The organism is Moraxella canis (assembly GCF_034424565.1).
In the GTDB taxonomy this organism is placed as follows: Bacteria; Pseudomonadota; Gammaproteobacteria; order Pseudomonadales; family Moraxellaceae; genus Moraxella; species Moraxella canis.
The window spans coordinates 1946825-2004495 of sequence record NZ_CP139961.1 but is presented as its reverse complement, the minus strand read 5'-3'; the positions used below and the strand labels follow the sequence as shown (position 1 = coordinate 2004495).

48 protein-coding genes and 3 pseudogenes (1 of these 51 cut by a window edge) are annotated in these 57671 nt (G+C 39.7%); 23 read left to right on the top strand and 28 right to left on the bottom strand.

What is annotated here, in order from left to right; all coding sequences use genetic code 11:
• From U0021_RS09075 to U0021_RS09055, 6 genes and pseudogenes are all read right to left on the bottom strand, one after another.
• Nucleotides 1-429, bottom strand: partial view of a hypothetical protein gene (locus U0021_RS09075; protein ID WP_327037483.1) — the 5' portion only. Its footprint begins 126 nt before the window's first position; 429 of the gene's 555 nt are visible here — the first part of the coding sequence; the start codon lies at nt 427-429; its stop codon lies off the left edge, out of view.
• 190 nt (nt 430-619) lie between these two features.
• The gene (locus U0021_RS09070; RefSeq protein ID WP_114801049.1) at nt 620-2203 is read right to left on the bottom strand and encodes a Fic family protein; all 1584 of its coding nucleotides are present in this window, start codon (nt 2201-2203) and stop codon (nt 620-622) included.
• Between the two features lie 802 nt (nt 2204-3005).
• Nucleotides 3006-3800, bottom strand: a complete 795-nt coding sequence (locus tag U0021_RS09065; protein WP_114801048.1) for a hypothetical protein — start codon at nt 3798-3800, stop codon at nt 3006-3008.
• Nucleotides 3797-4237, bottom strand: a complete 441-nt coding sequence (locus U0021_RS09060; RefSeq protein ID WP_162816829.1) for a hypothetical protein — start codon at nt 4235-4237, stop codon at nt 3797-3799. Before U0021_RS09060 ends, U0021_RS09065 begins: the two co-directional genes overlap by 4 nt.
• A gap of 260 nt (nt 4238-4497) precedes the next feature.
• A pseudogene (locus U0021_RS09985) lies at nt 4498-5103 on the bottom strand (IS481 family transposase); the annotation flags it as partial.
• A 420-nt stretch (nt 5104-5523) separates the two neighbouring features.
• Nucleotides 5524-5715, bottom strand: a complete 192-nt coding sequence (locus tag U0021_RS09055) for a hypothetical protein (RefSeq protein WP_162816828.1) — start codon at nt 5713-5715, stop codon at nt 5524-5526.
• A gap of 185 nt (nt 5716-5900) precedes the next feature.
• Here U0021_RS09055 and U0021_RS09050 point away from each other — a divergent pair, with 185 nt between their 5' ends.
• The 7 genes from U0021_RS09050 (at nt 5901) to U0021_RS09020 (ending at nt 16523) form a co-directional block, all read left to right on the top strand.
• Nucleotides 5901-7688 (top strand): ShlB/FhaC/HecB family hemolysin secretion/activation protein, encoded by a 1788-nt coding sequence (locus U0021_RS09050; protein WP_114801046.1) that lies wholly within the window; start codon nt 5901-5903, stop codon nt 7686-7688.
• Nucleotides 7689-7701: 13 nt separating this feature from the next.
• The gene (locus tag U0021_RS09045; RefSeq protein ID WP_162816827.1) at nt 7702-13458 is read left to right on the top strand and encodes a two-partner secretion domain-containing protein; all 5757 of its coding nucleotides are present in this window, start codon (nt 7702-7704) and stop codon (nt 13456-13458) included.
• Entirely contained in the window at nt 13458-13970 is a 513-nt protein-coding gene (locus tag U0021_RS09040) for a hypothetical protein (protein ID WP_114801050.1), read from the top strand. The genes U0021_RS09045 and U0021_RS09040 overlap by 1 nt, the downstream gene beginning before the upstream one ends.
• Nucleotides 13971-14139: 169 nt before the next feature.
• A complete protein-coding gene (locus tag U0021_RS09035) occupies nt 14140-14412 on the top strand; it encodes a hypothetical protein (RefSeq protein WP_162816826.1) in 273 nt (90 codons plus the stop codon).
• A complete protein-coding gene (locus U0021_RS09030; protein WP_049237194.1) occupies nt 14409-15131 on the top strand; it encodes a hypothetical protein in 723 nt (240 codons plus the stop codon). Before U0021_RS09035 ends, U0021_RS09030 begins: the two co-directional genes overlap by 4 nt.
• 159 nt (nt 15132-15290) lie before the next feature.
• Nucleotides 15291-15986 (top strand): hypothetical protein, encoded by a 696-nt coding sequence (locus U0021_RS09025; protein WP_327037482.1) that lies wholly within the window; start codon nt 15291-15293, stop codon nt 15984-15986.
• Nucleotides 15987-15989: 3 nt separating this feature from the next.
• Entirely contained in the window at nt 15990-16523 is a 534-nt protein-coding gene (locus tag U0021_RS09020) for a hypothetical protein (RefSeq protein ID WP_114801208.1), read from the top strand.
• Between the two features lie 184 nt (nt 16524-16707).
• Here the strand turns inward: U0021_RS09020 and U0021_RS09015 are convergent, their stop codons facing one another.
• The 3 genes from U0021_RS09015 to U0021_RS09005 form a co-directional block, all read right to left on the bottom strand.
• Nucleotides 16708-17631 (bottom strand): relaxase/mobilization nuclease domain-containing protein, encoded by a 924-nt coding sequence (locus U0021_RS09015; protein WP_114801207.1) that lies wholly within the window; start codon nt 17629-17631, stop codon nt 16708-16710.
• 246 nt (nt 17632-17877) lie between these two features.
• Entirely contained in the window at nt 17878-18321 is a 444-nt protein-coding gene (locus U0021_RS09010) for a hypothetical protein (protein ID WP_114801206.1), read from the bottom strand.
• Nucleotides 18322-18440: 119 nt separating this feature from the next.
• Nucleotides 18441-19016 carry a recombinase family protein gene (locus U0021_RS09005; protein ID WP_114801205.1) on the bottom strand — a complete coding sequence of 192 codons (576 nt, stop codon included), beginning with the start codon at nt 19014-19016 and terminating at the stop codon, nt 18441-18443.
• 302 nt (nt 19017-19318) lie between these two features.
• On the opposite strand from U0021_RS09005, the gene U0021_RS09000 reads away from it, so the two are divergent.
• The gene (locus U0021_RS09000) at nt 19319-19627 is read left to right on the top strand and encodes a hypothetical protein (protein WP_114801204.1); all 309 of its coding nucleotides are present in this window, start codon (nt 19319-19321) and stop codon (nt 19625-19627) included.
• Entirely contained in the window at nt 19627-19995 is a 369-nt protein-coding gene (locus U0021_RS08995) for a type II toxin-antitoxin system RelE/ParE family toxin (RefSeq protein ID WP_114801203.1), read from the top strand. Before U0021_RS09000 ends, U0021_RS08995 begins: the two co-directional genes overlap by 1 nt.
• A gap of 210 nt (nt 19996-20205) precedes the next feature.
• Here U0021_RS08995 and U0021_RS08990 read toward each other — a convergent pair whose 3' ends face one another.
• From U0021_RS08990 to U0021_RS08940, 11 genes are all read right to left on the bottom strand, one after another.
• Entirely contained in the window at nt 20206-20490 is a 285-nt protein-coding gene (locus U0021_RS08990; protein ID WP_114801202.1) for a hypothetical protein, read from the bottom strand.
• A 16-nt stretch (nt 20491-20506) separates the two neighbouring features.
• On the bottom strand, nt 20507-20995 hold the full coding sequence (locus tag U0021_RS08985; protein ID WP_162816847.1) for a hypothetical protein: 489 nt from the start codon (nt 20993-20995) through the stop codon (nt 20507-20509).
• A 20-nt stretch (nt 20996-21015) separates the two neighbouring features.
• Nucleotides 21016-22965: a hemagglutinin repeat-containing protein gene (locus U0021_RS08980; RefSeq protein ID WP_327037480.1), complete on the bottom strand. Its 1950-nt coding sequence runs from the start codon at nt 22963-22965 to the stop codon at nt 21016-21018.
• 348 nt (nt 22966-23313) lie between these two features.
• Nucleotides 23314-23727 (bottom strand): hypothetical protein, encoded by a 414-nt coding sequence (locus tag U0021_RS08975; RefSeq protein ID WP_114801235.1) that lies wholly within the window; start codon nt 23725-23727, stop codon nt 23314-23316.
• The gene (locus U0021_RS08970; RefSeq protein WP_327037479.1) at nt 23724-26582 is read right to left on the bottom strand and encodes a hemagglutinin repeat-containing protein; all 2859 of its coding nucleotides are present in this window, start codon (nt 26580-26582) and stop codon (nt 23724-23726) included. The genes U0021_RS08975 and U0021_RS08970 overlap by 4 nt, the downstream gene beginning before the upstream one ends.
• 59 nt (nt 26583-26641) lie before the next feature.
• Nucleotides 26642-26962, bottom strand: coding sequence for a hypothetical protein (locus U0021_RS08965; RefSeq protein WP_162816850.1), 321 nt, complete (start codon nt 26960-26962; stop codon nt 26642-26644).
• A complete protein-coding gene (locus tag U0021_RS08960) occupies nt 26959-27534 on the bottom strand; it encodes a hypothetical protein (protein ID WP_227538756.1) in 576 nt (191 codons plus the stop codon). Before U0021_RS08960 ends, U0021_RS08965 begins: the two co-directional genes overlap by 4 nt.
• A gap of 90 nt (nt 27535-27624) precedes the next feature.
• Nucleotides 27625-27843 (bottom strand): CPCC family cysteine-rich protein, encoded by a 219-nt coding sequence (locus U0021_RS08955; RefSeq protein ID WP_114801220.1) that lies wholly within the window; start codon nt 27841-27843, stop codon nt 27625-27627.
• A complete protein-coding gene (locus tag U0021_RS08950; RefSeq protein WP_205276603.1) occupies nt 27833-28309 on the bottom strand; it encodes a hypothetical protein in 477 nt (158 codons plus the stop codon). The genes U0021_RS08955 and U0021_RS08950 overlap by 11 nt, the downstream gene beginning before the upstream one ends.
• A 149-nt stretch (nt 28310-28458) precedes the next feature.
• Nucleotides 28459-28848, bottom strand: a complete 390-nt coding sequence (locus U0021_RS08945; protein WP_114801219.1) for a DUF6984 family protein — start codon at nt 28846-28848, stop codon at nt 28459-28461.
• Complete coding sequence (locus U0021_RS08940; RefSeq protein ID WP_327037478.1) at nt 28829-35839, bottom strand: two-partner secretion domain-containing protein; 7011 nt, start codon at nt 35837-35839, stop codon at nt 28829-28831. Before U0021_RS08940 ends, U0021_RS08945 begins: the two co-directional genes overlap by 20 nt.
• A 142-nt stretch (nt 35840-35981) precedes the next feature.
• On the opposite strand from U0021_RS08940, the gene U0021_RS08935 reads away from it, so the two are divergent.
• The 9 genes from U0021_RS08935 to U0021_RS08895 all read left to right on the top strand — a co-directional run bounded on the left by U0021_RS08935 (nt 35982) and on the right by U0021_RS08895 (nt 45650).
• Nucleotides 35982-37898, top strand: a complete 1917-nt coding sequence (locus U0021_RS08935; protein WP_114801053.1) for a ShlB/FhaC/HecB family hemolysin secretion/activation protein — start codon at nt 35982-35984, stop codon at nt 37896-37898.
• Nucleotides 37899-38151: 253 nt separating this feature from the next.
• Complete coding sequence (locus U0021_RS08930) at nt 38152-39363, top strand: CBASS cGAMP synthase (RefSeq protein WP_114801054.1); 1212 nt, start codon at nt 38152-38154, stop codon at nt 39361-39363.
• On the top strand, nt 39363-39872 hold the full coding sequence (locus U0021_RS08925) for a Mov34/MPN/PAD-1 family protein (protein WP_114801055.1): 510 nt from the start codon (nt 39363-39365) through the stop codon (nt 39870-39872). Before U0021_RS08930 ends, U0021_RS08925 begins: the two co-directional genes overlap by 1 nt.
• The gene (locus tag U0021_RS08920) at nt 39853-41559 is read left to right on the top strand and encodes a ThiF family adenylyltransferase (RefSeq protein WP_205276579.1); all 1707 of its coding nucleotides are present in this window, start codon (nt 39853-39855) and stop codon (nt 41557-41559) included. The genes U0021_RS08925 and U0021_RS08920 overlap by 20 nt, the downstream gene beginning before the upstream one ends.
• Nucleotides 41543-42562 (top strand): CBASS cGAMP-activated phospholipase, encoded by a 1020-nt coding sequence (locus tag U0021_RS08915; RefSeq protein ID WP_114801065.1) that lies wholly within the window; start codon nt 41543-41545, stop codon nt 42560-42562. Before U0021_RS08920 ends, U0021_RS08915 begins: the two co-directional genes overlap by 17 nt.
• A 460-nt stretch (nt 42563-43022) precedes the next feature.
• Nucleotides 43023-43163: a helix-turn-helix transcriptional regulator gene (locus U0021_RS08910; RefSeq protein ID WP_264756313.1), complete on the top strand. Its 141-nt coding sequence runs from the start codon at nt 43023-43025 to the stop codon at nt 43161-43163.
• 163 nt (nt 43164-43326) lie between these two features.
• The gene (locus U0021_RS08905) at nt 43327-43539 is read left to right on the top strand and encodes a hypothetical protein (RefSeq protein ID WP_078255512.1); all 213 of its coding nucleotides are present in this window, start codon (nt 43327-43329) and stop codon (nt 43537-43539) included.
• Nucleotides 43540-43555: 16 nt separating this feature from the next.
• Nucleotides 43556-44095: a hypothetical protein gene (locus tag U0021_RS08900; RefSeq protein ID WP_162816832.1), complete on the top strand. Its 540-nt coding sequence runs from the start codon at nt 43556-43558 to the stop codon at nt 44093-44095.
• A gap of 343 nt (nt 44096-44438) precedes the next feature.
• The gene (locus U0021_RS08895) at nt 44439-45650 is read left to right on the top strand and encodes an ATP-binding protein (protein ID WP_114801057.1); all 1212 of its coding nucleotides are present in this window, start codon (nt 44439-44441) and stop codon (nt 45648-45650) included.
• Between the two features lie 73 nt (nt 45651-45723).
• Here the strand turns inward: U0021_RS08895 and U0021_RS08890 are convergent, their stop codons facing one another.
• The 3 genes and pseudogenes from U0021_RS08890 to U0021_RS08880 form a co-directional block, all read right to left on the bottom strand.
• Nucleotides 45724-46479, bottom strand: coding sequence for a Fic family protein (locus U0021_RS08890; RefSeq protein WP_264756314.1), 756 nt, complete (start codon nt 46477-46479; stop codon nt 45724-45726).
• A gap of 18 nt (nt 46480-46497) precedes the next feature.
• Complete coding sequence (locus U0021_RS08885; protein ID WP_143821256.1) at nt 46498-46902, bottom strand: hypothetical protein; 405 nt, start codon at nt 46900-46902, stop codon at nt 46498-46500.
• Nucleotides 46903-47513: 611 nt separating this feature from the next.
• A pseudogene (locus U0021_RS08880) lies at nt 47514-48098 on the bottom strand (IS1595 family transposase); the annotation flags it as partial.
• A 492-nt stretch (nt 48099-48590) separates the two neighbouring features.
• Here U0021_RS08880 and U0021_RS08875 point away from each other — a divergent pair.
• Genes U0021_RS08875 through U0021_RS08865 form a run of 3 tightly spaced genes read left to right on the top strand, consistent with a single transcriptional unit; the run spans nt 48591 to nt 49994 of the window.
• Nucleotides 48591-49115, top strand: a complete 525-nt coding sequence (locus tag U0021_RS08875) for a helix-turn-helix domain-containing protein (RefSeq protein ID WP_114801061.1) — start codon at nt 48591-48593, stop codon at nt 49113-49115.
• Nucleotides 49112-49372 carry an IS3 family transposase gene (locus U0021_RS08870; RefSeq protein WP_162816833.1) on the top strand — a complete coding sequence of 87 codons (261 nt, stop codon included), beginning with the start codon at nt 49112-49114 and terminating at the stop codon, nt 49370-49372. Before U0021_RS08875 ends, U0021_RS08870 begins: the two co-directional genes overlap by 4 nt.
• On the top strand, nt 49353-49994 hold the full coding sequence (locus U0021_RS08865) for an IS3 family transposase (protein WP_327037473.1): 642 nt from the start codon (nt 49353-49355) through the stop codon (nt 49992-49994). Before U0021_RS08870 ends, U0021_RS08865 begins: the two co-directional genes overlap by 20 nt.
• A 117-nt stretch (nt 49995-50111) precedes the next feature.
• On the opposite strand, the gene U0021_RS08860 is transcribed toward U0021_RS08865, so the two are convergent.
• Nucleotides 50112-51167 carry an ATP-binding protein gene (locus tag U0021_RS08860; RefSeq protein WP_114801248.1) on the bottom strand — a complete coding sequence of 352 codons (1056 nt, stop codon included), beginning with the start codon at nt 51165-51167 and terminating at the stop codon, nt 50112-50114.
• Between the two features lie 260 nt (nt 51168-51427).
• On the opposite strand from U0021_RS08860, the gene U0021_RS08855 reads away from it, so the two are divergent.
• Nucleotides 51428-54103: a DUF637 domain-containing protein gene (locus tag U0021_RS08855; RefSeq protein ID WP_327037472.1), complete on the top strand. Its 2676-nt coding sequence runs from the start codon at nt 51428-51430 to the stop codon at nt 54101-54103.
• A gap of 21 nt (nt 54104-54124) precedes the next feature.
• Here the strand turns inward: U0021_RS08855 and U0021_RS08850 are convergent.
• The 4 genes and pseudogenes from U0021_RS08850 to U0021_RS08835 all read right to left on the bottom strand — a co-directional run bounded on the left by U0021_RS08850 (nt 54125) and on the right by U0021_RS08835 (nt 57350).
• Nucleotides 54125-54774, bottom strand: a pseudogene (locus U0021_RS08850) (IS1595 family transposase).
• Nucleotides 54775-55051: 277 nt separating this feature from the next.
• Nucleotides 55052-56248: a Y-family DNA polymerase gene (locus U0021_RS08845; protein ID WP_327037471.1), complete on the bottom strand. Its 1197-nt coding sequence runs from the start codon at nt 56246-56248 to the stop codon at nt 55052-55054.
• A gap of 59 nt (nt 56249-56307) precedes the next feature.
• A complete protein-coding gene (locus U0021_RS08840) occupies nt 56308-56922 on the bottom strand; it encodes a LexA family protein (RefSeq protein ID WP_205276531.1) in 615 nt (204 codons plus the stop codon).
• 134 nt (nt 56923-57056) lie between these two features.
• Nucleotides 57057-57350 (bottom strand): hypothetical protein, encoded by a 294-nt coding sequence (locus tag U0021_RS08835; protein ID WP_227538698.1) that lies wholly within the window; start codon nt 57348-57350, stop codon nt 57057-57059.
• On the opposite strand from U0021_RS08835, the gene U0021_RS08830 reads away from it, so the two are divergent.
• Entirely contained in the window at nt 57274-57432 is a 159-nt protein-coding gene (locus U0021_RS08830; RefSeq protein WP_227538697.1) for a helix-turn-helix domain-containing protein, read from the top strand. The genes U0021_RS08835 and U0021_RS08830 overlap by 77 nt on opposite strands.
• Nucleotides 57433-57671: the final 239 nt, after the last annotated feature.

Genomic DNA, 57671 nt, shown 5'->3' with positions numbered 1-57671 from the left:
ACCAACTTGACTTATGAGGCTCTTGTCACTGTACTGTCCAAAGCTAGACTGCTCAGTTTTACTGCCTGTTAGGCGACGATTGGTGAATTGGCTGGTACTTTGCACGCTTTGGGTAGCACGGCCTTCAGTGATGCTAACATCCCCCGTCGCCATAACAGCAGTTATACCCCTTGACTGCAGATTTAAGCCTTTCATGGTGATGTTGGCAGTATCACCTGTGGTTTTGATGATGGTATTGCCAGCACTTGTGATGGTTGACCCTACATCTTGTGTTTGACTGTACTTAAAGTAATTATTGTCATCTGCCACAGCACTGATGTGATTGCTTGTGGTGAGGGTTGTGATGTTGATGTCGTTTTGGGCAGTAAGCTCGGTATTGCCACCATCGTTTTGTATGTTGGCAGCTTTGTTTAGGACAATGCTATACAAAGATGACTTTCGAAGGAGGGTTGTTATGTAAGTGTACTTTAGCAAGTGGATTGAATTGTAATTTTGGATACTTTACTTAGTTTAACCAAGCCCAGTCCTTTCAATAGCCCAACAGCAACATCCCATTACACTCTTACTGTTTGCAGACATCGCATTTTGACCTAAACCACCAGATGCGGTGTTTTTATTTTTAAACACTAAGCATTCCATTAACCACCCCCACCAACCGCTCCCATAGCTCATCATCACCCAAAAGTTCGTATTCTTTGACAAGCTTATTACTTCTAACGCCTTTATTGTCAAGAATACTTCTGATGATACGATCAGCATCTTGATTGCTCATCTCAATAATTTCTTTAATCGCTTGGCGTGTTTTATCGTAGGTTCTAAGATAAGCTGACTCTTCTACCATATCTATACCAATAACTTGCCTTATAAGCTCTGATAAATACTGCGTATGAGCAGTCAAGTCCATATATCGCCATAGACTTTGCGTGTTTTTGTCTGCCTGTATCACAAGATTGCTTTTGATACCATCTGCATAAGTGGTTGGTTTGCCAATAAAGTGGTACTTATCCTCTAAACTTTGCATTAAGGGTTTGGATATGGCATCCAAGATGGCATCATAGGCGCGCTTGGTGGCAGGACTATCAATGATAGCCTTAGAAATCGGCAAAATCACAGGATCATCTGTCTGCCCATCTCGCCTTAATACATCATTCATCAAAAAACGATGAATGCGGCCATTACCGTCTGCTAATGGGTGTATGTACACAAAACCAAAGGCAATGACCGCACTTCTCATCAGAGAGGATTGTCCCTTTGTACCCTTAAAAAATGCGTTAAGCCCTTCTAGCTTCGATGGCACCTCTTTGCAAGGTGGAGCGATATAATGTACAATCTCTTTAGCGTGGCGATAATTACTCTCACCCACAAATACAGGCGACTGTCTAAGCCCAAAATGTTTAATACTAATACTTTTACCAATAATTGCCTCTTGCAGTACACCCAGTCGCTCATTAGATAAAGGAATTTCACCCTGCCCAACTTGCTCTGCTATCACCCTGGCAAATCGCTCAATGCGACTTTCTTGACCACTCTCCCCCTCAATGGTAAAGCTGGCACGACTTTCGCGCAAGGTAATCCACACCGAAGCACGCACCAATAAATCCTCGCCAAACTCCTGCCTAAGCTGGGTCAAATGCTCCTTAACATCAAAGTCAATGGCGGATAATAACACTGGTGTCTTTGCCACCATTGGAGCAAAGTCCTTAGTACCTGCAATATTATTATTCACTCGCCAACGATTATCTTTAATGGGGGTATTTGCCACCACCACTTTATCACCATCTAAGACGTCGACATAGCCACCGCCAATGTCAGACGGCGGTTCTAAACGCTCATCTGTCAGCCACTCATACAAAAAAGCCGCCCTTCTGGCGTAGCGACCTGTTGGCTCAGCATTGACCCAATCTTGGATAAGTCTGCCATCTATCTTATAAAACACTCTAGCTAAAAATTCTAGGGTAGGTATTTCATTTTTTAGATAAAAGGTGAGATGAGCTGCCACATTATCGCCCAAACGGGTACGGGCAGGATAGATTTCTTGGGCATAATGCCCTTCTGTGAGAGTACGACGGCTTGCGCCAATTTGACTAATCACATAAGGCTTTACCCATAAGCGTATGTCAAAATGATACGACAACCAGAGTACACCCAGCATATCTTGTGGGTCTGTGGTTGGGGTAATGATGTTGGAGGGTATTATGGTCATTATTGTCGCTTATCTGCCATTTTAATCAGTTTTGGTAAATTTTAGCACAAAATGATTTTAAGTGATACAAAATAATAATATTTTGGGGTATTTTGTGCATTTTGATTATGAAATGTACTTAATAGCTTGAGTTTTGTTGATACAAGCGATATAGCAATATACTGTGCCATTTAAATCAAAATATGGCATTTAAAATTTAAAAAAGGCATTTTAATTAAAGAAATGGCAATTTTAAGCAACAAAAGGTAAAAATAAAGAAAATATGGCAATTTTATATAGATTTTGGTCATTTTATAAAAAATATGGCAATTTAAAAGATAGATTGGCATTTAAAATTTAAAAAAGGCATTTTAATTAAAGAAATGGTAATTTTAAGCAACAAAAGGTAAAAATAAAGAAAATATGGCAATTTTATATAGATTTTGGTCATTTTATAAAAAATATGGCAATTTAAAAGATAGATTGGCATTTAAAATTTAAAAAAGGCATTTTAATTAAAGAAATGGTAATTTTAAGCAACAAAAGGTAAAAATAAAGAAAATATGGCAATTTTATATAGATTTTGGTCATTTTATAAAAAATATGGCAATTTAAAAGATAGATTGGCAATTTCCCTGCAAAAATGGTAAAAATAAACAAAAAATGGTAAAATTAGAGCTTATGCACAATATATGCTAAATAATATATTTCAAAAATAAGGTATTTAAAACTAGCTGTAACAGGGGATTTATACAAACCAAGACTGCAAAAAACTGTGAATTAAAAAAACACCCTTTTTTAAGGGTGTTTCGCTACTCTATGACTAACAAAAACAACTCATAGGATTGTTGTCTTTCGCACCAATTTCCGCATAAACCTGATTTTCAGCCTTGTAATCATCCTCGTTTACCTCAAAAGTTTGCTCTGGTGATACCACTTGTGAGCCAGCATGAATGTCTTCATCAGGGTCGTATCCACCTTGTCGCATCGCATCCATTTCATCTTCTGTGAAAAAATCATCCTCATCGCTTTCCTGAAAATTTTGTGAATGACTGCTTGCCGTTGTCTGATTTTCAGCATCAGAAAAATGACCACTATTGGCATTTGAACCGACAAGCTGTTGATGATTTTTAACATCATGAGATTTAAAATTTTCATTTTCATGATGGGTGGGTTGTGAATTTTCACTCATGACATATTGATCGTTACTCTGAGTTTGTGGAATATTTTTATCAGATGATTCGGTGATTTGCTGATCAAAATTAGAAGCAGGCTGTGAATTTTGCTGCTCACTTTTAACAACGCCTACTGATTCTTTTTTCTCAAGCGCAGCCACTTGAGAAGAATTTTTTGATGAAGCCTGTTGAATGATTTCTAATTTTTCTACCGCAACAGCAAGAATTTTTACCTCTACCGTTGAGCGACTACCGACCAATTTTTCAATGATGTTTTGCAATCGACCAGTGGCAATAACATAATCACCCTCATGAATAACAACATTATGTGATTGAACATTTAACTCAAGACCACCCTTCACAGCATCCAAAACAATCATCACACATTGATCATTGTGATAATCTGCTTTGATGACCTTGCCTGAAATTTGCAACGTATTCATCTTTGACTCCACCCAGCATTATCACTAATCAATTTGATATTTTTAGAAATCAAGCTGGTTCGTTTTTGACCATTCTCATCAATATATAAGGCGGTAAAATAATTATCGTATGGGTATTTTTGAATATCCACATACGCACGATACTTGACAACAAAGTTACCGCGCTTATCTATAATCGCATATTGATCAGAGCGGTGGGCTGCACCTTCCTCACGATAAATTTGTGCATCAGCAGCATGATTAATCACCGCCGCATAGCCATGAAAAAATGCGCGACTGGATAAATGATCTTTGTTGGTATGACCAAAATTAAAAGGGATGGCTACCGCGCCGTTTGGATATAAGTAGCTAGCTTTATATGAATTGGTCGAGCGATCTTTGATAACAGCATAAATCAAACCGTCCGTTTCTTCACCCAAGTATTCGTACTTTCGCACATCAAATTGATAACGCGATTGATCCGCAAGCGTGATCTTTTTATTATCAACAGCGACATACGGTTTTCTTGGATCGTCAATATAACGGCGTGCTGCATCTGTGCCAATTAACCACTCAAGCCTTTTAAAATTTTACCAATTTTTCAAAGTATGTACACAAAAATGGCATGAATAACACTCATTTTCGACTGTCCAGAGTATTTAATCTTGCTGATTTTGTACCAATCGAGACTTCATCTGGTTACCTATAAAAAGGATAGGTGAGTCCGCTCATTATTGTGGAAGATTAACCAAATATCTAGGTCAAACTGCAACTGTTCAAGCAAACTATACAGATTTTTCCTATATCTCACGTGATAAAGCTCCTGCAATATTATTTTATAAAACCGCTCATAGATACCATGAGTTTGAGGTGAGCAAGCTTTGTCTTTGTATGCTCAATATCATTAATTGCAAGAGATAACTTGTAATCGGCGTTTTGGTGGTGTATCACTTGCAAGAGCTGCTTTGCTATAAGCATCCACAAAAATCTATTGGTAAATACGTTTTACGCCTTTTACATTACCTACATAAAAGGCATCTTGGGAGTCAAGATGGCTAAGATGAGCCGTTTCAATGTCACCGCAGGCAATATCATCTTCTTTTTGCTTTTAGGGGCAATGATTTGTGATTCTGTGAGAATAATGCCACCCGTTACGACTTTGGTTTCTCAAGAATACACCGAATTTGCATAGTTCATTGGGCGCTCTGACTTGTCTTTACACTGGATGATTCATGGCATATTTGATGACAGCACCTTTGGTTGCTTCATCTACTCGATTTTTAAGATTGTGTACTCATTTTGATTGGTTGATCAACGCATCAACAAGCCACCTTGGCTTGCCATTTCTGATAGCGACAGAGTGCATCTAAGTTGAGTTTAGACACCTTTATCCTATATGGATGAATTTTTTAAAATAAGAGTTGTTAGATTGGGTTTGGACTGAACTAACACACATAATGTTTGCAATTTATTTTGATTTGATTGTATCAGATACCGCAAAATATCGTCTAAAGAGACACTCAAGCCTATATCGACATCGCCAATATACTAAGACAGTGCGGATTTGATTGTATTCAAGGCAGTATTTACACCAGCGTCAGTGAAGATATGGCTAACTTATTCATGACTATAAACGCTCTAAAAGATCTGCCATGATTTGGTAAATCGGTCAGAGACATCAGAGCCTTTAGGGTTGAGCAGTGGTCTGATTTTACAAACCCTGTAAAAATTAAAATCCGCTAAATTAGCGGATTTTAACATAGAACAAGTCTCTATTTATCTTTGGCTGATTGGCTGGATCAGTAGCGAGAAGAAAAATTTCTTTATCATCATCCCCAAACAAATACCCCGCCCCAATGCTGCTTGCTGGCGCCCCCAAACCCTCTAACACATCTACCAACCTATTAGCATACTTAACCATGTAGATGTAACTCATTCCGCCTGAATTGTCTAAAAAACCATCGATAGCATCTAAAAAAATAGCAAATATTGGTAGTTACACATGGATTGCCCTTTTGGTTGTAATATTCGATAGCAAATTGTCTTAATTTTATTGCGCAAGAATATGCATTTTATTAAAATAAGTAAATTTATATAACAAATTATCAGATTGGTAACAATATGAGTATCAAAATAAAAGCGGTAGGTGTTTGCTTTCCGATAGGTCTAATTGCATGCGGTCTAGTGTCGGTAACATCATCTTTTGCAAATCAACCGCAAACTGACAATCAACAACTCATCCAAAGCCAGTCTGTGCTAGAGCAAAGATTGTTTGAACAAGCGCAAAATCTAACCACTTCTCAAACTCTTCTTCCTGCTAATTATCAAGCCAAAGACAATAATGCCCTCTTTTTGGCACAAGATCCCACCTGTTTTACTATTCATAGAATATCCCTTGATGTACCTAATGAATATTCTAATCACTTTCGATTTCTGGAAAAAACTTTAAATAAAAAATCCACAGAGATTCTCGATCAATGTATTGGGACACAAGGTCTACAGGATATTAGCCGATTTGCCCAGAATCAGCTTGTTAATCAAGGTTATATCACAAGCACCATCATGATCAAACCCCAAGATTTATCAACAGGGCAGTTGACTTTAAGTATCATACCGGGCTTGGTTGCTGATATTTATCGCGGGCCTGATGATATCAATCTTAATACGCATAATAGCTTAACTGTAAGTGGTGGCGATGTGCTTAATCTACGAGCACTTGAACAAAGTGTGGAGAATTTGCGATTACCGCACAATACACGAGCTACCATTCGTGTTGAGCCGACTGCTCGTTTTGGAATGGATGCAGTGGATGATTTGCCTGATGATATTGGCTACAGTGATTTGCTGATTAAACGACAAACAGGCAACAAGATGGGCTTACAAGTTTTTGCCAATAATTTTGGCAATCACAGTACGGGCGTTTATCAAGGTGGGATCGGCATTAACATTGCCGAACCTTTGTGGAGCAATGACAACTTATATATACAATATATGCATACACTTGATGGTTTAAATGACACATCTTTGGCTGCTGATAATCAAAATATCTATGTCAGCTATCGCTATCCGTTTCGCCTCTGGCAACTGCAACTGTCTTATAATCACAACCGCTATACACAGGCTTTAAATGGGTGGAATCATAATCCAATTTATAAAGGAGTGACTCAGCGTAAACAAGCCAAGCTTAGCCGTACACTTTTTCGAGATAGTCATACTAAGTTGATTGGTTATGGCGTGATTGCTCATAAAGATAGCCAATATCATATTGATGACCTGGAAATTCTAGTTCAGCGTCGCAAAACCAGTGATTACAGCTTGGGTTTCAATTTGGAGAAAACTTTTTATCATCAAGGTAGACTTAATCTTGATGTTCATTTCAATAAGGGTGTGGCAGCGTTCCATGCTCTGCCAACACCTGAACGCTATTACAGAGATGTCGATAGTCGTCCGCTCATTTGGCAAGCATCTGGTAACTACCGTTTGCCCTTTAATACCACACATCACCAATTTGGCTTGAATACCCATTTTCACGCCCAGTACAGCAACGATAAACTACCCTTTGCCGACCAGTTTACCATCGGCGATCGTTATAGTGTGAGAGGATTTGATGGCAAGAAACATCTATCAGGCAATAAAGGATTGGTTGTAGGACAAGAAATTTATTATAAATTACCAACACAAAACCCACACCAAATTTATTTTGCTTTAGATAAAGGCTGGGTAAGTACAGATAATAGCCCTAGTGTTCATCAAACCAATAGCTACCATCAGGCTGTTGGTAGTGTGATAGGTTATCGATTTGGCACAAAACATATCAATTTCGATGCTTATGTAGGCAAGCCTATTAAGGCCGACAACCATTTATCAAAAGATGCCAATGCTGGTGTACAACTGGCTTGGACTTATTAACAAACAGATTTATATGAACAAACATACCTTCAAACTGATCTTTAGCAAAGCTTATGGCATGCTCATTGCTGTGGGTGAAAATGCTCGTGGTTATAATCACGCAAATGCTCGTGGCGCCAATCAATCGTCATCAGCTACAAATGACTTTCACAGCAGCCGCACCGTCAAACTGACTACATTGGCACTGAGCCTTTGGACCGCTTATTTCCCAGTATTTGTCAATCAAGCAATGGCCCAAAGCCAAATACATCCATTAGCCCAAGGTAATCCTGATTATCGCCCCACCTTACTCCACTCTTCTAATGGCGTACCTGTGGTAAATATTCGCACCATCAATGAAGCAGGGGTTTCTCGCAACCAATTTGGGCAGTTTGATATTGATGATCAAGGCGTGATATTAAACAATGCTCGCTTTGGTACTAATACCCAGCTGGCAGGTCAAATTGATGGCAACTTCTGGCTATTAAGCGGTGAGGCTGCCACGATTGTCAATGAAGTGCACCATCCCAATCCAAGCCAACTCAATGGCAAGATAGAAGTGGCTGGTCGCACTGCCAATGTGATTATAGCCAACCCTAATGGTTTAACCGTCAATGGTGGCGGTTTTATCAATGCTGGCAATACCTTATTGGGTGCTGGTCGTTTGCAATACAATCATCAAGGCAGCCCTTCTGCTATCAACATCGATACAGGTAAGATAGAAGTTGGCAAAGCGGGTATTCATTATGACTACAACCACTTAAATAGTCCTTATTTTGCCCAACTATTTGCCAAAGCTATAGAAGCTCAAGGTGCTATTACAGGTGCTGACGGTCACTATGTGCAAGTGATTGCAGGGAGTAATGATATCGGCTTAAATAATGCAGGTACTATCAATATCATTAAACCAACTGGCATGCAAACACATGCCAAAAGCAATAAGACCGCCATTGATATTGGCAGCTTGGGGCAGATTTATGCCAGTGGTATTCATCTTATCAGCACTGATAAAGGTGCAGGTGTATCAGCAGCTGGTAGTTTAAAGGCTAATCAATACATCACCTTATCTGCCGATGGTAAGATTAGTCAAACAGGTCAATTAATCACAACCGATAAAGCCTCGCAAATCTATGTGCATAGCCAAAGTAATGACATTGTCAATACAGGAAAAATACACTCCGCTCATCAAACAGTTGTGGTAGCAGGCAGTAGCATTGACAATCAAGGTACCATCTTAGGGGATAACAGCACTCAGCTTGCTGCCAAAGGTGATGTCGGTTTTGATAAACTGCATTATGACAATACAGCGACCAACCTATCCATCAGTGCTGACGGTCGTATCACAAGCCAAGAGCCTGTGCATATTAGCACCGCTGGTACGGTGGACATTAAGGCAGGCAAAAGCCTATCGCTCAATCAAGCATACATCCAAAGTGGTAGTGATAAAGAAACTGGGATTCGTCTAGCCTCCAGTCAGCTTGAGATTACACAATCAAAGCTTGTCAGCACGGATAGTAAAGCAATCATTGCTGGCACAACTACTGACATTGACAATAGCACCATCAACGCCAAAACCAATGAGATTATCGGCAGTAGTTTGGTACTTGATAATAGCCATATCCAAGGCGTACAGCAAAACATCTTTACCGCCGACATAGCAGCACTGAGCAATAACAGGATTGATGGTGATAATACACTGATCACCGTAAGCAAAACCCTTGATTCTAAAAACAATCAAGTGATTGCTATGGGCAATCTTACCATCGCCGCAGGTGAAAAAATTGCCCTATCAGATAATGCTATCATGGCAAATCACCTCACTGCCATCAGCCAAGATGGTGAACTGCAAATCATTAATAGCACAATCAATGCCAGCGGCAATATTGATGCACAAAGTAAAAAACTCGCCACAACAAGCAGTGAGCTACAAGGTGATAATATTAGCCTGCATGGCGTAGATGCCAATCATATTGACAATACCGCCATCAATGCAAATGCGCATCTTGCCATCAGCAGTCGTGAAAGTCAGGTCATGCTTAAAGATACCAAAGTTAAAGCACAAGGCTTGGCTTTCATCTCTGCCAATCAAAATGTTCATCTTGGCACAAGCACGGTGGCAGCTGGCAGTATTGCTCTACACAGTCAGACAGGCGGTGTGGATTGGCAAAATGCCAATTTAACCACTCATAAAAGCGATGTTCTTGCTAATAATCCGCAATTAGCCGCAGCCAACGGCGTACTTGCTATCAAAAGCCATGATGATATCACCGTAGAGGCAGGTAAAACCATGACTGCTATTGGTGGTGTAGAGCTTGCCAGTCAGGGTAAGTTGGCTTTGGCATCACAATCGGGTAACAAAGGGCGAGGCAGTGAGAGCAAAGTGACCATCACCACTGACGGCGCAGTTAATCTTAAAGGTGCTAGCGTTGATATCAGTGGTAGCCACATTCAAGCTGGTAGTGGCATTACAGCCACTGCAACCCAAAGCAATCTATCTATTGGGGCTGTTAGTAATGTGGTATCGGGCATCAAAGATGATGACCGTATTAAATTACTTGAAGGTGAGATTGGCACACTTAAGAACCAAATTGATACCCTAAAGCGCGATACGGCCTATCAACAGGTACTGGCAAGTCACAAAGAGGCAACTGATAAACTTGCTGATTTGGAAGCTAAAAATGCACAAAGTCCTGTTGCCGATTACAAAGAACAAAAAGAAGCACTGAATAAACAGCTTGCCAAGAGTGTGCAAGACGAACTGGTTCGTCGTCAAGAGCTGAAAATCACATTCAAGCCTGATGAACTGGCACAAGAAATCACCAAGCTTAATAAATCTCTTAAGATTGCCAACACCGAATTTACAGGCGTAGAAAATGCAGGAGCAAACCTTGCCACAACCGATGGCGACATTCGCCTGATCAGTGCTGGTGGCATTGCTGTTCAAATGGCAAATCTACAAGCAGATAATGGTAAAGTGCAGATGGCAGCCCTTGGCTCCCAAGGGCAAACACGGCAAGTGATTGATGAGATTAGTCGCACCGCTCTACTTCTTCCGCTGCTTGGCAAGAAAACTGGTAATGCAGATACCCAAACAGCCAGCGCCATCATTGACAAACTTGTGTTTGATCAAGCTGCCTTTGATGATGATAACAAACTTAGCGAGCATAAAACCAAACTCAAAAGTACCTATGCAGCCGCTTTGGGTGGTGATACCAACAAATTTACTGAGTTTAAGCAGCTATTATCACAAATCCCACCTGTCCAAAACATCGATATTGCTATTAGTATTGAGGGTTTGCACGATGTCTATGAGCGTGGTGAATTTGAAGATGATGCTTATGCGCTGCATAAAAATTATCAGCCAAGCACCATCACGGCCAAAGATGGTATTGTCATCCAAGCCATTAGCAATCCCCAAGCAGGCACTGTTTCGGCACAGCCAGCATCAGACAGCAACATCTTACTGATAGGCGGCACTTATCAAGCAGGCGATGCTGGCATTACCATCCAAAGTGCTGGCAGTACCATGCTACAAGCTGGTCAAGACAGCATCTATGATAGAGAAACCAACACCTTCAAGAAAAAAAGCTGGGGTGGTGTCAAAAAGAAAGTTACTGTCACAACCACCACAGAGCAAATCGCCGATAGCGAGGCAGTCAAGCTAAATGCCAATGCCATCTCAGTGCAGGCGAATGATAATCTATATGCCTACGCCACCGAATTTAATGCACCAGCAGGTCAAATTCAGCTTAAATCTGGTGAAGCTTTGGGTCTTTATGCTGTCCAGGAAGTGGATGTCAAAGAAGTAGAGTCTAAAACGACTTCTAGCTTTGCTGGCATCAAATATAGAAAAGTCAATACCAAAGAAAGCAAACAAATCATCAGCGAGCTGCCAACCAGCCTGATTGCTGACTATAGTCAAAGTGAGTCAGGAGGCAGCACTCACCTACAGGGCACTCGCTTTGCCAATCTACAAGAGGCAAGTATCACCGCGGGTGTTGGCGATAAAGCAGTGGCTGATGCTAGAATCATCCTAGACACCATCAGCACAACCGTCAGCGTCAGTCAATCTCGCCAATTTGAAAACCTAGTCTGGCAGTCCATTTCAGAGTCGGGTTATATCAATGAAGATGCCAAGCTGCCCTCATTCATTGGCGTTACTCCCACTTTCAATGCCACAGGCGGTCTGGCTGTACAAGTGCCCATCAAAAAACACGAGGCAGATCATCCTGAGCATCTGGTCAATGTACTAAACCGACTAAGCACAGAGCCAGGATTTGATTATTTACAAGATATCATCCATCGTGATGATGTGGACTTCACCGCCATCAGACTTGCCCAAGAAAACTGGGACTATAAACAAGAAGGACTCTCCCCAGCAGGAGCGGCACTACTGGCGATTGCTTTATCAATGGCAACGGCTGGTGGCGGTGTGTCTGTGCTAAGCTCGATGGGCGTATCTGTCACAGCAGGTTCTGCGACAGCAGCAATGGCAAATGCCGCCTTTACCTCCTTGGTTATCCAAGCAGGCATCACTTTGGTCAATAACAAAGCCGATGTCAATCAAACCCTCAAAGACTTAGGCAAATCACAAACTGCCAAGAACATGGCAAAAGCAGTGCTAACAGCTGGAGCAACTGCCAATCTGGATAAATTCTTAGGTCAAACCCTAAAAATAGATACCTCTGCTACCGCCACCATCGGTGACAAATTCACTCGCGCCTTTGTACAAGGTACAGGGCTTGCTCTGACGGATAGCTTAATCTATGGCGAAAGTCTAGAAGAGTCACTAAAAAGACATCTGACCAATCAACTGGTTGATACCGCCGCCGCGGGTATTTATACTTATGGTATTAAACCACTGGACTTCAATGATACAGAGCTTATCAGTAATATTGCTCATAAACTTGCTGCAGGTCTGACAGGCTGCGTTTCAGCTGCCGCTAAAAAACAAGACTGTGAAGCAGGTGCTGTGGGTAGTATCATCGGTGAGATGGTGGGGGATTGGTTAGTAACAGGAGAGTTAAGACAGCGATTTGAATCTGGTGAGATAAAACCAGGCTCAGATGACTACAATAAAGTATTAAACACCGCTCGCCTTACCGCAGGCTCTATTGCCCTACTGTATGACTTTGATGTGGATACCGCAGCTAATGAAGCTGGGGAGGCGGTGGAGAATAATAGCACAGCTCAGGTTATGCTTATTGCTGAATGGGAAGATATTAACCACCCAGATTACTCAAAAGAAATGTTGGAGGCGATAAAACGCATACCTGACAATATAGCTGCTCTTCATAATTATTACAATGATATGACAATTGCAAGTTTTAATATCGGCATGGTAAGCTATACAGCCATTGTTAATAACAAAAATGGCAATGTGTGGATAACAGGTGTTGAGAAAAAGCAAGTTGATGGTAAACCCGAATACAAACCGGTACCTGAAGTTAGTATTAATGCGAATATTCGAGAAATGGCAAATACTATTCGGCAATCGCCTGGATCACCCAACAGGATAACTCGACCTGTAGGTGGAGGTGTATCTATTAATTTTGGTAGTATTAAGGGTGGAAAGATGGAGGCTAGAGATATTGATAGAGCTATAGAAGGTAGTTCCGTCGGCTTTCAGGTGTGTCATGGGGTTTGCGGTGGTGCAATCAGAGCTAGTGGAGGGCAAATCATCTTAACCTACGGTACTGGTACATCGCAAATTGGCATCACAGGTGGAAATATGGTTCAATTGTCAGAAGAAAAGAAACAAGAGTTATTTAAGATATTGAAGGTTAGATGATGAAAAAGTCGATGGATAAAATAAAAGATCTTCTAATCTCTGTAGCATTAATTATTTTCTTAATCTTTATGCTGTTAATGTACCTTTCTGGAAACATGTCTTTTGAAAAAGGCGTGCATGATAATAGAGAGGATAGGCCAACGATGGAGGAGGTGGATGCTTTGTTAAATGAGTTGACAGATGGTATTTCATCAGAAAAAGATGAATTTGTGGTAAGGAAAGTCAATGTTGTATATAAGCGTTACAGATATGAAAATCTAAGCGAAAAAGAACAGCTATATCTAAAGAATATAATAGATAGCTCATCCAAATGGGTTGAATACGATCATGAGATAAATAGAGGTGAAGAGAGTTTTTATTACTGTTATAATCAGTTTGAGCTTATTCTTACCAGAGATTTAGATATTAATACAAATGATAGAAGTCATGCGGATAATTCTTTCGCTGTGAGCGTTGGATGGGGTGCTGCTAATAATAATGTGTGTCGCAGGAAGTTTTTAGCCGCAGGTTAGCATGGTAGGTTGTGTTGAACGGCAGTGAAACCCAGCATTTGTTATATAACCCATTGATTTTGTTGGCTTTTCTCAAGATCAACCCAACCTTGTATCTTATCACCTAAAACTGCCTATCTAAAAACAAGACTGTGAAGCAGGTGCTGTCGGTGCTATCATCGGTGAGATGGTGGGGGATTGGCTAGTTACAAAAGAACTCAAACAAATGCTATGGGATGGTAAAGTAACAGATTATAGACAGTGGGATATTAACCGCTTGGTTCGAGAACAAACAAGATTACAGCCTATACACGAGAAACATATTGAAGGTTCAGTAATATTTACACTACCTCCCAAGGTTGGTACTGGCTCAGGCACTGTTGATATGATGAATCTTCAAGATAGGATACGTTACGGTTGCTTGATGATGGGTTATAATTATGCCAATGGAGTTTGCAAATGAATGATTGTAATGGAGATAAGCTGGATGCTAAGTTAAGCAAAATAGCAAGTTATTTTTCTACATTATTAAGTGAAATTGGTAATTATTTTTCTAATGTAACTATTATTTTTTTATTCTATTGGTTTTTTTTTACATTATTTTTTTTAAATTATGAATATCTCTCAGCCTTTGAGAATTCTGTTTTATTTCTTATTTTCCTTATGATATTTTTATTATCTCTGATTGTGATAGACTTTTTAAATTATTATGTAAAATTAAACTTAATATCAATTTTATTGTTAATAATAGTATTTTCGATTAGAAAATTCTCCTTGTACTCATTAACTCATAATGGGATGAATGATGACTTTCCCAGAGGTTTTGTTATCGGCACCTTTTTTTATTCAATAATATCCATAACGTTGTTACCTTTTTTTGCATCCTTTATATCAAAAAATAAAAAAATACTATTGCCAATGCTTGTGTTGATTATTTTATTTATTTATGATTATTCTATGGATTTATTAAATATAAATAATATAAATTTTTTTAAAAATGAATTTAGATATATTGTAAATTTTTTATCATATGCGCTTGCACTGTTGATTTTTATGTCTTATAAAAATAATATAAAATATAAAGATAATAATCTTTTGTATTTTGCACGAAATAAGTCTATAAAATTATTAATTTCTCTTTTTGGGCTTCCCATCTTTCTATTATTTTTAATATTTGCATAGCAAATATTTTATATGATTTAACAAATATCAAGGTGCAAATATTATTTTCAAGCCCATGGGCTTGGTTAAGACAATCAAACCCCACATTTTTAGCCGCCTATCCGCCAAAGCCTCAATAAATCTTGTGAAGCAGGTGCTGTCGGTGCTATCATCGGTGAGATGGTGGGGGATTGGTTAGTAACAGGAGAGTTAAGACAGCGATTTGAATCTGGTGAGATAAAACCAGGCTCAGATGACTACAATAAAGTATTAAACACCGCTCGCCTTACCGCAGGTGCCATCGCCCTACTGTATGACTTTGATGTGGATACCGCAGTAGGTAGTGCTGAGGAGGCGGTGGAGAATAATGGCTTAAAAGCTGTTATAAGCTCTTTAAAAATCGCTAACAAGCTAAGAAGCATATATAGGAGAAATAATCGCTTAACATGGGCGGATGTTCAACAAGCTGTAAAAGAGGAGGGTATTAATATTGCAGGTAATATCCTAACATTGGCAGATGGTCAATTAACATTTGATGATGCCAAAATATTCTTGGATTTGCTAGCTGGAACCGAATTTAATACTACAAACAAAGGAGAGGCTGCAAGAAAAATCGAACAGATAGCACGCAGGTATCAGCCCTTTAAGAATTACAAAAGCCAATTAGTTGTAGGTGATAGAATTAATTTAGCAAGCTTCACTAAAAGAAGCAGTAATAGTGGAGCTAGAGCAGACTATATAGATCCTAATACGCAATGGAAAATATCACCAGATAGAGGAAATTCTCCCCATGGAGGCAGTGCGTGGAAATTAATAGATTCCAAAGGTAGAAGAGTGGGGACAATTTCTAAAGATGGTATATTTTTGCGAGATTAAACAATGATTGATTTTGATTTTGATAATGAAAAGATTTTGGATAGTTTGGAAGCAACTTTGATTAGAGATAATTTAAGTGATTTGTATATAGATTTACAAAAACCATCGCCTGAAAATATAAAAAAACAATTTTCAATTTCATTCTTTGACCATATTTTAAGTGAGCAAGAGTATATAAATGCAAAGTTTGTATGCTATTCAGATATTACGGAGTCATCTAGTGATCATTTAATAGAAGAAATAAACAAGGTGATGAACGATTTTTTGTATGTATATGGTTTCTTATTTGATATAAATGATGGTTTTGTATATATAGACAATAATTCATCGATTATTAAAACACATAATAAAGATTTATATACAAGGAATGTCATCAATGGTTTAAAGGAACGACCTTTATGTGTTTTGGTTTTTTCCAATCTAAAATTAACGGTTGAGTTTGGATACGACTTAACGCATCATTTTTATCTTGCTGATGATGCCTATTTTGAAAAAATAAAGGAAGTGGTGTTGTTAAATAAATTATTTATAATATGAGTTAGATTGCAAATCTACTATCATCGGTGAGATGGTGGGTGATTAGATGAGCTCATAGGCTGGGTTAGCGATAGCGTAACCCAGCATTTTGAGATAACTATTGAATTTTTTAGGTATTTCAAGAAAGTCTAACGATCTCTATTGCAAGCTTGCCACCACCCTCACAGGCTAACCATCCGCCCCATCACCGCCCCCTGTCTTGACTGTGATTAACCAGTTCTTTAACGGCATTTTTGACTGTGCCATCAGGCAGTTTTTTGGCGTATTGTTCATAAGCCTTCATCGTTTCTTTGTTCATTTTCTCAAGTGCTTTTTCGCTTGGCAGTTTTGGTTTGTAAGGATTACCATCACGAGTGGCCTTGTGCATTTTCCATTGTCTTTTATTGTCTTTCGATTTAAAGCGGCTAACATTTCGGCTGGCTGTGGCTTCAATACCTTGCTCCGCCAATTTATTAACAAAGGCAACACGGTAATTGTGTAGGTCTTGTTTGCGTGGATTTAGTCTGGCACCACGGTCATCTGTTGCACAGACTAAGACATGACAGTGCGGCTTGACAGTATCTAAATGCTGTGCCATAAAATATTTATGACCAGCAAATTCTTCTTGCACCAAGTTTCTGACAGCGTCTTTGAGTCCTTTTGGGTCAGTGCCAGCTGGCATCGAGAAGACAAAGTGAAAGGCTTCTCTTTTTGTGCCTGTTTCTTCTTTATCGTGAAAACCAGCCGCTTGCCACGACTTGATCAATCCTTTTTGTTCTTCGCCCAAGTATGTATTGCCTTTTTCATCTTCAAGTTCGACCTGCCCTTTTCGACCTGTATAAGCCAAATGTGCAGCGGCTTTATCAGCACCTTTACTTGATCCGCTGATTTTCACCACAACTTGTGGCAATTTCTTTTTGGGTGAATTGCTACTAGCTGATTTACTACCCTTAGCAGAATTGACCCCATTGATGATGTTTTTGGCGGCTTGGGCTTTTGGCACTGGTTTGCGGTTCGTTGGTATGGTGATACCACCAGCACTAGATGCTGATTTTGATGTGGTTTTGCGGTTGCCATTAAACCATTCATCAATATCGTCAAAAATCTTACCTTTACCTGCTTTACGCATAAGGATGAAACCCCTATATATATGATAAAATATAGAAAATTATAATATATATGGTAAAAATTACTATAAAAAACCGCCAACGATGGCGGAAATTTTGTAGTTGGTTTTTTAAGGTTAGATCAAACCTTGATTTTTATGCAAAAATGCATTATATTAAACACGAACGCAAGGGCGTTGGAGTTTTATGTTACCCAAGATTGCGTTTACAGTACCGAATCCGCTTGTATGGCAACATACAGGCGGATTTTATTTTGGCGGTTTATTATTATCCCCTTTAGGGATGACTGAAAAGAGTTCCGCCCTTGGCTTCTTGGTGGTTAATTCAAAAATAGCTCGGTCAGTTACTAGATTGCCATAACCGTCATTGCGTGGCGTTTGGTTCTGAATGGCGGTCATTCTTTGGGTAATGATGACTTTGCTGTTCTCAGATATGGCATTGGTAATTTGCTGGATCAAATCAGAAATTTTATAACCGTCTTTTTTAACCCTGCTTTCAAAATGATGTCGTCCCATGTACAAAATTTCATTTTGTTCCAGTGGGGGTAGATCATTGGCTATACGAAATTCATTGATTTTAGCAAATTGCTCATCGGTAAAATATCCAATAGCAACAAATTTTGGGCGTTCGCCATTTTGTAGCTGCTGCAAGTTGTTTTTGATGGTTTGTATTGCGTTTTCATATAAAGGCATTTTTTTTATATTCCTGTAAAATTATTACAGATATGATAATTCACAAATCTCAAAAGTTACAAATTTGATTTTCGATGTAAATTTTACAAGAATAAAAAAGGTTATTGGTATATCCATTCTTAATCGTTGGCCGCCATACTATCAATCGTGGCAGCTGGCAAATATCTATAAAGTGTCGATGTCGGCACACCAACAACTTCTGCCACACTCGGATAATCCATGCCGCCTTTTAAAAGCTCAATAGCGGCGGTTTTCTTGGCCGGTGTCAAGGCTTTTGGGCGACCAGCTTTTCTGCCACGCTTGGTGGCGGCTGCCATACCAGCTTTAACACGCTCTTGGATTTGCTCTCTTTCCATCTGTGCTACAGCACCTAGGATTGTAAAATACATTCGTCCTGTTGGGGTGGATGTGTCTATAGATTCTGTCAAGCTTTGCAATTCGATGCCATTATTTTTTAATTTTTCACTGACTTTAAGCAATTCAGCGATATTACGGCATAGGCGATCCAGCTTCCACACCACTAGCGTATCCCCTGCTCTAACATAATCAAGGGCATTAGCAAGTCCTTGCCTGTGAGCTTTACTGCTGCTGATTTTGTCCGTAAAAATTTTTTCGCATCCAGCCTTAGTGAGTGCATCAATTTGCAAGTCTAAGTTTTGATCTAATGTGCTGACACGAGCATAGCCGATTTTCATATCAAGACCCTGAGTGTCCGAATTCGGACAGTTGTAAATTTACAACAAATTATAGCAATTTATCAAAATAAAACAATAGCATTTTGATAATTATTTTGATATACCTTTATGATAATAGACAAATATAATAAAACCGATCTTTTTTGATCGGTTTATTTTCATTATCAAAAACAAATGTTTTTAAGAATTTAAATTGCAAAAAAAAATTAGAAAATTTAAGGCGGCCACCTTTTATTGACTTTTTTACCTAAGTAGTATATATTATTAACTGTTATGATAAGTTAATAATAATGGGGTAGCTGATGGTTGCAGTTAATACAATTACACAAAAATCCAGAGTATCACTTGTGATGGATTCTGAGAAAAAGCAAGCATTAGAGCAACTTGCCAAGCGTCAAAACCGCACACTGAATTATCTGATGGGTGAACTGGTGGATAAAGTCCTGCAGGAAGTCAAAGAGCAGGAAGAATACGAAGCTTATGTCGAAAAGCGCGTCATGCAGGCATATCAAAATGTGTTGGATGGTAAAAAAGGCACTTCGGTTGATGATTGCTTTGCTGCTGTTCGTGAACATGGCAAACAATATGCACAAGCCAAGGGTAAGTTATAATGCGTCAAGCTTATACCATTGCCATCTCTGATGATGCCAAGCAAGCACTGATGTCGCTTTATGAATACTATGTGGATGTTGCCAGCTATATTATGGCTGAAGCTAACATTACAGCCATTCAAGAAGCGATCAGTTCACTTGAATATTTTCCTGAACGCTGTCCTATGGCTGATTTTTCGCCCAATATAAGAAAAATGGTTGTGCCAAAACTGCCATTTTTGGTGTACTACACCATCATTGAAGATACGGTACATATCTTAGAAGTTTTGGATGGACGAAGAGCTGCTGCCACACCGCCTGTGGTAACCGCACCCTCAAAAGTGCCTGTCGCTAGGGCAGCGGCTGCAGTATGCAAAGCAACACGATAGATGCCGCCTTCATCCCACTTTTTAGCTTCTTCTATGATTTGGATGGCTTCTTTGGTGGTTAAACTTGAGTGATTAAGCTCTTGTGACATCCCCTATGATACCGTTTGAGTTAGGTGCGTACAAGGCGGAGGTGAAGCCATCGAAGAGTCTGAGGTTTTGTTCGATGTTTTGAGCTTTGTCTTCAAATGATTTGGTAATAGCCCTAATGAGCTAAACTCTAAATAAAAAGTGGAAAATGCCTAATGCATAAACTATGACCATCAAAGAAAGCCAATAAAATCTCAATGGCTTGCTATCATTTGACTTCAGGTTGTTTCCAAATATTGACATATCTTTACCATTAACATAGTCATAAATATTCACAAAAACCATCAAACAAATAAATAAAAATATAAAAAATTCATAAAAATCAAAATAGTATTTCTTATCCAACTCAACTGATACAATAATACTTATAACAAAAGGAGCAACAATAAGGATTTTATTTACACTCATGTTTCTGCTCTCCTCATCAAAGGTGTTGGTTAGGATTAAAAGCAGAAATGTCAGATATATATATCATTACTGCCTCAAGGAATTCATCAATATTATTAATATCGTAAACCATCTCCCCAGACCTTATTTTATGAAAGCTAAATTTTGAAAAAGTTCCTACATCGTCATCCTGAAAGGAGACAATTGCTAAGAATTCAGAGTTTTCCAATAAAGTCCATTTATCAATAAATCTTTTTAAAAAAGCTATAGATTGTAAAAATACCTCTGAATCTACATAGTCATCAATATGTATCATATTTAAAGAGATCTCCATTCCTGATATATCAGTATGCACTCTTTTTATATAGTCTTGAGAAATTATTTTTTCTTCATATTGGTTTGTGTATGCTCCATGAAAAAATATACCACCAGCTTTTTTTTCAAATTCTAAATTTAATAATTCCTCCAGCTTTTGATCAATATCAAAAATGTTGATATTATTGATATCATTGAATAACTTAGCCATTTTATTATTCATTATTAACATTATTTCTCCCCTAAATATTTCAAGCCTTTATCAATGCCATCTTTAAACTTTTTATCTTTTAACAAATCTTGTATTGATTTAGGAGCTAAAATACCATTTTTAATTTCTCCTTCATAAAATTTACCATCATTAGGATTATAATAATATTTTTTATTATTGCTATCCTGATAATGAATTTGCCCTGCTCTTACCCCTGGATTTGGGTTTTCTACATCAATTCTTGCTTTTGAACCTTTCTCTTTCCAGACGGTAGTACTAGAAGTTTGGGTCCCATTGGCACCTAATATTTCTGAATTGCCTTTGAACTGCCCACTGTCTTTTTTATTAGGTATAGCAGTATTACTAACAACCCCATACCTATCATTCCCAACAACTGTACCAGCACGCCCACCACCATACAATCTTTCATTGGCCAGTTCACCTACTAAAGCCTGGGCTTCATTGCCATTATAGCGGTTGATATGATTAATACCGGTATCTCTAATAAGATAACCGCCTGTAGCATTATTTATTTTAACACTATTGATGGTGGTGCTTGCATGAGTGCCACCCAATCTTGATATGTCAGTATAAAGACCTGGCAAGTGTTTTAGATTATAATCTCCCTGTGTGCCCGCTTGAAAATGCCTAATGAGATTAGAGCATCTGTGGCTATTAAAATCAGTGGCGCAATAGTTTTTGAAATGATTAAAGTTTGTTTTGTTAAGATTATCATACTTGGCATTCACTTGAGCAATGCACTCTTGGTTACCAGAACAATTGATAAGGCTAGTTTTCCATGCAGATAATTCTGTATGCGTCAAATAATTCCACTGGGTCTGCCCCACATTATTCACAGTACTTGCAGTATCGCCGCCAATAGAAGCACCAAGTCCTGCTGATAAGGCAAGTAGAGTGATGTCTCTGGTTTGTTTGTCAAAGCCTTGTTCTACCAGATACTCATCAATCTTTGGAATGGCGTAGGCTGTCCCACCTGCTGATGCTGCACCCTCAACAGTGCCTGTCGCTAGGGCAGCGGCTGCAGTATGCAAAGCAACACGGTAGATGCCACCTTCACTCCATTTATCAATTTCTTTGATGGTATTTTGATACTCATCAGAAGTGATGTCAATGTTTTTGTCATTAAGTTCATTTAGGTTTTGAATGAGTTTAAAAGCTTGCTTGTCAGCAAACTCCGCCACTGCCTTTGGTGCTTCTTTGCCAAACTCTGTGGTAATCACCACCTGAGCATTTAACTCTTTATGTGCTTGTGCTTGGTTAAAGTCATTGCTGATGATTTCATTAAGCTGGTTTTGAATTTCTTCTTGTTTGAAGTTGCCCGTGTTGATATGGCTAAGCCCTGCTTGGTCAGTGATGGCAGAATGGGTGGTGCTGGTTTTATGAGCTGGGGTGATTGTACCATAGCCTAAGCCTTGTAGGGTAGGTTTTGCTTTGTTGTCTGGATTGCTGGTGTCTGCACCAATACCAATGCCAAGACTGATGGCATCACCTTGATAGTTTAGGTGATTTTCAATGTCTTGGGTTTGGATACCTTGAGCAAATTGGGTTTGGTTTTTACCTTGATCGGTGATAAGATAGCCGCCAGTAAACTTGCTTTTGCCTTGTACTTGTAAAGTGGATTCTTTGGTTTTGATACCGGTTTGGTCGGTGACTTGGGCATAGCTTGCATTGGCGTTTGTGTTACCACCAGTGATACTGGCAGATTGTGGTGTGCCTTGGAAGCTGACATCAAGATTGCCACCTACTTGGGTTTGATTGCTGTTGTATTGATAAGTATCTTGACGGCTTTTGACGATGAGATCTTTGCCGACTGTACCTGTTAGGTATGTGGTGTCAAGATTAGCACCATCTAGGATAAGACTGCGTTTTTTATTTTGTATAGCGGATAGGTGTGGCGTATCAGTACCAATAAAACCGCCTGCAATTCGGTCAAAGTCCTCCCAGGTCAAAACACCTTGTTTTACTAAATCAAGCTCTATTTGCCGAGTTCTGTCTGATTCTCGCTGCCATTCTTTTTTAACCTGCTCTCTACAAGCATCATCTTTGCAAGCATCATATTTTCTTTCTATTGCTTCATAAGAAACTGCACCAGCGATTGATAGTAATCTAAATTTTTCATATTATTTACCTATATCAACAGGAATATGAGTAATATTTTGTTGGGGATTTCTATAAAAATTTCCATCGGAATCTAGATATTTATTTCCAACCTTAATCTGTGCCACTCACATTTTACCAAAGTTGCTGTTTAGATATCTAACCCTAGCCATTGCAGCTTTTGTTACAGGAGGTTAAAATCAATTAAGAACCCATCTTTCTTCACCATCTTCATCTACATATCGATGAACGATGTTATAGGGGCATAGTATTACAAACCACCAACCAACATACTGATTTTCTTCATCAAGCTTATTCATCGCCTCCTCACCAATCCAAACATCTTTAAGTAGCTGACAAGCTTGTTTGGCATCCATCTTGGCTATTTCATCATCAATCTCTTTATTGCCATCATTGGTTATTAAGCGACAGTAGTTTTGGGCAAACAAGAGTTCCAAAGCGAGAAAAAATGCCGTTTCGTTATCATAAATAATTTCTTCACATGGTTGTATGCGATTTTCACTAACCCCACAAACAACATCCCAAAGAAAGTAAAGCTCTGAAGCAAAATGACGATTTAAAAAGGTATGGATAATTAGTTCAATCTGTTTCATTCGAATTTTAACTCCAATTTTTTAGGCCCTAATGAGGTGGAAGAACGTTGAATTTCAATGGTAAAACGCACAGGATGCTCCCTGTTAGATGTTGCAAAATTTCTTAATAATACCGTTGAGCCATCACTTTGCGGAACTTTGATTATATATCCTGGCTTGCCTGATGGCGATGTTTTGCCTGGAATAGCTTGATACATAGGGCTGCCAGTTTGTGGCAATGTCTTAATCCCAGCTATATCTTTAAATGCCTGATAAATATCTTGGGTGCTTACACCTCTATAAATAGGTGCACCAGCGGTTGTTGGTTGTGCAATGGGTTGGTATGTTTTATTATTGATGGTAATGGGCATTTGCGTAAGTTGACGGTTATTTGCAACTGTTATAATATTTTGTCTGTAAGCAGCACCACTATTGGCAATAGGTGTCACAGGTGATAACGTCTGATTATTAGCCTTTGTAGGTGTTCGGCTTCCACGCCCAGCCACCGCCGCACCAACCGTCCCAGCACCAGCTTGCATTAGTAAATCTTCAGTGCTTCCAGGTGTTACTCCGCCATCTCTTCTAAGAGCTTCATTTCTTGCGGTTGCATCAGGCTGTGTCCAGCTTGATATCTCCATTGCAGCCAATGTGTGTCGTTTGTTTTGTATGGCTGCCAGATGCGGAGTATCAACACCTATGAAACCACCTGTAAATTGGTCAAAGTCCTCCCAGGTCAAAACACCTTGTTTTACTAAATCAAGCTCTATTTGCCGAGTTCTGTCTGATTCTCGCTGCCATTCTTTTTTAACCGCTACTTCACATTCTTTATTACCTTTGCAATTATCATATTTTTTCTCAATTTCCTCATAGGAAACAGCTCCTGCATCTTTTAAAGCTTGAATATGCCTTCTTTGTCTGGCGTTTAATTTACTGCTTTTTAATGCAGACTCATGATACAAATAATTCCACTCGGTCTGCCCCACATTATTCACAGTACTTGCAGTATCACCGCCAATAGAAGCACCAAGTCCTGCTGATAAGGCAAGTAGAGTGATGTCTCTGGTTTGTTTGTCAAAATCCTGTTCTTTTAGATACTCATCAATCTTTGGAATGGCGTAGGCTGTCCCACCTGCTGATGCTGCACCCTCAACAGTGCCTGTCGCTAGGGCAGCAGCTGCAGTATGCAAAGCAACACGGTAGATGCCGCCTTCACTCCATTTGGCTGCTTCATCCAAGATTTGATTAATCTGTTCATCGCTAAGATTTTCAGCATCATCAAGTTTAGAGAGTATGACAGCTTCTTGATAGCCGCTAAACTCCGCCACTGCCTTTGGTGCTTCTCTGCCAAACTCTGTAGTAATAGTCACCTGAGCATTTAACTCTTTATGTGCTTGTGCTTGGTTAAAATCATTAGCAATGATTTCATTAAGCTGGTTTTGAATTTCTTCTTGTTTGAAGTTGCCCGTGTTGATATGGCTAAGCCCTGCTTGGTCAGTGATGGCAGAATGGGTGGTGCTGGTTTTATGAGCTGGGGTGATTGTACCATAGCCTAAGCCTTGTAGGGTAGGTTTTGCTTTGTTGTCTGGATTGCTGGTGTCTGCACCAATACCAATGCCAAGACTGATGGCATTACCTTCATAATTTAGGTGATTTTCAATGTCTTGGGTTTGGATACCTTGGGCAAATTGAGTGTGGTTTTTACCTTGATCGGTGATAAGATAGCCGCCAGTCAACTTGCTTTTGCCTTGTACTTGTAAAGTGGATTCTTTGGTTTTGATACCGGTTTGGTCGGTGACTTGGGCATAGCTTGCATTGGCGTTTGTGTTACCACCAGTGATACTGGCAGATTGTGGTGTGCCTTGGAAGCTGACATCAAGATTGCCACCTACTTGGGTTTGATTGCTGTTGTATTGATAAGTATCTTGACGGCTTTTGACGATGAGATCTTTGCCGACTGTACCTGTTAGGTATGTGGTGTCAAGATTAGCACCATCTAGGATAAGACTGCCACCGATGTCATTGATGGTTGTACCGCCGACAGTGATTTGGGTGTTGGTGTGGGTTGTAGCAATCTCTTGACTACTGCCTTTTGCTTTGTTGGCATTGATGGTAAAGCCAGCAGAATTTGAACTTAGCCCATCGGTGCTAAGATTGGCAGAAGCATAAACACCAAAGCCTGCGCCTTTGCTGCTATTTTGGCTGTCTTGGGTGCTAGTTTGGGTTGAGGCTTGATAGATGACACTGCCTTCGACTTGATTGTATAGGTTTTGTTTGGCTGTGATGTTTGAGCCTGTGATGGTGACCGTACTGTCAGCACCTTTGCCTGAGACATCAAAGATCAGATTGCCCTCAGCATAAACATTGGCAGCGTCATTCACCTCTTGATGGCTGTGGCTATCACTTTTGGTGGTTTGACTCCCGATGGTCGCCTGAGCTCTCATGCTACCAAAGTTTTTGTTGTGTAGATTGTTGGTAAGGGTGTAAGCTTTAGAAGTGCCTGCAGCTGCTGCCATGATTGTCATGCGCCGAGAGTTGGTGTCTTTGGCAGCATCTGTTAGCTTGTCTAAGCTTTGGACATCACTGACAAGACTGCTGGAGACGCCGGCAGTTAGCCCTGAGGTTTTTTGGCTAAAGCTGTGTGTATTGGCAGCGGTGGCATTTTGACTGGTGATATTGACAGCTTGTGACTTAAACAAGATATTGCCTGTATTGGCATCAGTCTCATCTTTTTGGGCGATGATGTCACTGTTGATGACATCAGTGTCATCGCCTGCTTCAAGGCGGATATTGCCCCCTGTGGTGCCAATCACCGAGCCTGTATAGGCGGTGTGCTCATCACTGTTTTGTTGACGAGTTTGTTGCTTGCCTAGGGTCACTGAGGCGGGTGTGGTGGTAAATACCCCTTTTTTGGTGGTTTGTTGACTACTATGGCGGCTTAGGCTATCTTCAGCAGAGCCGATAAGCAGAGCTGATTATCAGCCTTAATCAGAATGTCCTTATCTGCCAAGACTTCGGTTGAGATTAGGCTGGTGTTTACACCTTGAATGACGACTTCATTACCACCAACTTGACTTATGAGGCTCTTGTCACTGTACTGTCCAAAGCTAGACTGCTCAGTTTTACTGCCTGTTAGGCGACGATTGGTGAATTGGCTGGTACTTTGCACGCTTTGGGTAGCACGGCCTTCAGTGATGCTAACATCCCCCGTCGCCATAACAGCAGTTATACCCCTTGACTGCAGATTTAAGCCTTTCATGGTGATGTTGGCAGTATCACCTGTGGTTTTGATGATGGTATTGCCAGCACTTGTGATGGTTGAGCCTGCATAGGTATGGTTTTTATTGTATTTTCATCATATAAACATCCATCTTTGCCAGCATTCACATGAGAACGCCTGATTTTCTCGACAAATACTTCAGGTATAGAAAACAATTTTAGTTCTAGATTGTGTGTATTGCTAAAAATTTCAAATGCCTGATCGCCTTTTAAAATATCCAAACCGTCCGAATGCCTATTAATAACATAATAATATTTGTCTGCATGCCACAAATAATACAACCCTTGTTTATCACATAACTTAATGGACAGTCCGTGTAGTATGTAGTAATCTTTTGTTTTATAATAATCAATTATACCAACTGATGGCATGGATTGATGCTCTTTAGATTGTCGTGAGTGTAAAAAATACCATTTCTCATCAGGGCTAAACTGACTTAAATAATAACCATCTCCCAAATTAATTTCTCGATTTTCATAGCACAAGACCATTGTAATACATAGCAGTATAAAAGAGAGTAACAAAAGCGATAGTTTAGGTAATAATTTCAACAGTTTAAACAATGCTCAAAAAGCTAAAGAGTATCGAAAACTTACCATTTAAACACTGCCGGAAATTTTTCTTAGCGTAGGCATGTTCAATCACCTTTTAACTTTTTGTAATAAATAATTTTTTCTATATTCTTCTATAGATAATCCATTAGCACCACCACAGTAATCTGGGTCTATTATTTGAATTTTATCATATTGCCATAAACATATTGGGCATATATCAAATTCTTCATCTTGATGAAATTTTGTTTGATTACAACACGGACATAAAAATTCATCATCATTAATAAATGTTATCTTATTGAGCATTCCAATATTTCTCCTTATCTTTTGGCTTAAACATTGTCTTAATATTGCCATTTTTATCTTTGATAGCAAAAGTATTCGTAGATGGTTGATAAAAAAGAACATCCCCATTAGATCTAGTTTTTGTTAAGGTTCCAGCAGGTGGATTATCCACAAAATCTCTTGCAAATCTATAATAGTCATTCTGAGATCTTAATTCAGGAAATTCACTTTTGTGTTTATTCCAATGAATAGTTAAATTTTGATTAAAATCTCGTGGTTTTCCTTGCGACCAAGTATAACCATAACTATCGTCCCTATAAACATTATTCTCAACCCTCCTAGCCTCCGCTAACACTTTTTCAGCAGCCTCTTTGCTTTCAAAAGTCTTGCTAAGAATTTTCTCTCCAGCTTTAATCACATATCTGCCAGCACCACCAGCTACAACTGCAATAGCAATTTCCTCTGGAGTGGTTGGTATAATGAACAAGCCTATTTGCCTGAGGGTTTCAAGATTTTTCTCACCATGATATTTACCACAGTCGTTGGATTGTCAGTGTACCAATCACCCCACATCTCACCGATGGTAGCAGCATCACAATCTTGTTTTTTGATATTTATTTTTAGAATTTAAATCGTTTAATCCAAAGCAACTGGCGGGCTGGCAATATTATCAACTTGCAGAATTGTGCCTAGAGGGCTGGCTAGTGCTTCAAAATCCTGAGTAAAGCTATCAAGTTCATAGAGATAACCATCACGATCAACATATAAAGCAATGTTGATCAGCCTCCCATCGGTATCATAGGCTATAGCCTCCAAGATATTACAGCCAAACTTTCTTATATTGGCACTATCACGGCAAAATTGAAGAGATCCCATTCCATCATCACTTAAATCAATCACATACATATCTTCAAGCGGTTTATGTAATTTGCATGGCATATTGTTATGTTTTAATAAATATTTAATAAGTCGAATCTCGCCTTGTTTTAAACGGCGTGGTATTGTATCAGGGTTGTTGTGCATCATGAATCCGTCCTATATTAAAAGTATCTACGCTTCTTCTGTTGATGGAATATGTTAAATTAGTACCGTTAATCTTGACTGTATGCCGTTCTGTCTGATTGATTGGCATACTATTGAGATTTAATCGATGCAAATCTCTTCTTATGATAGGAACTACATAAAACATATCCATATTATAACTATTAACATGTCGCCAAGTATGATAACCCTGATTGGCATTACCCCCAAAAGTAATTTTTGTTCTTTGCCCATTTGGTAATATCGGGTTTAAATCAGAATAGCCGTGATAATATATACGCCGAAATTCTTGGTAGGGATCTGGATAAGTTTGTTTTGAATTTCTTACAAATCTACCAAGAGCTTGATATTCCCATACCTCTGCTTGGCTAGGAGTATCTGATCTGCGATAAGATCGTATGCCAGCAAACTCTGGATAGACCTCCCTAATAGATATTGTTTCACGAGCAATAATATCCCGTCTTAATTGATGAGAATAAGGTCGAGTAGGCACTCTCCTATTAGCAGTATTCCACCTCACCGCCTCTGCCGCCATATCAGCAGCCACATTGACATCTTCACCAGCATAGGCAGCGGTGACGCCTGCGATCAGTTTGGCTTGATTGATGAGTTTATCTTTTTCATCTTGGGTTAGGGTGTTTGGGTTATCGGTATGCCAATCACCCCACATCTCACCAACGACAGCACCGATGGCGGCGGCATCACAATCATTGCCAGCAGCTTTGGCAGATAGACAGCCTGTAAGTCCTGCGGCAATCTTATGAGCAATGTTATCACTTAGTGTGTCGCTGTCAAAATCTTTGACGATATTTGAGAGAGTGTCTTGAGTGGCAACAGCGGTGAACTGCACTCTAAGGTTCTTTTTGAGATTCTCCTCAAAATCACTGCCATAGACAGCGGTCTGTAACAAGCTTGTACTGGTACTATCGGCAATGGCTTTCACCAATCTTTGGTCAAAGCCTGTTTGGGTGATATCTATGCCTTTTAACCCCAAGCCCTTATCAATCTTATGGCTAATGCCAGCACTTGCGATGGCAAGGGTGAGTTGTTTGACATTGTCTTTGGAGCCAAGTTCTTTGAGAGTCGCTTCAACATCTCCCTTGTTGTTAATCAAGCTAACGCTAGCTTGGGACGCAAGCGAACTAAACGCAGCACCTGCCATTGCTCCGACAGTCTGACTGCCCACATTAGCAGCGACGGTGCCGGCGATACCGCTGGCAGCACCGCCTGTTGCCATACCAACTGCAATCGCCACAATGGCAGCACCAGCAGGCGTCAACCCTTCTTGCTTATAATCCCAGCTTTCTTCTGCTAGGATAATCTCTTGCCAGAGGGTGTCTTCTCTATCAATAAACTGATATAAATAGCTATACTCAGGCTGTTGTATGAGTGTATCGATTTGCTCTTGTAGCGTGATACCTGCCTTTTGCTCTTTTTGAGAGATGGGGATTTGTATCTCTACGCCATCTAAAGCGATGATGGTCGGTGTATTATTGCCTACAAAGCTTGGTAGTGTGGCAGTTTGCTTAATACTACCACTATCCTCAGTCTTTTGCCAGACGACATAGTTATCATTACTGGTAGTGTGTTCAGAGGTGCCTGAGATGGCGGCTTGTAGGTATAGCTTACCACCACTAACCACAGTCGCATTGTCAGAATAATGAAACTGCGTACCCTCTAGCAGCGTTGAGCCATTTGATTTGGTGCTGATATTCTTGGCTTGCAAGGTGGTGGTGATGGCATCTACCTGCTCATAGGTGTGAGTATAGTCGCCTTTATCAACGGTTGCACCAATCCATTTGTTGTTTTCGCTGCTACTGGTTTTAGTAGATAGGATATCTTTGGCAGCATCCATGATTAGATGACCATCAGTTTCAATGCTGATGGTTTCAGTAGCCTTGACCTCTACACCTGTTAGCTGTGTGTTGCCACCTGATTTCATCAGCACAGTCTCACCGCCCACCGTGCTTTGAATACTGGCATCGCTATCCATCTGATAGGCAGTTTGGGTGGTCTTTTTGCTTAGTATGCCTTTGTCGGTGATTTTGTTGGCAGTATCTAGGCTTTGGGTGGTACGACCTTCGGTGACAAGAATTGAACTACCCACGCCTTGTGCCAATAAAGCAGTCACACCTTCCGACTGTACGCTTGATCCTTGGATGTTAATGTCTGCATATTCACCTGTGGTTTTGATGATGGTATTGCCAGCACTTGTGATGGTTGACCCCACATCTTGTGTTTGACTGTAGCTAAAGTAATCATTGTCATCTGCCACAGCACTGATGTGATTGCTTGTGGTAACAGTGCCAATGTCAATGCCGTTTTGGGCAGTCATTTGGGTGCTGCCGCCTGCGTTGTCTGATGTGGCACCTTGATAGATGATCTGATTGCCACGCAGACTTAGGGTGGTTAATGGTTTGCCGTTTTCATCTGTACTGTCTTTTAGTCCTGTGCCTACGCTGATGGTGGCAATTTGGCTGATATCGGTGCGACTACTGCTACTTCTGCCTTGCGTGTTTGTTTGGGTGGTGGTTAGACTTTGGTTGATGATGCGGTTTTTGGCATCAAGACCCATGGCACTGTTGGCATACATGGTGCCATGGTTGGTGATGTCATTGTTTGCTTTGATGGCGACAAAGTTGCCATAAATGGTGCCTGTATTATTGACATTATTTGCGCTAATGGCAGCGGTATCTTTGGCGATGAGGTTGCCATTGTTATCTAAATTGCCTGTCAGCTGCATGTCAATATTTCTTGCTGAGACAGCACTGTATCTACCATCAGGGGTAAGTGTGCCTGTCGCAATGTTGGCAGATCTAAGATACAGCTTAGGCACCAATACTTCTTGGGTTTTGCTGAGGCGATTGCCATCTTTGTCTTTGGTGGCGACCGTGATGGACTGTTTGACCAGCCAGACGATGTCTGTGGTTAAGTTTGCCATCTGCTCGGCGGTGAGTGCGGTGCCAAGCGTGTAGCCAAACTGCTTGGCTGCCGTGATGCCATTATCCATTAAGGCTTTATAGGCTTCTTCGTTACTGTGATAATCGGTGTTGATGTGTCGGCCTGTCAGTAGATAGTACTGATCTTTGATTCGGGTTTGCTCACCATAGCCATTAGAGAGGCGTTTGTGGATGTGATTTGGGTCTGATTGTAGTGCTTTTAGCATATAATCAGAGGATAACCACTGTTTGTCATCAGTGAACGCAGGGTCAGTTTGGATCAGTGGCAAGTTAGGGTCGTCAGCAGTGATGATGTATAAGGCTGAAGTTGGTAAGGTGATGGTGTCATCATTGACATCCTTGATGATGGTAGAGACATCATTGCCTGTGGCTGGTTTATCAATACCTGTGCTGCTTGGTGTGGTATTGATGGTGGCGTTTAAAATGGGCAGCTGATACGTTGCTAGTGGCGCAAAGGATTGCACAAAAGCGCCACTGCCGATATCAATGCGCTTGTGCCTGCGACCTGCACCAGATGAGACCACTGTACGACTGACATATCGACCATTTTCAGTGACTTTGGTTTTTTCACCATACAAGCCATTGTCAGGTGTTTGAATGACTGTATCACCAAGCACTGCAAAGCCTAAACCTGCATTCATTTGGCTTTTATCATTAATCAGGGTATCGCCATGAATGATAAGATTATTGCCAGCCACCATACGAGCAGGGTCAGAGGTGAGTGTCTTGTCTTCATAGACAACAAAGTCCACCGTGATTTCATCAATCTCCTCACCAACACGCTGGTAGCTTCCGTTTGCTTGCTTAACGTATAAAGCGCCAGTCGGTGCACCTTTACGGCTGGTTGGACCTAAGTACGCTTCATCGGTGGTGTAGATGTTTAGTGCCAGATCCACATCGCTTTTGTCTTTGGTGAACTGGCGGTTATACTCTCGAATGGCTAAATTTAGCGCTTCGATGGGTGCAGCATTATCCTCTTCCCATTTTAATAAAGGACCCATGACCTTAGTGTAATTCGCCAGATCTTTATTGTACTGGACGCACGCTTGGTTGTCTGCACCTGCCAAAGCACAGCTTTGGGCGGTTTCATCCTTTGGCAGCTCAGGCTCATCTAAGAGATCTTTGGCTTTGATGTCTGGAATAGGCTCTTTGGGTGCATCAATCTTAAAGTATGCCCAGATGGCAGAATCATTGTCATAATTGATGATGCAATCGCTACCGTCAGCACAGTCAAACAGCCCCGCCATAGGCTTTTTGCCCAAATCAGCAACATCGGTGCTTTTTTGAATGACAGGGGCTGCCCCTGATTGCTCACGGTTACGATACAGTGTTTGCCCATAAACAGATTCTGCTTCTACCTTAACCGTATGCTTTTTAAAGTCAGCATTGGTGTTCAATAAGGTTTTGGTATTAACCACCATCTCCCCACCAGACTCAATCGTTGCTCCTTTATTAACAACCGTCTCTGCTTTGCCTGTAGCTTGCTGATTGTCATCTAGACTGCCGCCAATGTGCAGGCTACCTAGACTTGTGATTAAGGCCTGATTGTCAAAGCCGTCATTGAATTTACCCGCTCTGTCAGGGTTGGGGTGGTTGTTTAAGTGATTAACACCAATATCCAGACGCTGTCTGGCAGCAATGACAGGGGCAGTGTGGTGAGTATCGATATCTTTGGCTTTTGCTGGTGTGTTATTGAGCGTGTCAGCTTGGATGGCAAGATGTGTGCCATAGAGACGACCACCAGCAAGGTTGTTGATGGTGTCATTGGCTTTCACAATGGTCGTATCGCCATTGTGAAAGCCTTGGTTTGTGATATCCGTTTGGCTAGTAATCTGTGTATGATTGCCGCTTGTGATGATACCTGCTTGCGTGTTATCAATGTGATTGGCATTCAGTGTTAATGTTTGACCTGCGGTCAATTGGCTTTGGTTAATCAGCTTACCACTTGTTGTAAACGCTAAGCGATTGGCAACAAGCTTATCTTGATCGGTGTGGGTATAGTCTGCCAGTTGGGTGATGGTAAGTGTATCAGCCGTGATGGCACCACCGTTTTGTAACTCTTTGGCAGTGATATCTGCTTGTTTGACTGCGGTCATGGTGCCGTCTTGATTGATAATACTGTCTTTGGCGATAAGTGTGATATCGGTGCCGCTTGTTAGGCTACCACCCGTGTTGATGATGGTAGATTCACTGCCAATCACCATGCCATCTTTGGCAGTGATGCTGCCTTTGCTGTTGTCAAAGCTGGTTAATTGCCAGTGCATCTCATCTAAGGCGATTTTACTGTCGGTGTTGGTCAGGGTGTTGGTATTTAGGCTTTGTGCATCGATGGATGCTTGCTTGGTGTTACTGGTTTGATTAGCACTGATACCAATATCACCTGTGGCAGTGATGAGTGCTTGATTGCCGGTGTTGTGAATACGATTGGTAGCAATGATATGGCCACGAGCATTTGGGACGGGTTTGGTTTGTGCGTTTGCACCAGAGTCACTTAAAGCAGGTGGCTGTGGGTCTGTCCCCAAATTACCTGTACTGCCTGCCGTACTGTCTTTCGGCTGATTGCTAATACTGCCAGCACTTTGATCACTGCTTGGGGCAGAGGGTGTAGGGATACTGGTTTGTCCATACAGGCTTTGACCAATCACCGCTTTATCAATGTTGATCAGTGTATCGGTGGTGATATCAAGCTTACCTGTACCAGTTTGGATCAGCTGACCGGTGTTATCAAGCTTACCCGTATCCACTTGCAAAACACCGCCATAGACACTGCCACGGTTTTCAATCGCTTCTTTGGCTGCAATCTTGGCAGTTTGGGTGCTGTGAATGATGCCTGTGTTATTAAGACTTGCGGTATTGATAGCAATGTCTGCTTGCTCACTTAACAGGGTGCCGTTGTTTTGAGTGGTGCTGCCATGGGTGCCAATGGTGACAGCATCTTTGGCTAGGATTTTACCAGTATTGACCAGATTGCCTTGGCTGTCCAAGGTGAGCGTACCAACACCAAGCTGTTGTCCACGACCTGTGGCTGTAATGACCCCTTGGTTATTGACCCCAAAACCTTTGTCAGTACCGACTAAGTGGATTTTACCTGCATACATCCCACCAAGATTTGAGATGTCCAATGCCAAGATTGGCGTAGCACCTTGTTGCTCCTTATTGGTGGTTTGATTGGCGGATGATGTACTGGTTTGTTTATTGATGGCGGTTAATTGTGTGAAATCACCATCTTGAAGATGGACACTGTTTTCACCTAGAATAACATCAAGTTGTCTGCCGGCATAAATCTCATCATTAATCTGCACAGCTTTGGCAATGAGTGCCGCATAATCCGTGCCTTGTAGGTTTAATTTGCCATGGGCGGCAATATGACCTGTGCCAACTTCATAACCTGTCAACTGCCCCTGATGAACCTGACTGTTTGCTGCTGCCAGATGCACATGACCAGCATTGATAAACCCAGCACCATTGATAACTAAGCCTGATGGATTGGCAATGATGACATCGGCTTTTTTACCTGCAATTTCAATAAAACCACCCAAGTGGCTTGGATGGTTTGAATTGACTTGGTTTAAGATGGTAGAAGCTTCCCCACGAGCCATATAGGGGTTGGCTTGTACAAAGCCTGCGATTTGGGTACCCACTGCTTTACGGTTGTTATTTAATACAGCACCTGTGCTGCCGACATCAAACTGGCTGTAATGATTATTGGATAAGCCACGAGCATTGGGCGTTGCGATATTGACAGAAACCACACCACTTGCGGTGTTTAATACAATCGGCTGTAAGGCTTTATCAGCGGATTTATCTGCAATGATGGTGGTGGGGGTGTTGGCATGGGCTGACTGCAAAGCCATAAGCACTGCAAAGGATAAAAAAGTAAGTAAACCCGCTACGCCTCGTGTCACAGATTTGCTGCCACCACTTGCACTACCACAACCAACACGACGAGCATATTCACAAACCGCCATCCAAGTCTGTGTGGATTTGTTAAAGACGGTTTTGTATACATGGTTCATCACATTTTCCTTTAAAATAAATAGCAATAATAGTGTAACAAATATGTATAAATGTAGCAATGGTAATTTAGATGAGATTGCAAGATTGTATTTATATAGTTACAATATGTAATATTCTTGAATACGATGCTGGAATGCACCTATGATTAGATCAACAATCCTTGCCACCACAATTACTGCAATTTTGGTTCATAACACCGTCTCTGCCAACACCACCAACCAAACCCTAATCCAAACCCAAGATGCTCGCAATCAGGCATTGCTAGAGCAATTGGTACCAAATCCAAGCGTGGTGGCAGATACAGCTGCCACTGATACCACCACCCAAATCCAAGAGCAACCCGTAGCAGATAACGCCATTTGCTTGGATATTCATAAAATAGGCTATTCAGTACTATCCCAAGATGATCTCATCTTTACAGACACGCTTGGCTTTGCACTCATGCCTGAAATCATGGGCAACAGCAGCGTATTAGGTAAGTGTATGACAGTTACTGACATCCATGCCATTGCCACTCGTGTGCAAAACCGCTTGATTGAACAAGGCTATGTCACCAGTCGTATTATGGTGGGTGATCAGAATTTGACAGATGGTGAGCTAAGGCTAACCTTAATCCCAGGTAAGATTGCTCAGGTGGTGGTGAATACAGCGGATAGCAAAGTACCTGTCTATGTTAAACAGACAAATAGGGCTTATCCTGCCATTTTAGACACAGCACTCACCACGCAAACAGGCAAGCTATTAAACATCCGTGATTTAGAAACCACGCTTGAGAATTTTAAACGCGTGCCAAGTGCTGATGCTAATTTTAAGATTGCGCCATCTGATGAGTTACAAGCGATTGGCAATGATAACCATACGGGTAGCGGTATTGGCTTTAGCGATATTTTAATTGACTACACTCAACACCGCCGTCTTCGTGGCAGTCTAAGCATTGATGATTCAGGCTCTAAATCCACAGGGAAATATCAAGGGGTGGCGACACTCAGTGCGGATAATTTGGCAAACTATAATGATTTATTCTATCTCAGCTTTGGGCGAGATTTGGGCAATCAAATCAATGATGACAAAGACTATCCCTCTGATAAGAGCAAAGGCTCTAAGAATTATGGTATTGGTTATGTGATTCCTATTAAAAGCAGCGTTTTACAGCTCAATGCCAATCGCTACAGCTATCATCAAACCGTGGCAGGCAGTACCCAAGATTATATCTATGGTGGTACTTCTCGTGGGTACAACGCCAAGCTGTCTCATCTAATACACAGAGATGCTCATAGTAAAAGCCATGTGTATGCTGGCGCATATGCCAAATCCCAACAAAGTGATATTGATGGTACCCTCATTGATGTACAAACCCGTAAAACCGCAGGTTATTTATTTGGTATCACCCATGAGACCACTTTTGGCAAACAAGCCAAGCATAGCCTAAGTACCGATATTTCTTATAAACGAGGCACAGCCGCTTTTAATGCACTGCCCGCACCAGAAGAGCTGTTTGATGAAGGCTCAGCTCGTGTTGGCATCTATCAGCTAAACTCAAATCTAACCAGTCGATATGGCCCAATCATAGGCAATAAACCACTACCCATCATCCACAGCACCACACTCAAAGCCCAATACGCCACCGACAGTCTCACACCAGATTTAAAGATGGCTATTGGTGGCAGATACACCGTCAGAGGTTTTGATGGGGAGCGTTCATTATCAGCGGATAATGGTCTCCTTATCAGACAAGATATCAGCTTTTATCCAAGCTTTTTAAATCAGCAAAAAGCAAACAGCCAAAACAACTCACAAAACAGCCAATCAAGCCATGCCATCTACCTAGGACTGGATGCAGGCTACATCACCAACCACGACAAAAGCCAAAATGAGCGACTGCTTGGACAACATCTGGCAGGTGCTTTCATTGGCATCAAAGGACACTACACACCAAATACAAATAACCCTTACCTAAGTTTTAATTACGACATCTTCACCTCAAAAGCAATCAGTGAGCCCAACGGCTTTTCAAACAAAGATTGGGTGAGTGGTGTGAGTTTGGGGATGAGTTTTTAAAGCAAGTTGATATCAAAACCATCAGTTGAGCAAATTGGCTTGGCTGGTGGTTTTTTATGGGGTGGTCAAATAAGGGTGGAATATACAATAACAGCTCAATCTATAACATTGCTTTCCTTAATTGCTTAATTTCACAAGGATTGCTAAAGTTGCAGCATTTGAGTGTTTTACAGAGAGTGTAGTAACGGTCAAATTGGTTTGAAATTTATTACTGATAGCCCTATATAGCATGTTATTTATTTAAAGGTGAAATATGACTCATTATACAAATAATCTTCATCGTATTTTTGTAGACAGAGAGATTGGTTTTAAGAAAAAAATCACTCCAACAGAACAGGACTTAAACTTTTTTAATCAGGTTAAAAAAGATGTTAAAAGCCACTTAAAGACCAAAATCAAGGAATTTTTGGAGCAACAAGGAATTACTAATATTGCCCCAAAATTTCGCATTCAAGGGTCATGGGCGTATGGTACTTGCAATTTACCTGCCAAAGAAGATCAAGAAATGGATTTTGATTACGGAGTATATTTGCCTATTCGTGCATTTGAAGGCTTTAATCCTGATGCTGGTGCAAGTGAACAAGCCAAAAATTATTTTGAAAAAGTAGAATTGATGATGGAAAATTTATGTCATAAACACAAATGGCTGTTAGATACTTCTGCACCATCATCATGTATTCGCATTAAAATCAAAAGTAATGCTCATATGGATATTCCACTTTATGCTGTTCCAGATGATATGTTTGATGATTTGGAGGAACGCTATGAATTGCAACTATCACTGGACAGTGCAACTGCTATTCATGAAAGTTTAAATTATTCTGAGTGGGCATTAGAAGATTTTAATATTAAATCATTTGCTGAAGAATCTTTAATGGATAAAAATATTCAAATGATTCATATGGCAAGACGAGATGGTACTTGGCAAAAAAGTGACTGTGAACTGATTCGTAAATGGTTTGCCGATAAATTAAAATCTTTGGAAAATAATGGTCAGCAATTACGAGCAGTTTGCCGCTACTTAAAGGCGTGGCGTGATTGGCAATTTGCAGATAAATCTTTTCAGCCAAGCTCTATTTTATTGATGATTATCGCCTGCAAGCATTATCAATATCATCAATATCGTGATGACTTAGCACTATTATCAGTTTTAGAAAAATTGCCAAATGCTTTGAATGGCAATGTTTATGAAAATATTGAAGAACACGAAAGTGAAGATTTTAACCGCATGAAAGAAGGTGAAAGAGTTGAAGCCAGCCAATATGCTGATGCACTTTATCGAAATTTTATGGCGAGTTTAAATAATTTTGATAAAACCAAAGCGCTAAAATTCATCATAAATGAGTGGGGTAGCAGAATACCGCAAGATGAGGATTTGATTGAAACTTCTCGGCAAGCTATTTTTGATACACCACCATTGGTGCAATCAAACATCACCCCACAAGTCCCATTAAGACAAGGTTAATGGATTATACAGAATGGCAAGCAGTTGATTGTGATTTTGTGGTTCGTGTAGATACTCACATTATTACCCAACTAACTACTTATCGACAAAAATTACAAGGCAGACAACCTGAATCCTTGGGTCTGCTTGTTGGATTGGTGTGGGAAAATGCTTTTTGGGTTAAAGCAATTACCACCCCCACTCCATTTGATAAACTCAGTCGTTTTTTATGTATTCGCACACAAAAATCGGCTGACTATAATTTCAAATTATTGAAAAAATTGAACAAACAATCAAATCATCAATGGAATTATTTGGGAGAATGGCATACACACCCAGAAATCTACCCAAAGCCGTCAAAAACCGATTTAGATGGCTGGAATGAACTACCTAAAAATAGTTACTATGATAAGAATATTCATTTATTTTGGATTTGTAGCAGTGAAACCCATATCAATGATTGGATTAACATTCGTATCAATAATGTATTTTTTAAATTGGTGTTAAAAAATGATGAATTACCGCAATAAAATTATTGAAAAATTATCTTATCACCAATATGAACCAATCTCATTTTTGGATTTTAAAAACAGCCAGCTAAGCGATAAAAGTATTTGTTACAAAAAAGAAATTTTTGTAACAAATACAAAAATTGAGTATTTTTTGATTTTTTCTAATTCAAACTTGTTAGATTTTCCTAAAATTTATATAACAGAAAATCAACTATTGCTCTTACAAAAAGATTTCCCACATATTATCCAACCTATACCTCATTTACAAAAAAGACAAATTACTTATTTAAATAATGAACTGTATTACATTTGTTATTTTATGGAAAATAATGAAGTTATTCCAAGAAGTGATTTAGACAAGTTGATTAATATCATTGAAAAATATTTAATAGATTTTTTTGTTAAACTTTTAGATAAAAATCAATACATCCGAGAGTTGACAAAAGATTTTTTGGGTACAGTTATTGTATTGAGCGATTTAACTAATGAAAAAAGTCAATCTTGGTATATCTTAAAAAAAGAAGAAACCTATCATTTTTTAGACTCAAAAAATAAAAATGATATTTTTTGTTTGCCAATCAATGACCAAAATAATCCAAATTTTTTAGAGTTGTTCAAAAATAATCAAGTTTCTGTTCAATCATTTTTAGATTTTATTCAAAGGTGGGATGGTGGTGCTTACCAAAAATTAAGAGAATATCTAAATCACATCAATAAAAAACACAGGAAAAAACCTATTAATATATTGATTAAGTGGCAAAGCAAATTAATGGGCGCATCATTTGAATGGAATGACTGTCAAAATAAAATATTAAAACAATTTTTAGATAATCACCACTTAACTCAAAAGGTAGTATTTTATACGGTAAATTTAATTGATTTTAAAACCAGTGTTTTAAGAAATTTACCAGAGAAATCACAGAATGGTTTGTTAGGTAAAAAAGTTTTTCAGGTTGGTTTGGGAGCAATTGGTGGATATATGGCAGATTCTTTAATCAAAATTGGTGCAGGTATTGATAATGAATTTACTATTATTGATAACGACATTTTAAGTGTTGATAATGTTGGGCGACATTTATTAGGTATAGAATATAGCGGAAAAAGTAAATCTCAAGCATTTAAAGAATATACACAAAGGCAAAGTTTTAATCAAATACAAAAATTAAACACCAAGATTAATAATATTAGTGATTATAGCTTTCAATACTTTATAGATAATCCAGTAGATTTAATTGTGGATGCAACAGGTAGTATTGAAGTACAAGAATATCTCAATGAATTAGTGCAACAAATACCATTAGAGTCTCGCCCTAATTTATTACACTTGTGGATTTTTGGCAATGGAGAATGTGTACAAGGCTTTTGGTGTGATGCAAAATTGCAAAATCATCAAGGTGGCTGTATTCAATGCTTAGGAACATCGGGTAATGGACTGTCTGAAAATATTTTGCCAATTAGAAATTTAAATAAAGAACAACGCTTTGGTGCTTGTTCAGCATTTACGCCCTATGCTGTATCCGGTGGAATGATGGCAAGCTCATTAGGTATTAATATGATATTAGAATGGTTGGAAACTGGTATGATGAAAAATAATTACCAAACTCGTTACAACTCTGAATATCAAGATGAAAAGATCAATGATATGTTAATTATGGCAGATGAAAACTGCCCTTGTTGTGGAAAAAAATATGCAAAATCAATCTGATTTTAAAATACTGTCATTATCTGGTGGCGGTTATCGTGGTTTATATACTGCTGAAGTGTTAAAAGAATTGGAAAATAATTTAAAAGCTAAAAATACAAATGATTGTATTGCTAATTATTTTAATTTGATTACAGGTACATCTATTGGCGGTATTGTAGCGCTGGCATTGGCTTATGAAATTCCTGCTGAAAAAATTGCCAAAATATTTGATGATAAAGGCGAAGAGATTTTTAAGAAACAATCCTGTATTGGTATGTTTAAGGCAAAATATAATTCAGACATTTTGAAAGATATTTTAGTAGACTGGTTTGGTGATGCTTTAATTGGCGATTTAAAGCATCCAGTAGCCATTCCATCAATAAATTATACAACAGGTTCTCCAGTTGTATTTAAAACACCACATCATAAAGGTTTTAAGCGAGACTGGAGACAAAAAATAGTGGATGTTGCATTAGCAACTTCAGCGGCACCAACATATTTTAAGAGACATCGTATTGGCAATAGTGAATATATAGATGGTGGTCTATTTGCTAACAATCCTAGTTTGATTGGTTTGCACGAAGCAGATAAGTTTTTTGAATGCTCGATGAAAGAAGTGAAAATATTATCCATTGGAACATTATCATCCAAAAAGACCATTAATCCAAACGCAAATAAAAAAGGCGGATTAACTGATTGGGGTGAAGGAAAATTCTGGGAAGCAGCTCAAAATATTATGGATATTACTCTAAGTTCTCAGCAATTATTTTTAGATCAAATCGTAAGACATAGAATTGGCAATAATTTGGTGGTAATTGACAACATTTTAACAGAGAGTTCTTCCTCTTATGTGGGGTTGGATAAAGCTACTGATTCTGCAAAAGAAATACTGAAAGGTAATGCAGAGGAATCATCAAAAGTTGCACTTGGAAAGACCGAAGTTTTGGAATTTTTTGATGAAATAGCTATTCCACCTGTATTTTATAAAGATTCATATAAAGATCAAAATGCCGCGCTGAATTAGCAACAATATATCAACTATAAAGGCAATTTATTGTAAATAAGTAAAGCTTCAATTAAAACCGCTAGGCAAGCCAATCCCAATTCTTAGACACTAGGTTAAGATTAAGATGAGAGTTTGGTCAAGAACCAACCTTCTGCATTTCTCGGGAAGTTGGTCTTCTTTCATTTTTACTACTTTGTCGCAACGAAGAATAAATATGACCTTCTGGACAGCATGAACCACTCATTGGGTAAAACAAACTGTAAAATAAATCGAACGTCTTAGATTTTTTAAAAAAACTCCACATGGTGATAACAATCTCCATCTGTTTGCTCATGCAGTTATACATCAGCAAGAATTTTATCTATTAGATCATTATTGCTAATTAATTATGGTAAAATACGCCAAGGGACAGGCAATTACTACCCAGACTGCAAATACTTACTAATTACTACCTACGCGATAACATCATGGAGTGCCTATGTCCAACAACAGCATGAGACTGATTCACGTGGGTGAGATACTGCGTGAAGAATATTTAAAACCTTTGGCATTGTCAGAAGCTTCTTTATCAAAGGCTTTGGGCGTTGCACCTGACCATCTTAATGATATCTATCAGTGAACGGCGTGGTATTTATGTAGACACCGCTTTGCGTTTGGCACAGTATTTTGGCAACAGCCCTAGATTTTGGCTGGACTTGCAAAATACCTATGAGCAACAGCTTGCCAAAACAGCCCATTTCAAATAACCTTAGAACCATCACAACATAAAAAAGGAAACTCATATGGAACAAGCAAGCACCCAAAAGCTAACACTTCAAGATTACGCACCTAAACACTACATCGAGCTATCAGAGTTAGAAGAGAATTTTGATTACTGGATGGAAGTTGTCGAAAAAGATGTGATTGCGATTATAAAAGATGGAGAGCCTAAATTTTGCATGGTACCTGAATTTATTTATGCACAAATGACAGCGTACGCATCTGTAGATGATTGAGATAGCCATCAAATATATGACAATCCAAAAACCCATAAAAGACCTACCAACACGTATCTTTGATGCCTTTTGTGAAGGGATATTAGATACTGCTGTGTTTTATAGCAGTGATGATGTGTATTTGTATCGATTGGATGAATATAAGCAAGTCTTGGAAAGACTGTCTAAAGATACTGACATCCATGTGATTTATTATGACTTTGCTGATGTGCAAGCATCTATTTATCAGCATTTTTTGACCCACATGATTGCAACTGTTTGTCCCAATCAAGCAGATAGCTGTTATTCTCTCAGAGTTGTATTTGAGCAAATTATTTCAGGCAATCAGCGATATTTGTTAATACTGGATAATATTGAGTGTTTATATCAACCATCCAATCTCCAATCACCTGAAACCAAAGATTTCATCGGCTCATTACGCACCTGCCTAGATGTCTATCGAATAAATATACGCACGGCTATGTTTTGTCGAGATACGGTAAATTTAAGAAAGCTGTACCATAATTACCGTGAGCCGTTTTATCGTTTTGGGTATTTGCAGGAGGTGGGGAGGTGAACACCCTTTGATCAAAACGCTTAAAAGCGATATCAACCTCACTTTACCAATCCATATCCCGCATTTCTAGCTCCAATAAAGTGGGAGGCTTAGACAACTTCATCGCAATTTGACGTAAATTATCTAAATTTGCTAGTAGCGTATTGCATACCCTAGATCATGTGCGTAGCGATGCAGATTTAAAGAAACAATCCATCAATTTGCCCCAAATCATTCCATACAATTTACCATTGGATAATTATTTTATACTTGAAACTTTTTTATGTATAGAAAAAGTTTAAAGTATAATTGAAACTTTTTCTATATTAAGGTAAAATAGCAATTATAGTTTTAGGATTTTACCGTGAAAAAAGATTTAGTTTATCGCCAAAAATACCTTGAAATGGTACGCCCGTTTATCGGAAAACCTTTGATTAAAGTGTTTACTGGGCAACGCCGTGTGGGTAAAAGCTATTTGCTGTTTCAGATTATGCAAGAGATTCAAACAGTGGATGAAAATGCCCACATTATTTATATCAACAAAGAAGACTTGGCATTTAGTCACATTACAACCGCAGAGAACCTGAATGATTTTGTGCAAGAGCAGAAAAAGAGCGGTCAAAAAAATTACATTTTTATCGATGAAATTCAAGAAATTACAGATTTTGAACAAGCATTGCGTTCGCTTTTATTAGATGACGAATTGGATTTGTATTGCACGGGTAGCAATGCTCATTTGCTTTCACGGGATATTGCAGGCAGCCTGAGTGGGCGAGCGATTGAAATTAATGTCCATTCCCTGTCTTATTTTGAATTTCTTGAATTTATGAAACTGGACGATAGCGATAAATCGATGTCGCTGTTTTTGAAATATGGCGGTTTGCCTTATTTGAAAGACTTGCCGTTGCAAGACAACATCGTGTTTGAATATCTGAGGAATATCTATTCCACCATTGCCATTCGGGATATTGTGAACCGCTATGCGTTACGAAATGTGCAATTTTTAGAGCAACTTACGCAATTTTTAGCAAGCAATATTGGCAATCTGTTTTCCGCCAAAAAAATCTCTGATTTTTTAAAATCGCAGAAAATTACCACATCAAGCATGCAGGTACAAAATTATGTGGAATATCTTGCCAACGCCTTTTTAATTCACAAAGTACCACGCTATGATATTGAAGGTAAACGCATTTTTGAGATTGGCGAAAAATACTATTTTGAAGATTTAGGTTTGCGAAACGCCCTGATTGGCTATCGGGTACAAGATCGTGGCAAATTGCTTGAAAACTGCATATTCAATCATCTTCAAATTGCAGGTTATGATGTCAAAATCGGCGGTTTAAATAGCCAAGAAATTGACTTTGTAGCAGAGAGTAATGGCGAACGTATTTATGTGCAGGCCGCACTGACCATTAATGAAGAAAAAACGCTTGAGCGAGAATTTGGCAACCTGCTGAAAATTCAAGACAACTACCCGAAATATGTGGTGACAATGGACGAATTTGACGGCAATACTTTTGAAGGGATACAGTGTTTGAGTTTGAGGGCATTTTTGAGAGAGATTTTGGGTGGATGATGCACCGGTACACCAAAATCTCAAACCATGCAAAACATACCTTTAATTAAAGCACTTAAAGACAACATCAATCCTACCTCACCAACAAATACCCCTTACCACGACCATTACGCACAGTGGTTGCCAATCCCATACTCTCAAGTTCATTGAGTAGCTTACGAGCGGTACTATCTGAGATGCCAAGCTCATTAGACACTTGTTTGGCAGTCAACACTTGGTCAGCTGGCGTATTTGTGAGTAGCTGATACTGATGGATGCTAAGACTACTATAATCAACAGTCGGATTTGCAGGTACGGATTTTGGCATAGATTGCGGCACTTGGTCAATCGATAGCAACGCCTGTAAATCGTTAATAGCGCGGTCAATGATAGTGAGCTGATAAGCAATAAAATAAGTCATATCCAATTCATCAGTTTCTACATCAATATAGCTTTGCGCATACTGTTTGGGTGCTTTGTACAATAAGCGACTGATGGAGATATAATCAAAATGCGTATAGCCTGATTTTTGTAGTGACCAATAAAACAAAGCTCGGGCAGTTCTACCATTACCATCACCAAAAGGATGAATAAAGCCGAGTAGAAAATGCAGAATAATCGCTTTGACAATCGGATGGATAAAGTCATCCCCTTGATGATCGGCATTAGCAAAATCGCAATACGCCTGCATCAAGGTCGGTAGCGTCTGCCATGCAGGGGGTTGATGAACAATTTGCCCATGATAATCAGCAATGACAATCTCATCATCTTGGCGAAATTCACCCGAAATCGCATCATTGTCAATCGCACCCTCTGTGGCGATTTGATGCAATTGCAAAATCATAGTGATGTCAAGCGGTTGATTTATTTATTGTTTCACTGCTTGCATCAAGTGATAATTATTGACAATCATCACCTCGCTTTTATTCATAGATGCACGGCGACTGCCGAGTAACTCTTTGGCAACCTTGCGTGTGGTAGATGCACCTTCAAGCTGAGCACTGGTAATCGGCTCTTCAAAGAGTAGCTCATCGGTATCAATAGACCATTGCCATTGGTGATAGTGATGCTCAATGTAATATAGCTTGGCTTGCAGGCTTTGTGGTAAGCAATACGAGAATTGATAACCACCAATAGACATCGACTGCATAATGGCGTGACGGTTGAGTCTTTGAGCAAGCCAACGCCGTTTGCTGTCAGTTGGGTGACGATAGCGAAACTGCTCCCGTGACAAATAACGCCCCTTGGCATCTGTTGGTGGGTGTTCTGACAAATATCTCAAAAGCACAGATGAAATATCACTCGCTTCTAGTTCTGATAAAGTAGGTGGCTTGGGTAATTTAATCGTTATTTTCCATAAAATGTCGCAACTTATCGTATTTTATCTTATTTTATCGTAATTTGTCGCTTCCATCTAATTTAAATATTTATGAATATAAACATCAACCACCTCCACTCAATTTCACCTCATCTGCGGTTATATACCACATATTCTCCGCAAAATATGCGGTGAATAACACCATCAATCACCGCAAAATTGGCATATTAAATCCCAAACCAAACCAACGACTTTCAGGATATGAATAAAAAAGTTTAATATTATTAAATAGGAAATATAAATAAAAATGATTTAACTCAATCAATACCCACTACTTTCATTGACGAGCTTAAGAATGAAAAATTAAAAAATATAATAAATTACGAAAAATGATGGGGTAAATTTATCCTACCATTTTTCGTGACAATATATAAAAATACAACAAAGTGCATAATTATCATCAACACTGATAATAATCATAAAATATTGATATATAAAGAGATTATTTAAGATAAAACAAGGTTATTTGGAGAAAAATAGTCGCCCGAGATTGCCAAGGTTGGGGTTTCTTTGATAAAAAGATGAAAGTGTTTATTGTCAATGTCATTGTACTTTCTTAAAACACGCTTGGCTTGCGACCAAAAGTTTTCAATGCCGTTGATGTGATTATGGTCTTTTGCAAATTCTTTGGAATGGTTAATTCTAACATGCTTAAAATCACTGACATCAAGAGCATTGTCACTACGATAGCTATCAGTATGGACAATGCTGTCAGGCTTGATTTTGCTTGTGATGATAGGCATGAGTGTGTTAGTCTTGGTGTCTTTAACCACAACCACAAAGACTTTACCGTTGCGTTTTAAAAGACCGAAAACAGCTGTTTTACCACCAGCTCTGCGACCACGCTTGCCTTTACGAATACCACCAAAATAGCTTTCATCAAGCTTTATTTCGCCATCAAACAATTCTTTAGCCTCAAGATTAAGATGGTATTCCATCACAAGTCTGATTTTATGGTAGAATAAAGCTGCTGAATTTGGGTGTATTTGTAGCAAATCAGCTGCCGAACGAGCAGTCACTTCAAGTACAAAAAAAAATTCAAGCAGTCTTTTTTGTACTTTTTTACTGAGTTTACAATAGGTTATCTTCATAAAACTAGTATAACATGAGAGTTATTCTAGTACAGACCCTAAATAAAATTCTATTGATATGGGTTTTATGCGACTCGGTAGTGTATCAATGGGGTACAGCCTATTGAAAACAAATCACTTTGACAAAAAAGCTAATCAAACAAGCAGATTAACAAGCTAAAAACCATATTCGTAAGTTTTGTGACGCCGATATCACCTAATGCCGTCAGAATTTGGGGGTAGTTATAACGATTTAATGGAGCATTGGCGAAACGACCTAAAATACCCAGCCAAGGTAGTAAATTTACTAACATCCAAGCGCTTTTAGATAGATAGCATGAATATTGATGCCATTGTAAAAGCAGTAATTGATGATATCAACTTAGCCAACCATGTAGCAAAAGTAATTAATTAGTAATTATTTTGTAGTTACAAAATGACATAAAAATCAAAGAAAAAAGCAGCCAAAGTGAACCGCACCCCAAAAGTTAGACAACCTTTGGGGTGTTTTTCATGACCAAATACACAATGGACTTTAAACTGTCCGTCATTCAACATTATTTAACAGGACATAGTTACCACAGCACAGCCAACGCTTTTGGTATTAAACGCTCTATCGTCCAAAACTGGGTGAGTCTCTACCAAACTCATGGCATTGATGGTATTCGTATCAGAAAGAGCAAAGCCATTTATTCACCAGAATTTAAACACTCGGCAGTATTACAACTACTCTTTGGTAAATCCATGCCAACAGTTGCCACCGAATTAAACATCAGCAGCCCAAGTGTGCTCCATCAATGGTTAAAAGCTTATCAAACTCATGGTATCATGGGACTTACTTCCAAACCCAAAGGCAGGCAATCTATGCTAAAGACCAATCAAGCAAGCCAAACATCCAAACCCGATGAACAAAAAACCCATGCTGAATTGATTGCTGAACTACAACACTTACGCATGGAGCTTGATGTTTTAAAAAAGTTAGAAGCCTTGGAGCGTCAGCAAAGAAAAAGCAAATCATCACCAAGAAAATCACAGTGATTGACGAGCTAAGGCAAATTTATCCACTAAAACAATTGCTGGTTTATCTTGGTGTTGCACGAGCAACATTCTACTATCATCTAAAGCAACTTGCCAAGACTGATAACCACCAAGCCATCAAAGATACAATCCAAAACATCTACCACACCCACAAAGGCAGATATGGCTATCGGCGTATTACCCTAGCACTCAAGCAGTTAGGCTTTGTTATCAATCATAAAAAAAGTACAGCGGCTAATGAACGAGCTTGGGCTTAAAGCAGTCATTCGTCGCAAGCGAAGCAAACACAGCACTTACCGTGGACAAGTAGGCAAAATCGCTGATCATGTTTTAAACCGTGATTTTAAAACAGACAAGCCCAATCATAAATGGGCAACGGATGTCACTGAGTTTAAAGTGGTGGATGAAGAAGGCAATACAAAAAAGCTTTACTTATCGCCCATCATGGATTTGTTTCATGGCGAGATTATCAGTCATCAGATGCATAGCAGTCCAAATGATGGCTTGGTTGCTAAGATGCTTGATAAAGCACTAAAGCGACTGCAAGCAGATGGCAATCGCAGTAACCAACAACTCATTTTACATTCCGACCAAGGCTGGCATTATCAAATGAATAATGACCAACAAATCTTAAAAGACAATGGCATTATCCAAAGTATGTCAAGAAAAGGAAATTGCTTGGATAATGCAGTGATAGAGAGTTTCTTTGGTGCGCTAAAGCAGGAAATCTTTTATGAACAAACGAAGTTTAAAAGCCTTGATGAACTTAAAAAGACGATTGATGAGTATATTCACTACTACAATCATGATAGAATAAAGAGCAAATTAAAAGGACTAAGTCCTGTACAGTACAGAACTCAGTCCTTGATTCAACCTTAACCGTTAATCTTAGTATCTAAGAAATGGGGTGGGTATCTATTTTGATAAATGTCTTTGCCGCTTACTTTAAAGTTATAAGCAATATAGAATTAAGTGACATGGGATTATATCCTTGCTTTAGAAATCATACAGAATCGCTGGCTCGTAGTCGCCATGAGCATTTTTAATAACCAATTCTTTCTTCTCAAGCTTTCTAAGCTGACCTTGCACGGTCTGAGCGGATACAGAGTCCACGCCTAGTCGTTCAGCAATAATAGAACGTGTTTTTGCGCTGTATAGTGATTTATGGTTTTCAGAAATCAGTTGCAAAATGATTTTTTCCAAAGCTGTTAATTCAGGCATACCAACAGTGGCACGTTCAAGAATTTTAGTAAACTCCTCGAGTTTGACCTCGAACACCTGCTCCAAGGTAAGATTAGGGTTTAATATCATTTCCTGAATCATCGTTCTAGCGAATAATGGTGTATGCCCCAATGCGGCAAAGTAAGAAAAGAATTTTTCTTTATCTATAGAGCTGCCTGTTCTTTGTTCATAAATATCAGCTAAGAAATCGGTAAATTCTTTACCGAAAATTGGAAAGTCAATTTGATGCGCAAAATTAAAGAACGGGGCTTTATAGTCATTAAACATGGATTTTAGACCATGCGGACTACTACCGGTAAAGATAACCTTTACTCGGTCTCGATGGATATCTAATCCAGTTCGCAAAGAGCCTATTAAGTCTCTCATGTCGGATTTTTTAGCCATTTCTTGAGCTTCATCAAGAAGCATCAATACGGGTTTGTTGGTTTTAGCCATACGACTGATATAACCACTGACACTGCTTGGTGGCGGGGGTGCATCCACATTCCATTCTAGGCTGGCACCAAAAAGCTCAATCTTTGTTAATGAATTAGCTTTCTTATACAGTGGTGATTCTATCTCAGCTAAGAAGGTAGCTAAAGCGAACATGAAGTGTTCACGGGTTTGGTTGGGCTGGTCCATGAAGCTGTAATAAAACACAGAAAACCCTTGTTCTTTGGCAATCTGGGTGATGTCATTATCCAAGAATTGGGTTTTGCCCATGCGTCGTGGGGCAAATAAGGTAATTGCATGTAATATATTGGAGTGTAGGTTGTCAACCAACCGCTCAGCTAATTGCGTTCTATTAAAATATAGCGGGTCTCGAATCATGAATAAAGCTCCTTGCGTCCTTTTGTTTTATACTAAATTATACAACCAATGTATAAATTATACAATAAATATATAATTTATATTGTACGTGTATAAAAATGTATAAATGCAAGTCTGCTGCCAAAAGAGCTGGCGCATGTGGTCGAAAGTGACAAATCAGTGCTAATCAAACCAGTAACACCAAGCAAGCATCCATCGATGCACAAAGCCTAAATACCAACACCCTGACCAACACCGACAGTAAAATCGCCTTAGATGAGATGCACTGGCAATTAACCAGCTTTGACAACAGCAAAGGCAGCATCACTGCCAAAGATGGCATGGTGATTGGCAGTGAATCTACCATCATCAACACGGGTGGTAGCCTAACAAGCGGCACCGATATCACACTTATCGCCAAAGACAGTATTATCAATCAAGACGGCACCATGACCGCAGTCAAACAAGCAGATATCACTGCCAAAGAGTTACAAAACGGTGGTGCCATCACGGCTGATACACTTACCATCACCCAACTGGCAGACTATACCCACACCGATCAAGATAAGCTTGTTGCCAATCGCTTAGCGTTTACAACAAGTGGTAAGCTGATTAACCAAAGCCAATTGACCGCAGGTCAAACATTAACACTGAATGCCAATCACATTGATAACACGCAAGCAGGTATCATCACAAGCGGCAATCATACACAGATTACTAGCCAAACGGATATCACAAACCAAGGCTTTCACAATGGCGATACGACCATTGTGAAAGCCAATGACACCATCAACAACCTTGCTGGTGGTCGTCTCTATGGCACACAGCTTGCCATCCAAGCTGACACGCTCAATAATACGCCAGCCAAAACCACCAATCAACAAACCAATCAAGAAAATGACCATCACACTGCCCCTGTCATCGCTGCCAGACAGCGTCTGGATATTGGTGTTAATCACTTAAACAACCACCCCAACCCTGACAGATCAGGCAAATTCAACGAAGATTTCGACAATCAAGCTTTAATCACAAGCTTGAAATGGCTTGGAGCAACTGTTGATAAAGGCGATCATACCCACACCTTTGATCAGGTAGATGCCATCACCACCACCTTGCAAGCCAAGAATATCAGCACCAAATCAAATGGCTCAACGCTGCTAGAGGGTACGCAGTTTCATTATTCTGACAATGCGACTGTGGTTAGTGGTGGTAAGCTATACCTACAAGCCGCCATCTCAGGCACCTCTGAACACACTACCAGTAATGATAACTATGTCGTCTGGCAAAAGACTGAGGATAGTGGTAGTATTAAGCAAACTGCCACACTACCAAGCTTTGTAGGCAATAATACACCGACCATCATCGCTTTAGATGGCGTAGAGATACAAATCCCCACCTCTCAACAAGAGCAAAAGGCAGGCACCACGCTACAAGAGCAAATCGATACCCTCATACAACAGCCAGAGTACAGCTATTTAAATCAGTTTATTGATAGAGAAGACACCCTCTGGCAAGAGATTATCCTAGCAGAAGAAAGCTGGGATTATAAGCAAGAAGGGTTGACGCCTGCTGGTGCTGCCATTGTGGCGATTGCAGTTGGTATGGCAACGGGTGGTACAGCCAGCGGTATCGCCGGCACCGTCGCTGCTAATGTGGGCAGTCAGACTGTCGGAGCAATGGCAGGTGCTGCGTTTAGTTCGCTTGCGTCCCAAGCTAGCGTTAGCTTGATTAACAACAAGGGAGATGTTGAAGCGACTCTCAAAGAACTTGGTTCCAAAGACAATGTCAAACAACTCACCCTTGCCATCGCAAGTGCTGGCATTAGCCATAAGATTGATAAGGGCTTGGGGTTAAAAGGCATAGATATCACCCAAACAGGCTTTGACCAAAGATTGGTGAAAGCCATTGCCGATAGTACCAGTACAAGCTTGTTACAGACCGCTGTCTATGGCAGTGATTTTGAGGAGAATCTCAAAAAGAACCTTAGAGTGCAGTTCACCGCTGTCGCCACTCAAGACACTTTCTCAAATATCGTCAAAGATTTTGACAGCGACACGCTAAGTGACAATATTGCTCATAAGATTGCCGCAGGTCTGACAGGCTGTCTATCTGCCAAAGCTGCTGGCAATGATTGTGATGCCGCCGCCATCGGCGCTGTCGTTGGTGAGATGCGGGGTGATTGGCATACCGATAATCCAAACACCCTAACCCAAGATGAAAAAGATAAACTCATCAATCAAGCCAAACTGATCGCAGGCGTCACCGCTGCCTATGCTGGTGAAGATGTTAATGTGGCTGCTGATATGGCGGCAGAGGCGGTGAGGTGGAATGCCGTAAATAAGGAGTTGGTCGGGACAGTAAAAGATTTTGAGAATCTACTAAACAATTCCGGTCGCAAAGTTGGGTTGTTTCAGGGCAATGAAGCTCATCTTTATCTCTTATCATTGAATGAAACCAGTTGGATGTTAGAGCCAACACAGACAGGTTACTTTAACAATAAAGCATCTAGATATATCTATACAAAAAAAGGTGGTTGGATTGATATGGTTCATTTCTTATTTTATGCTAGTGAGGCATATAATTACAAGATTCAAATAAAAACAAATCCATCATTTGTTTTTATGGGATATACAGATAGTCAAATAGTTGATCAATCAATTAACCATGCTGTTAAACAAGGCTATATTCAGGAACGTATAGATAGTATTAAAGCACCTCATTCTGCTTATTCGTATGAAGACTTACCATCCGACTACTTTGGGGCAGTTTTCGGAGCCAGTTTCTTCAATCCTAATTCAACCTTAACTTTTGGTCAGCAAATATCTAGCTATTTAAATAATCACTTAATAGCAACCCGCCCTGAGACTGCACCGAACTATAAAGATCTTCCAGAAAAGGATGTGGGAAAACATTCAGGAATAACTAATAAAACAATAAAACCGTTATTTGCAAAATAAATAAGGGGCTGTCCTAGATAACTAACCCAAACTACCCTTAACTAATTGTTTTAAAATGGAAATTTGAGATTTAAGGTCGCTGTTATTAAAACGCCATTCGCATTCTTTAAGATAAAGCTCAAAGTGTTCTTTGGGAACACCGTTAAATTTGCGTAAATGGCGTTTTGCCTGATTCCAAAAATTCTCAATTCCGTTAATATGATTTTGTTTTTCTGCAAAGTGCGTACTGTGATTGATTCTAAAGTGGTTAAACTCACTGACATCAAGCACATCATAGCTTTTGTAGAAATCTGTGTAAACAATACTGTCAGGCTTTACTTTTTCTCGTATAATGGGCAATAAAGTGGCTGACTTTGTGTTGGGTACGGGGCGGTATAAACCTTGCCATTACGCTTTAATAAGCCAAATACCGCAGTCTTACCACCTGCACCACGACCACGCTTACCTTTGTGTGTTCCGCCAAAATAGCTCTCATCAGCTTCAACTTCGCCATCTAGCATTTCCAGGTGCTGACTGTGTTGATAGATGAGTAGGCGTAATCGGTGAAAATAGTAAGCAGCTGTTGTTTTATTTACATTGGCTAATTGAGCTGCCGTTCTTGCAGTAACACCTGCAACAAACAGCTCAATGAGTTTGTTTTGTTTGTACTGACTTAGACGACTTTTTCTCATTGGGTTATTTTAACCTAAATGGAGTTTTTAGTCATTATCTAGGACAGCCCCATTAATAAACCTATTTTTTACTAGATGATAAATAATTTTAGATTGCTACTACAATCCTTCACATGAAAACCTGCCTGTAGACCTATATACCCCAGATTGCCATTTAAACAACTTTTAGCAAAGTTTATTAGTTAATTTTATTAAATATAATTTAACAACATAGTGATATCACAGTTCAATCTTGGTTTATGTCCCCGATTTTTATTCACCATCAACTTTTTATCACTCAAATCACCGTGAGCACCTCATCCAATCTGGTGGTAAATCGCTGACTCATCATTGTGCGGCTCATCTGCCAGTCATCAGACAGGGTTTCGGTCGCAAGTTTGAGTGTGCCTTTGCCGTAAGTGTGGTTGATGCAGTCTAGCACTTGCATCAGTTGGGGGTTATGGTCCTCTGATGCACCAAACAGATCAAACTGATGGCGGCTGATCGGCTCAATGCCACCAAGCTCAATGCCACATTTTTTATATCCAAATCCTGGCTGATAAATCTGTTTGAGTAGATGCTGCGCCAGTTTATTGAGCACCAAATCATCACAGCTGCCCTGTGAGAGGGTCACACATTTAAAGCCGTTATAGTGACGGTTTTGATCAAAGGGGCTGGTTTTAATGAATACACTCAGTAGATGGGCTTTGGTGTTTTGCTCACGCAGCTTTTTGGCGCCAGCACTGATATGATGGCTGATGGCGGCTTGCAAGGGCATCAAATCCGTGATGGTTTTGGCAAAGCTTCGGCTTCTGATGATGTGCTTTTTGGCTTCTTCAATCTCAAGAGCTGCACAAGGTTTACCATTGATTTCTTGCCATGTTCTTTGAGTGACGACATTAAAATGATGTTTGAGTGTCTGCAGGTCAAGATTGGCAAAGTCTAGCGCCGTGATCACTCCTAAGGCTTGTAATTTTTTGGCGGTTTGCTGACCAATGCCCCATATTTGGGCAACTGGCTCACTGGCTAACGCCCTGGTTTGAAGCTCCTTTGACCAATCCGTCCAAACCACCACTCCAGCAAATTGCGCATGTTTTTTGGCCAAATGATTACAAAACTTTGCCAATGTTTTGGTTGGTGCGATGCCAACACAGGTTGGAATGCCTACCCATTGCCAAACCCTATTTTTAATCTCTTTGCCCAAAGTGTGTAACTTGGCTTGGCTGATGCCTGTTAAATCGGCAAAACATTCATCAATGGAGTAAATCTCTGTGGCAGGCACCAAGCTTTTGATGGTTGTCATCATGCGCTTTGAGATGTCGCCATACAGCTCATAATTACTTGAAAAGGCGATCACTTGACCTGTATGAACCAACTCTTTGATTTGAAAATATGGCACACCCATCTTAATGCCAAGGGCTTTGGCTTCTGCGGTGCGTGCCACCACACAGCCGTCGTTATTAGATAACACCACAACAGCTTTGTTTTTAAGCATGGGATTGAATGCACGCTCACAAGAGCAATAAAAGCTATTGCCATCAATCAACGCATACATCAGTGCTTGACTCTCATGTCTTTTAAAACATGCATCACCACACCCACAATGGCAAGCTCATCGCCCTCGCCAAAGGTGTAATTTGGATAGTTTGCTTGGCTGCTGCTATTTTCTGAATGCAGCTCCACCCCACCTTGCTTTAAAAAATGTAATCGCTTGATGGTATATTGGGCACCTAAGTCTGCCATGACGATATCACGGTGACTGGGGGTCACACTGCGATCAATCACCAGCAGATCGCCTTTGGCAATGCCAGCATCAAGCATGGAGTCACCACCACAGCGCACGATAATGGTTGCTGAACGATTGCGTACTAAGTACTCATTAAGATCAATATAATCTTCAGCATAGCCTTCAGCCGGTGACGCAAAACCTGCCGGAATGCGCTCTAAGGCAAGGGGTATTTGGATCACATCTGCCTTAGGATCGATATGCTGAGCATCAAAAGGCATACAAGCAAGGGTTTTGATGACGCCATTCAACGGTTTTTGGTGGGTTTTTATGAGCGTATCGACAATCGGTATCAGTCCTTTAGGCACACGCTTGACCACGGTTTCGCCCATTGGGTGTGGTTTGCGCCCACTGTTTGGACGCTTGCCGCCATAATTACTCATGTCGCCATCCTGAAAAAGTAACATTTTCAAGATTTTACTGTATTTAATAGGCTTTGTAAAGTCCTCTTTATAAAAATACCGCTTGCATCTTTACAAACGGTATTTGTTTTAACTAAAGCCATTAATGATGGGTCTTAAAATGACCTTACTGGGAATTGTTTAATAAAATCAGCACGTATCTCATGATACACATCGTCATAGCTGCCAGCGCTGAATGCTTGAGCATTGTCGCTCTCCACCCATGCCATCACCCATCTCCAAACTGCCAAATAGTTATAATAGCAAGGACTTACGTTTAAAAAGTAACATAATCCATGCCCTTCTTGAATGTTTAAATCGACAATCAATTCTTTGGTCAGTCTATTTGCCAGTTGCATATCACTCATTGAAGATAAGTCTTGGCTATCACAAGCGAATACTGTTTGCATTTTGTTTTTTTCACGGATTGATTTTGAGACGATTGATAAAATTTGTGAAGCGCTAGATGTGCAGGTTGGAGAGATTTTTTGAGCATGTGCCAAATTCGGAGTTAACCAAATAGGATTGCAAGTGCCAACCATAAGTACTTTAGGATTTGCAAAATGCTTATTGCTGGCAAATTACTTATTTGTACTTAAGATTGCAAAAAAAAAGGTACAAAAACGAGCTGGGGTCAAATTGGTAATTTGCACAGTGCACCGCAAAGCACCTTTGGTCACCAAAGTGGATACCTTTTGGTCACCATCAAAATCAGCGGTGACCAACTTATC

Coding starts and splice junctions, on each gene's coding strand:
- U0021_RS08840 (WP_205276531.1), bottom strand. CDS start 56,922: ATGAGTAATTATGGCGGCAAGCGTCCAAACAGTGGGCGCAAACCACAC.
- U0021_RS08925 (WP_114801055.1), top strand. CDS start 39,363: ATGGATTATACAGAATGGCAAGCAGTTGATTGTGATTTTGTGGTTCGT.
- U0021_RS08930 (WP_114801054.1), top strand. CDS start 38,152: ATGACTCATTATACAAATAATCTTCATCGTATTTTTGTAGACAGAGAG.
- U0021_RS09020 (WP_114801208.1), top strand. CDS start 15,990: ATGATTGATTTTGATTTTGATAATGAAAAGATTTTGGATAGTTTGGAA.
- U0021_RS08845 (WP_327037471.1), bottom strand. CDS start 56,248: ATGCTTAAAAACAAAGCTGTTGTGGTGTTATCTAATAACGACGGCTGT.
- U0021_RS08995 (WP_114801203.1), top strand. CDS start 19,627: ATGCGTCAAGCTTATACCATTGCCATCTCTGATGATGCCAAGCAAGCA.
- U0021_RS08990 (WP_114801202.1), bottom strand. CDS start 20,490: ATGAGTGTAAATAAAATCCTTATTGTTGCTCCTTTTGTTATAAGTATT.
- U0021_RS08945 (WP_114801219.1), bottom strand. CDS start 28,848: ATGATGCACAACAACCCTGATACAATACCACGCCGTTTAAAACAAGGC.
- U0021_RS09045 (WP_162816827.1), top strand. CDS start 7,702: ATGAACAAACATACCTTCAAACTGATCTTTAGCAAAGCTTATGGCATG.
- U0021_RS09070 (WP_114801049.1), bottom strand. CDS start 2,203: ATGACCATAATACCCTCCAACATCATTACCCCAACCACAGACCCACAA.
- U0021_RS09025 (WP_327037482.1), top strand. CDS start 15,291: ATGGTGGGGGATTGGTTAGTAACAGGAGAGTTAAGACAGCGATTTGAA.
- U0021_RS09040 (WP_114801050.1), top strand. CDS start 13,458: ATGAAAAAGTCGATGGATAAAATAAAAGATCTTCTAATCTCTGTAGCA.
- U0021_RS08875 (WP_114801061.1), top strand. CDS start 48,591: ATGACCAAATACACAATGGACTTTAAACTGTCCGTCATTCAACATTAT.
- U0021_RS08985 (WP_162816847.1), bottom strand. CDS start 20,995: ATGGCTAAGTTATTCAATGATATCAATAATATCAACATTTTTGATATT.
- U0021_RS09065 (WP_114801048.1), bottom strand. CDS start 3,800: ATGAATACGTTGCAAATTTCAGGCAAGGTCATCAAAGCAGATTATCAC.
- U0021_RS08955 (WP_114801220.1), bottom strand. CDS start 27,843: ATGCTCAATAAGATAACATTTATTAATGATGATGAATTTTTATGTCCG.
- U0021_RS09055 (WP_162816828.1), bottom strand. CDS start 5,715: ATGAGTTACATCTACATGGTTAAGTATGCTAATAGGTTGGTAGATGTG.
- U0021_RS08935 (WP_114801053.1), top strand. CDS start 35,982: ATGATTAGATCAACAATCCTTGCCACCACAATTACTGCAATTTTGGTT.
- U0021_RS09000 (WP_114801204.1), top strand. CDS start 19,319: ATGGTTGCAGTTAATACAATTACACAAAAATCCAGAGTATCACTTGTG.
- U0021_RS08915 (WP_114801065.1), top strand. CDS start 41,543: ATGCAAAATCAATCTGATTTTAAAATACTGTCATTATCTGGTGGCGGT.
- U0021_RS08940 (WP_327037478.1), bottom strand. CDS start 35,839: ATGAACCATGTATACAAAACCGTCTTTAACAAATCCACACAGACTTGG.
- U0021_RS08910 (WP_264756313.1), top strand. CDS start 43,023: ATGTCCAACAACAGCATGAGACTGATTCACGTGGGTGAGATACTGCGT.
- U0021_RS08965 (WP_162816850.1), bottom strand. CDS start 26,962: ATGAAAGGCTTAAATCTGCAGTCAAGGGGTATAACTGCTGTTATGGCG.
- U0021_RS08900 (WP_162816832.1), top strand. CDS start 43,556: ATGACAATCCAAAAACCCATAAAAGACCTACCAACACGTATCTTTGAT.
- U0021_RS08855 (WP_327037472.1), top strand. CDS start 51,428: ATGCACTGGCAATTAACCAGCTTTGACAACAGCAAAGGCAGCATCACT.
- U0021_RS08860 (WP_114801248.1), bottom strand. CDS start 51,167: ATGATTCGAGACCCGCTATATTTTAATAGAACGCAATTAGCTGAGCGG.
- U0021_RS08905 (WP_078255512.1), top strand. CDS start 43,327: ATGGAACAAGCAAGCACCCAAAAGCTAACACTTCAAGATTACGCACCT.
- U0021_RS09050 (WP_114801046.1), top strand. CDS start 5,901: ATGAGTATCAAAATAAAAGCGGTAGGTGTTTGCTTTCCGATAGGTCTA.
- U0021_RS08865 (WP_327037473.1), top strand. CDS start 49,353: ATGAACGAGCTTGGGCTTAAAGCAGTCATTCGTCGCAAGCGAAGCAAA.
- U0021_RS08920 (WP_205276579.1), top strand. CDS start 39,853: ATGATGAATTACCGCAATAAAATTATTGAAAAATTATCTTATCACCAA.
- U0021_RS09010 (WP_114801206.1), bottom strand. CDS start 18,321: ATGCCTTTATATGAAAACGCAATACAAACCATCAAAAACAACTTGCAG.
- U0021_RS08835 (WP_227538698.1), bottom strand. CDS start 57,350: ATGCAAACAGTATTCGCTTGTGATAGCCAAGACTTATCTTCAATGAGT.
- U0021_RS09030 (WP_049237194.1), top strand. CDS start 14,409: ATGAATGATTGTAATGGAGATAAGCTGGATGCTAAGTTAAGCAAAATA.
- U0021_RS08975 (WP_114801235.1), bottom strand. CDS start 23,727: ATGAAACAGATTGAACTAATTATCCATACCTTTTTAAATCGTCATTTT.
- U0021_RS09005 (WP_114801205.1), bottom strand. CDS start 19,016: ATGAAAATCGGCTATGCTCGTGTCAGCACATTAGATCAAAACTTAGAC.
- U0021_RS09015 (WP_114801207.1), bottom strand. CDS start 17,631: ATGCGTAAAGCAGGTAAAGGTAAGATTTTTGACGATATTGATGAATGG.